The following is a 51341-nucleotide window of genomic DNA, read 5'->3' on the forward strand; positions in this document are numbered from 1 at the left end:
TATGCTTGTAGACAAGCATATCAAATTTATCTTTTGGAATAAAATTGATGATTTGTTTGAAAATCGGCTGACCGACTAATTTCTTTTCTGTATCTTTATTGCTCATATTTTTGATTTGTCGTAAAACCAAAATATGAAAAAAGGAGCTAACCACAATGGGAAGCTCCTTAATTTTGAAAAGTTAGTCGGTTAGTAGTGAAAACAAATATATCTTCAAGACGTGTGCTCACATCATTTGACCCAATATGCGTGAATTCTCCATTTTTCCATACTATCGCCCTGTACGTTGCATTTTCTGCTTGTGGCAGGTAGCTTCCTATAACATACACGTCGTTGTCCTTAACAAACACCGCCTTGGCTGTAACACTTTTTGAGTTAGGAGCATTTAACTCTTGTGCCTGCCCATTTACCCATAACAATGCTTTTACAGATTCTTGCTCTTCATTTAGTTCTTCGCCAACGACATATACATCGTCACCCGACACTTTAATATCACGAGCAATTGTAGAGCCACCCGTAACAGAAGGAAGAACTACTTTTTGTCTATTCTTCATGTACAAAGCACTATATCTGTCTTGATGCATTTCTACACCGGCACGATACACATAAACAGATAAGGTATCCGTTATTTCTTCTTCATTAAAACCATCATCTTTTTGACAAGACATTGTTATAAGAGATATAACAATCGTCATAATCATCACCCAAATTCTACTACTCATTTTTCAATTAATTAAATATTAAAATTTTATTTGTGTTCTTATTATTTGTCAATAAAATCAAATTTGTCTTCAAATAATTTTCCAATTACGGGCAAAGGTTTTTTGACTTCGTTGGCAACGTTGATGATTCCTACAATCATAATAATGAAAAACAGGATTCCAGCATAGCTCACTAAAACTCCGAGTGTAGCAGAAAAAATGGAAAGTACATAAACCGCAATGTTGAAAAGGATTGCCAAAACCAGCAAACCCAATCCTTGTTTCAGATGATATATGCTAAAACTGTCACGTTGCTCTTTTCCGACAAAATAGGCTATCAGCCACAAAATACCGAGGTAACTGAGAATGGATTGAACTTTTGGTGTCATAATTTATTTATTTTTATGTTTATCCAAATTTATCCATAACAAGATTATTATTTCTCTTTTGCCCTTGAACAAAACATCTACAACATTTAAAATTGTATATACAAAACATCTACAAAAACCATAATTATTTAATAATCAATTTTTTGAACATATAAGTTTAACACGCTTATATTCGGTTTTGATTCAATTTTTTCATTATTTTGTCTCTGTTTGTAGATATTAAAGAATGAAAACACTATCGGTTTTATATATTTTAGCTGCTTATTTACTTTGTACCGCCACAGTGAAAAGCCAATCTTTAAGTCCATCTACCACCAAAGTGTTAGACCAGTTGGAATATTTTCATTTACATAATCAACCGGAGGAAGCACTAAACTTATTGGCGACAGAAATTGAAAACACATCTGAAACAACGGATTTAGCCTATTTCTATTCCTATCAAAGTACAATTTATGCTACAAAGGACAGTCTTTTACTCTCCAAAAAACTGATTGATTTAAGCATGGAAAACGCCAGAAAATCCGGCAATAAAAATGCTTTGGCGATGGCATACAGAGGGAAAGCTTTTTTGGCAAATGCAATGAATATGCCCGATGTGGTGGTAAAAGATGCGATAGAAGGATTAAAACAAATTGAAAATAATGACGAAGATCCGACCACGAAATATTCTCTCAATTATCTTCTTTATGGTGCGTATAGCAAATGGGACGATAGCGAGAAGATGGAAACCTACATCCGAAAAGCTCAACATTATGCTTTAATGGCTGAAAACGTGAATCTTCAAGTAAATGTAAACAACGGTTTGTCAAGTATGTACCAGGCACGTTTCAAAAAAACAAGCGAGTCGCAATTATTGGACAGCAGCTATTACTACCTGAGTCAATCCTTTGCTTTGCAACAGAAAAATCCTGAAAAAGTGAGCGGCAATACTTTTGTGATTACCTGTATCAATCTGGCGAACTACTATTTGGATTATTCGCCGGAAAACCTTGCCGAACGCAAAGAAAAAGCGTACCGTTATCTTGATCTTGCCGAAGAAAAGCTGAAAGCTGACAAAGCTTCACAGGAAAAATGGATGAACGTTTTCGGAATTAAAAGTGGTTTTGCCAAAAAAGAAGGAAACCCAGCTCTTGCCGAAAAGTATTTGTTGCAGGGTTTAAGCCATTTAGTAGCTTCCAACAAAAATTATTACCGGTTAGAATATGCTGTAAATAAAGATTTGACCGATTTGGCATTCAAAAGAAACGATACGAAAGCCGCTTTGCAATATCAGCAAAGAGCGGAGGAATTGTTAAAAAAATCGTTTAACGAGCAACAACTTTTCAACGTACAAAAATTGGAAGTACAATATGAAACAGAGAAAAAAGATAAGGAGCTACAATTGCTAAAGGAGCGGGAAGCATTTAACCGAAAGCAAAATTACCTGTATGGCGGAATTGCATCGGCATTGCTTTTCGGGCTGGGTTTTATGTTTGTTTCTTACCATTTCAAGTTGCGTTATTCCATTGAACGAGAGAAAAAATTAGCCCAAGAAAAAGAAGACGCCGAACAACAGGCAAAGATGCAGATTTTGCTGGAAAAAGAAGAACAAGCCCGGCTGAAAGCAGAACAGGAATTACTGGATTTGCGGAAACAACAATTGGAGAAAGAAGCATTGGCAAACTCATTAATTATCGACAGAAAGAATGAAACCCTAAAACAGATTCAGAACAAGATACGAAGCGGAGAAGCAAGTCATATTCAGAAACTTATTAAAGAAGAAATGCTACTTCAGACCGATTTTGAAGACATTAAACTTCAGATGCAAGAACTCCATCCCGATTTTTTCAACCGATTGAATGAAAAAGCCGTTCAGAAATTAACGCCACTGGATTTGAAATACTGCACCTATCTTTACCTGAAAATGTCTACCAAACAAATTGCCCAAATCCTGCATGTGGAACCACAAAGCGTACGGATGTTTAAATACCGTCTGAAACAGAAATTTGGATTGGGAAAAGAGTCCGATCTGGAAGAATTTTTAGAAAAGTAATATATTTCATAAGTACATCTGCATTCTAAAGTTAATTTTTGTTGTGTAACGATGGCTGTTGTCTACGTTTTAGTTACTCACTAATTCTACGCAACGATAATTTATGGTTCAAACACTATCTTAGTTTTGGCATCTAAAATGTTCCCTTTTTGCCGACGATTTACAGGGGATATTTTACAAAAATTTTCAACCTATAGAATAAGACTTGCTATAGTTGGCGACTTTTCAAAATTTATGAGTAAAAGCCTGAAAGATTTCATTTATGAAAGTACTAACGGAAAACAAATTAATTTTGTAACTTCAGTCGAAGATGCATTAAAATACCTAACAAAATAAATATGGTAAGAACGGAAATTATAATTGCGGTAAAAGATGTTCCAAAGAGTTCTGAATTTTATCAAAGCTTATAGTAGACACGGTGGAGAAACTTTCGAAATTTTGACCGGCGGGCATATTGTAATCCTCTGCTTACACAAATGGGGTGCGCACGAACACCCGACAATGCTGAATCCTGAAACAGCAGTTGGAAACGGGTTAATACTTTTCTTTAGAATTGACCACCTAACTGAAATCTTTCAAAACGCAAAAAAACTACATGCAGGCATTGAGAAGGAAATTCATTACAACGCAAACTCCTTGAAAAACCAATTTACCCTGAGAGACCCGGACAACTATTATTTAATAATCTCCGAATAAAAAACACCGACCGCTAATAGCAGCTGGAGCAGGCAAAGGCTTTTCAGCCCAGGTCCCCCGCAGAACATTTTGGCAGGCCCAATGACTACCTTTAGGTGAAAACCCTCCTTCATACGGCTGTTGACACATCTACCTTATTTTACTAACAAGTTATGCTGATTTTACTATACTCTAATGGTAGAGCAAATGAAGATGCCCCTTAGGTGTTTTCACAAATTATGCGTTTGTTTATAGCTTACAATGCTTTTATATTTTCCTTTTACATGTTGCTAATCCGGCACGTTACCTGTACCGAATGCAGATACCTACCGGCATCAACATGCCGGATTTTGACGTGAAAAACACCTCTGTTGCTATTGGTGTTTTTTTGTTAAAAACAGGTACACGTGAAAAAAAAAAATCAAATTCCGTAAAATATTTTTTAAGTTCAGTTGTCTTCCTATATAAGACATTGATTGTTTAATTAAAGAATAAAAGAAATGAAAAGATTTTTTAAATTTATGGTAAAATACAGATACGTTATGTTTCCCGTATTTGCAATTACCGCATTGGCAATATTTGGCGGAGCATTAACGCTTTTATGGAACTGGCTTATGCCGAGCATTTTTGGTTTGACAGCTATTAATTTCTGGCAAGCCATCGGACTATTTGTTTTAGCAAGGTTGCTGTTTTCCGGAATGGGCTTTCATAAAGGTAACAGACGCTTCAGACATCACCATTCCGTTTCGAATGCGGAACGCGAAAAATGGATGGCGATGTCTTTTGAAGAAAGACGCGAATGGTTTAAACAACGCAGGTTTGAGAGAGGTTGCGGTTTCCGTTCTAAATTTAATAAAAAAGAAAGCAACAAACCTGAAAATGAGTAATGATGAAAACCGCAAGAATGTAGAGGAGCAGGTTATAGAACACCTGCCCCGTATCCGCTCTTTCATTAAAGGACGTGTGCCTAATAATGAAGATGCCGAAGATATTCTGCAAGACGTTTTTTATCAATTCCTAAAAACAATGGAAGGAACACACCGCCCCATAGAGCTTGTTTCAAGTTGGTTGTACCGCGTTGCCAAGAACACCATCATCAATAAAAACAAAAAGAAAAAAGAGGCACAAATTCCAACCTACTGGTACGATGAAAACGGCTTTTTAATTGAAGAATATGCCTTGTTTCCGAAGGAAAACGATTTTAATGATCCCGAACAAAGCTATATGTGGGCAATGGTTTGGCAAGAATTAAGCGAAGCTCTTTCGGAACTTCCGGACGAACAAAGAAGCGTTTTTGAATGGACCGAATTTGAAGGCGTCCCTATCAAGGAAATTTCACAAGCCACAGGTATTTCTACAAACACCTTGCTTTCACGAAAACACTATGCGGTTAAATATCTCCGCAACCGGCTGAAAGAAATTTATGACGAAGCCATTTTAAACAAGTAGAATAGGACGATTTAAAAACACTTGCAAAAACATTTTTTAAAGAAGTCGTTATTGTAGAAAAACACAGCGTTTCAACCAAACTACTTTTTACGTGCAGCCATTGGTTGATCAAACGACAACATTCCGATACAAAACTTTGAAAGGAATTATCCCTTTTGGGACATTGGCACAGCCAACGGCACATTTGACATCGACATTGCCACACAGTAAAGGAAGTAGCGCATAATGGGTTGAAAAAGTGGTTTACATAGCAGGATACAACCGGCTGTGTGCAGCATTGACGCACTATTTCAGAAACGAATTGAAATGAGAAACTAACCAAATCAAGACAAAACCTTTTTGGAACCCGCTAAAAAAAGGATTGGAATAACACAAAAAACGAAGTAATGGTTTATGTATTCAAAACATCAGTAAAAACAAAGAAAGAGGTAAAGCAACTAACGCCGGAATTGAACGGGTTATTACCAGACATAAAATGGAATTTTGACCTTGAAGATTGCGAAAAGATCTTTCGTGTAGAAACTTCTAATGAAATGAAAGACCTTGTGGTACATTTCCTTAAAGAAAAAAATTATTTTTGCGAGGAACTACCTGACTGAAAAAACAGCAGCAAAAAGCAAGGTTCCTCCTTTTATTTTATGAGTAACGTCCTTTTGGGGTAAGGGACTATTTATGTTTTGAATACCGGAGATCCCGGATCAAGACCGTAATGACGGCGGATCCTTTAATTTTAACACGAAACTACCTGAATTACAATCAGATACCCTAACAGACGCAGGATCAGGCAAAGTACCCCACCCCAATATTGATGGAGTAAAAAAAATTTTAACGGGTGACCGCTGATATACAAAGGGATTGTTAAAAATCCTGTAACGATCCGTTAAAAAAAAGTTTAACAAATAGTTGTTTGTTTTTTACATTTTTTTAATTTTACTACCAGCAACCTAAAAAATAAACATAATAAGCATAGTTTTTACTAAAATACTGATGAAGCACCCGCTTTTTCAGATACCGGACTGCCCCGTGGTCTGACGTGAACTATCGCCAAAATTTTAACTCAGCTTATGAAGAGAATAGTACACTGCTTACTCAGCACCACGATCTTCTTTTGCGGCCTTTCGGGATATTCCCAGGAAAGCGACCCGTTTAAACCGACCCTTTGGTTATCCAGTCCGCAAAAAGTAAATGACACACTGCCGGAATTCGACCGGCTGAACTTCCACAAGGATTTGGGACTGACCAAAGGAACACTGTGGGGTTCTTCAAAAAAAATCAATAAACCGCAGCACCTGTTTCTGGTTTACAAATCCAAAAAGAAGGAAAATCTTGTATCCTTTATGGGGGAAAAGCGTGCCGTGTTCCTGGAAGGCAAAAGCCTCTATTTAAATGATTCGGTTGACCTGAACGGATATAACGAATCCTACGGCGAACTGCTCGATGTCCGTTTTTCAAATATTCAGGAGGGAAGGTTCTGGATGAATCCCCAACTAAAGGATTCGCGGGTATTCGAACTGGTGCTGACCGACCAGGGATCTGCCGCTGCCACCAATGAAATAAGAACCTACCTGAGTATTAAATACGGTATCGACCTGATTGATCACAGGCAATACACGTATGGCGGCAAACAGTTGTGGGATGGCGGAAACAAAGCGTACAACCACCATGTTTTCGGAATGGCTTCGATGCGGCGTTTCAACCTGTATCCTTCCAAAAGCATGCATTCCAAAGACGGGGACCTGATCCTGTCGCTTTCAAAAGGACAGCGGCAACGCATGGACGAAGGTTCATATGTCCTGGCAGGCAGCAACGGTAAAAGCCTTACCTTTGACAAAAAGTCAAAACAAAGCCGCAAGGAATGGCTGGTACAGACCGGTGAGGAACAGATAGCTGTCGATTTTTCCATCCCTTTAAGCAAGCTGGGAACTTCCGAAGATTCATTTAACGATTATGAGCTGCTTGTGGGAACCAACGGCAGGAATGCCGTAAAATATACCGGAGTACCCAAAGATACCCTGCTTGTTTTCAACGATGTCCTTATTAAAAAAAGCAACAGCAACATCGTCCGTTTAAAGGAACACCCTTCCGATATAAAATTTGAAACGGAAAACAACTGCGGGCAGTTCCGCCTGAAAGTAAAGGCTCCTTCAACCATTTCCAATTACTCCGTAAAAATATATGACGATAAAAAAGACGAAGTGCTCGCTTCGTTAAACGTTAATGAAACCTATACAGTCAATAACAGTACTTCTGCTTATTTCGATGTAAACCTTGCCTATAACGGCAAAAAGATTGTAAAACGATTTGAAACAACCATAGCCGGGCTAAGTAATGAAAAGATAGAAAAATTCTATACGCTGGAAAACGGCGAAGCCACCATTTCGCTGAAAAACACCGGTAACCTTAGCTACCATTGGTTCAGTAACGATAAAGAAATAGCACAGGGAAATGAAGTGACCCTGCGTGCAGCGGGAACCTACAGCGTAAACATCTCCAGCGATACAGGCTGTTCAATAACGCAGGTATTCAGCGTAGGTGCGGACTTTAACGACGAAGGCTGGCGGATATATCCCAATCCGGCTACTGCAAGCGAGGACATTCATGTGCTGTTCAACCTTACTGAAAAAGCAGACGTTAACATCGCACTTTATGACAATGGCGGCAGACTGGTAAAAACGACCGCTTTGGGAACCGTTCAAAACGAAACCGTAAACCTTGGCAAGCCAGGGCTTTCTTCAGGCGTGTACATTATTGTAGCCTATATCAACGACCTTCCCCAAATCAAAAAAATCATTATAAAATAACATAAAACAAAACATTATGAACGGATCAGTCAATCCTTTGAAATCCGGTATGCGGGTTTTATATTATACCGCACTGTTTGGCATGTTCTTCCAGTTGTTTGCATATCCCCTTTATGCGGCAGTAAGCTATTTTCCTTACGGTGTGCGTTCCAATCATTACATCCCTTTTGTCAGACCCGACCAGTTTGAAGCTTCTGCGGCTCCTTATCCTGAAGAAGATACGGAGGCAGCACAAACAACAGCTGTTAAGGAGGCAGAAAAGGATGATGAGGGAAACATTTCAAAAAATCTCACCGAAGAAGCCTTTGAAATTTATTCTTCGGATAAGATGGGGATCATCGGTTACGGCAATCAAAGCAAGAGCGACGACCCTTCCGACAATATTTTCCATTTTTCAATCGATAAAAAGCAGCTTGCCGGAAAAGACCTTGTTTTAAGCTATGAGGTGTACGGTATTGAGAATGCTTCCGGTATTGCCCGGAGCATCAACGAGCATACGGCAACGGGCGGCTTCTACGTGCAAAAAAACACTTCGTGGAAAACAGTTAAAGAAACCGTTGTTGCAGACCAGCTAAAAGACGGCGACAACCATCTGTTGTTTACCGCTTTTGAAACCGGCGGATCGGATTATAAAGTCCGCAACGTGAAATTAACAGCAGCCACCGGTAAAGAAACACCTTCGGTATCCTTTGCCGATGGCAGCCTGCTATACGTTAAAGACGGGAAAGGGTATGTAAAAGGAACGGTGGCAGAAGCCTCCGCACAACTTTTTATCAATGATAAACAGGTACCGGTACGCAATTACGAATTTGAAACCGTACTGGATAGCGCATCGGATCTGCAATCGCTGGATGTACGCCTGGTAAAATCGGGAAAAACCATCTACCGGCAGCAGCTTCCCGTAACTTCCAAAGAAGTGTCGGAAACGGTAGCTTATCAGTATCCGGAGCAGATGATTCCGGTGCGTCAGGCAGAAAACGGGAATTACGGTTTTGCCCTTGCCGATGTGGACCTGAACATCACAAAGGAAATTTATGAGGGAGCCGACCGCATTACGGTTCAGAAGCTGCGTACCATCGACGCGGCCCCGCTTGGTACAAACATCATCAACGTAACGGCAGGTACTGCCGCCTACCGGTTTTTACCTGATGGGGCAATCTTTAATGACCAGGCACAATTGACCATAAAATTTGATGACAAACTGCTTCCAAAGGGATATACCGCCAATGATGTAAAGATATTGTACTTCGACATGGAGCAAAGACGCTGGCTGTCGGTAGCAACAGACACTATTTTACCGGCGGAAAACAAGATTGTGGGGCTTACCAACCATTTCACCGATTATATCGCGGGAATCATACAGGCACCGGAGTCACCGGAAACAAGCTCTTTCACGCCGACTTCCATCTCAGATATTAAAGTGGCAAACCCTACGGCGGGCATCGTACAGATACAGCCGCCGACGGCCAACCAGAAAGGTGACGGTACGCTGGATTTCCCCATCACCGTTCCTGCAGGACGCAACGGCTTACAGCCTAATTTATCTGTTTCATACAACAACAACGGCAGCAGCGGCATCACAGGTTACGGATGGGACATTCCCATACCTTATATCTCGGTAGATACCAAATACGGTGTGCCGAAGTACGATAGTACCAAAGAAACCGAAAGTTATCTGTTTAACGGCGAAGAACTGATGCTGGTCAACGGCTCAAACCTTTACCTGCCGCACCGGCAGTCAAACACCATTAACAGGCTAAGCGGTACGGCGACCTTTGTACCGAAGGTAGAGGGCTCGTTTTCAAAAATCCAACGGATAGGAAGCAGTCCGTCAACCTATACCTGGGTGGTATGGGACAAGTCCGGCACGAAGTATTATTACGGACAAACAGCTAACCACAGGTTGAGTTCTGGTACCAACCCCAAAAATATAGGTAAATGGTACCTTTCTAAAGTTGAAGACAAAAACAAAAATTACATAGAATACGCTTATTCTATTAAAAACTACGGTACGAGTACGGGTAACTTGAGTGGGGGTGTCGAAATGCTTCCATGGCGGATTAATTATACACGGCATCCTGATGTTAATGTAGGTTACACTACCACTAACCTTTATTATACCGTAATTTTCAATTATTCCAACAGCAGCCGTTCCGATGCCCATTTTAACTACCGCTATGGCTTTAAAGAAGTAAATGCTTCCAAACTGGACTATATCAAGGTAACCTGCGATAAAGAGATTCCTCCAGATGCAGGTTATCCCAGTATCTATTGTGATTACGATGTGGAATACCGTTTCAATTACGGTACCGGAGCGTTCGGTAAAACGCTTTTAAACAGCATTACCACGCGGAACATCCAAAAGGACGACAGCGGAAACACAACGGCAAGTGAAGACTATACCCATACGTTTGACTACTACAACGAGGTTGCGGGCGGTTCGCTGTTCGGTGAAGAAAAAAACATCAGCGTGGAAGATGACATTGCCGACGAGAAACATTCGGTGATCAGCTCCACCAAGGAAAGCTACAGTGCCACCGAGTTCAATATCGGAGCCGGATTATCGCCTATGCAGAACCCGCCGGCATGGTGGCCGTTCAGCTATGGCGGTACCATCAATTTTGCTTTTCCTTCGGGCGTATCCACATCCAGTTCGCCAACGATGCTGCTTCTGGATATCGACGGTGACGGATTGGATGACAAGGTGGTGAAGGTCGGCAACGACATCAAATACCATAAAAACCTTGGAGGCATCGCGTTCAGCAGCCAGCTGTACAACGCCTACAACATCGGCGACCTGGGGCTTTTTGAAAACCAGACACAGACCGATCCCGTGATGTCGCTGAGCATCATAGCGGGAAGCTTCAGTGCGTCCAAATCGCAGACCAACGGAAGGGCGCGTACTTTCTTTACCGATGTGAACAATGACGGGCTGGTGGATTTTGTTAAAGACCGCATCGTTTATTTCAACCGCATAGACCCCAACTCGGACCGTCCCACTTTTACCGACAATAGTGCGCTGACACCCAACAGGATCTTTAAGGAAGGTGCTCCCGATCCTGATGTATCCGCACCGCTGCCCGACCTGAGCGTCGGCAACGACCTGATGGACGTGGTAAAGGTATGGGTAGCTCCCAGAGCAGGGGATGTGAACATCAACGGTACCATTTCCAAAAACTTCGTGGCATCGCACAACGGGATCCGCTATTCCGTGGAACAAAGCGGAAGAACCGGAGGATTGCCTTTCTGGGATCCGGGAATAGCCATACGGTTTAAAGACGAGGTCATTTCCCAAATTCCGTGGAACCCGTCGAACCCCGTATTAAGCCTTCCGATTCCCGTAAGCCCGTACAGTAAAAGCTACCTGATACAGCCTACCTTGCTGGTAACGGCAACGAAGAACACTTCTGCATCTACGCACGTGGAAAGAGGCGACCGCATCTATTTCCGGGTAAACAGCAGCCAGATCCCTACGGAATTAGTGGATGTCAGCTGGGATCCAACGGTTGAATATACGTCCGTTCCCCACAATCCTTCCACCTACAGCGAATCCTTTGTTCACGGGGATGTGCTGCCGCACCCTCTGACCATTGCCGAACCGGGGACGTATACCATCGGCTGGGCAGGACAGAACGTACCGCTTAACGAAAATGTGGATCTGAAGATACGAGCCTACCAGATTAAAGAAGATCCTGCCTATCCGGATCGTAAGGTACCTTTGGCAATCGGCACAGGTAATAATCCTTCGTACAACAGTGTAGAAATATATAATGCCACCTTAAACGGGGCGTCGGGCAGCCTGCCGGGCGTTACATTGCCGATCAACGCATCGGGAGTCGACACTGAAAACCCCGATACCTATATTTATGTGGAGGTGGAAGCAGGTGCCAAATTCAGCCTGGAATGGAAAGACTTCGACCAGGCATTTATTCCAGTACTCAGAAAGACCAGCGTTTCACCAAACGTAAGCACATACGTCGTACCGCATTACGACATGCGTGAAAATGCGTTAACGGCTTATCCGGGATTGTCCTTCCCGTTCCCGTGGCCCGTAAAGATCAAGCACGATTTCCAGCTGGCTCAATGCCAGAATTTTGACGGGGTATGCAGGGAGCAATACATATACATGATCGCCCGCTATGAAAACGGCCAGCCGCTGCATACCGACAACGGCATGCAGGCGAAGTTCCGCTACCGGATCAACCCCGAGGGATTCGTTGAAGAAGTACGCCAGTTTGAAGGGGAAAACTTTGAATCTTCCCCCATAATCGGTGACCCTTTTTCAGAAATGCAGGTGGAACCGGGCAGGGAACTGTTCGTTGAATACACCACGGACGAATACGTGGTGGCATCTATTTTAAACCATTACCAGAACAACAACGACGATCTGATCAGTACCACGGCGATGGGCTTCGCTTCGGGGGGCAGTGCCTCTCCGGCAACGGGTGCCTCACCGATGGGTGTACCGCTTCCTTCGGGACTGGTACGTGCAAATATCGCTACGGAAATGGCTCCGGCACTCGGTATGGGTACGCTCTACAAGAACTGGGGGCAGTTTGCCTACAAGGGTGCCGCTCCGGATGAGAACTTTACACCTATCGATGAACGTTATGCAAGCCGTGCGGCTATTGCGGGGGTATCCGACCTATCAAAGTTTGAAAACCCTACACAGGGGGAAAGAGATAATGCGGAAGCCTTAATGAACCTTGATCCGGCAGACATGGATTACGATGAAGACGAAGGCACCATTACCGCCGGGGGGAATCCGATTCCTGTCACTCCGGGGCAGATGGAAGCCATACGGCACTTTACCATGCTGGTTCCTGACCGTGCAATGGAAGCATGGAGCTCGCACGAACGCCTGTATGTAAGGGAAGGGGAAATGAGCCCGTACCTGCGTTATTACAATGAAAACTACAACCCCATGCTTCCGATTCCGGCGCCTACGGGTATCGGGCAGTACGGAGCGTTTTCCATCGTAAAGGAAAACACCTCGGAATCCAAATCCAAAGGATCGAGTATCAACTTCTACGGAGTCGGTTTTGGTACGACTACCAGTAATGCGGTGTCACGCCAGTTGAACGATTTCAGGGACGTCAACGGTGACGGTTACCCCGATATCCTGGGCGACAAGATACAGCTGACCTCTTACCGGGGCGGGCTGACCTCTACCATACTTAACAAAAACCTGTTGGGTACCACCACCAGTGACGGTTCGGGAACGACCGCCGGCGGCTCTGATGCACATATTGTAGCCCTTGCCGACCCGGGAGGAAATTTCACCAAGGTACGTATAGGCAACAGTGCTACTTTTTCGGGCGGGCTGAACGCCAGCGGACAGATTTTCCAAACCTCCACGCGTCCCGAGAGCGTACTTGTGGATCTTAACGGGGACGGATTACCGGATCTGGTAAAAGCCGACAATGAAGTGGAGTTTAACGATGCCGCAAATTTTGTGGCATCTACGTGGGAAGGTTATACCGAACCCGGATTGACCAAGACGTACTCGCCGGGTAAATCTATAGGGTTTGGCGGAGGCTTTACCGAGTTTGTAGATCCCATTGTAATCGGACAAGACATTAATGCCAAAAGCTCTTCCAACCTCGACCTGTCTGTTGGTTTCAGCGATTCACGCAGCGCGACACACAGTGAAAAGGATTTTGTGGATTTCAACGGCGACGGGCTTCCTGACTATATCAGTGGCAACAGTATTCACTTTAACACGGGAACCTACCACCTTACAGGCAGCTATAATTTACCGCGTATGTCGGAGTCTTCCGTGACTTCACAAGGTTTTGTGATAAATGCCTCTGTTCTGATTCCTATTACCATCGTTCCCCTTCAAATCATCGTCAAAGTTGGCGGCGGGGGCGGTAAAAGCTGGGGTACCAACTACAGCGAAGAAAACGTGAGCCTGCGCGATTTTGACGGCGACGGCTACGTGGACATCGTGGAATCGGCATCGGAAACACAGGTAAAAGTACGTTTTTCGAAAATCGGCCGTACCAACATGCTTAAAATGGTACACAACCCTACGGGATCGACCATAGAAATGGATTACGCGACCAACAACGTGATTTCGGGGGAAGGTTTCGGGCCTACCTACAAAATGCCGTTTAAAAAATGGGTGTTGAGCAAGGTAACGGTCAACGACGGTTTCCGTGGGGACGGTGCCGACGAGCAGAAATTCGCTTTTGAATACCAGAACGGACTGAAAGACCGCCGCGAACGCAAGTTCTTAGGTTTTGGTGAGGTAAAAACACACCAGCTTAAAGGGGACGACAATCCGGCAATTTACCGCACCGTGGTACAGAAATACCTGCTGGACGATATGCCTTCTTCGGAAATCTACCTTCCGGGAGACCATACCGACAGCCGCAAGTACCAGTACATCGGTAACCTGTTGAAGGAAGAAAGTACTTATGACGGTACACAGCGCCTTCTGAACAAGACAGAATACGATTATGCGGTGTATTCCATCGGGGTTGAAGGATCGGAATACTATCAGACGGAGTTTCCGATAGGTTCTTTCAGTTACACCGATACCAGCCGCATACTGCCTTTGGTAAAAAGTACCGTGGATTCGGTATTTCATTACAACGGAAACGGGGCATCGCCTTTTAAAGCAGATGTGCTGAAAACATTGTTTAAAGAATACGACAAATACGGGAATGTTACCCGTTATTACGACGATTTTGACGGCAACAACGTAGAGATAAGGTATGACGAAAAAAACACGGCATCGCAGTACATCGTCAACATCCCGATACTGCACAACGTGAACAACGGGGAACGGTACAGTACTGCCGAAACAGATGGCGTAGGGAATATCATTACCATTAACCGCTTTAAAAACGGACCAACGGGCAGTGATGTGGCAACCACCGATATGGAGTACAACTCGCTGGGGCAGCTGACCAAGGTTACACAGCCCAAACCACAGATGAGTTCAAACAACAGCGAACGCATGTTCTATGAATACACGTATGACGATACGTTTAAACTGTTTGTTACGGAAGTTACCGATGCCTACGGCTTTACGGGCAGTACGGAATATGACCATTTCGGTATGCCGCTGAAACAGACCGACCTGAACGGTACGGAGTTCGAATATATTTATGACCCGTTACGCCGCGTTACACAGTTTAAAGGGCCGTATAACGATGAGTGGACGATTAAAAACGAGTATAAAAAAGACACGGCAACCGGTTTGCTGTACGCGGTTACCCAACACAATATAACCGACGAAACAGTTACGGGGGCAACACAGCAGGTGCTGCATACCTCGTCATTCGCGGACGGTCTGGGACGCATCATCCAGACGAAAAAGCAACTGGCTCCGGAAGACGATCCTAATTGCACCACACCGGGCAACGGCTACCGTTTCGCCACATCGGGCTTGCAGGTATATGACGTGTTCGGGCGTGTAGTAGAGAGCTTCCTCGGGCAGGAAGAACTGGACTGTACCGGGAACTTTATAACTGCATTGGAAACGTATACCCCGCTGACGCACACCACGCAGGAAAAAACAACTATTGCTTACGACGTGCGCGACCGCGTACTGCAAAACCACGTACACGGGCTGAATGCCACTACCGAATACAAATACGGTTTTGAAGACGACGGGACGGGCAATGTACGTGCCTACGAACGGGTAACCCTTCCCGAAGGAAACGTATCGGTTACCTATAAAGACGAAAAAGGACGCGTACGCACGACCAAACAAATAGACAGCGGCATGCAGCTGCTTACCCAATACCGGTACGATATGCTGGGGCAGCTGGAAAAAGTGACCGATGCCGAGGGCAAGGAAACCTTATACGAATACGACAACTTCGGACAGAAAACAAAAACAACCCATCCTGACAACGGCATTACGGAGTTTACCTATGATTTAACAGGCAAGCTTACCGCGAGTGCCAGCCAGAACCTGATTGCACAGGGACAGGAGATAACCTATACCTACAACTTCAACCAGCTGGTAAACATTGCTTACCCGGCCTTTGTTGCCAACGGGCAGTCCTATCCGGGATATAATGTGGATTATAGTTACGGCGGTGTGGGGGCACCGGATTTTGCCGCAGGCAGGATCACGCAGGTCAACGACCTTACAGGAAGAAAAACCTTCAAATACGGGGCATTAGGTGAAGTGCTGGAGGATACCCGCCAACTGACAGGTGCTACCGGAACCATGGAATTTACCACCGGTTACCGTTACGACAGCTGGGGACGCATCATGGAGATGACCTACCCCGATGGAGAACACCTGGAATATGGGTACAACAGCGCGGGGCAGCTGAAAAGTATTTTCAGTGACACGGAGAACCAGTGGTATTTAAAAGACGTTACTTATACGTTCTTTGAGCAGCCGGCGGAAATTACCTACGGTAACGACGTGGTGACCAAAAACGAATACGACATCACACAACGCGTGCGTGCCATGCAGCTGGACCGTCCGGATACCACCACCTTTATGCGGAACGTATATGCATATGACCGTAACCAGAACATTACCAATATTACCAACAGCATATCGCAGCACAACGTGTTGCAGATGGGCGGTACTTTTGATAAAAATTATACGTACGACGGCTTTAACCGTTTAAAAAATGCAAGCGGCACATGGCAGGGTTATAACGAACATCACGATTATACGCTGGCGATGGAGTACACCAATACCCACGGTATTAAAAATAAAAACCAGTTTCACGATGTTACAAGCACAGCCTTTACCGGTGAAAGCGAAAACTCGTACGATGCGGTGTACCAATATACCGATACTGCCCACCCGCATGCGGTAAGCAGCATCGCCTACACGGGCATCGGTGGCACAACCAGTGCTTCGTCACAGTTTACCTACGATGCCAACGGAAACATGACGCATTACCAAAGCAGCTTCGGAAGTTTTAACGACCGGGAAATGATCTGGGACCAGCAAAACCGTTTACTGGCGGTGGTTGACGATAACGCAAGGGTAAGCCATTACATTTACGACCATGCGGGCGAACGCACCTTTAAGGCGGTGGGCACCGTGGCTACGGTAAGCATCGGCGGACAGGATATTTACAGCGTGCTCGATTTTGACCAGTACACCCTGTACCCTTCGGGATACATGGTAGTGGAACCGGCTAAAGGCGAGTATTCTAAACACTATTACATCAACGGCAAACGTTTTGTAAGCCGTCTGGAAAACAATATCGACCAGTTTGCGGTTGGAACCGGGGCAAAAGGCGCATACGCGACCACGGCTGCCGAAACTACGGCAACGGAAAATACCGGCATGGACCTTGCCGGCATGGTGGGTGCACAGAACACCATCTACAGTATCGAAACACCGGGCAACGACCCTGACGACTGCCAGCAGCAGCTGGATGATATTGTTACGCAATATCAAAACGGGGGTGCAACGGTGGCGCATTGCCTGAACGCTATCCAGGAGATCATAGACCGCTATGGTGCTGACAGCCCGTGCGAAGCATTGGTGGAAGTGAACCAGTACGTGTGTACAGAAGTGGATCCGAACGATCCGGGCAATGTACCCGACGATCCGAACGACCCCGTACTATCTCCGGGTGAAATGGAAGCAGCCGACTGTCTGACCGACCTGAACATCCTTATTGCCCATTTTGCCGCACAGATACAGAACGGCGAAGGTTCGGCGTTCTTTGAATGGTACCAGTGCATAGATGCCTGCATTGAACGCAATGATATAGTTGATAGCCAGGGATGTTGGGAACGCCTTACCGTTGGCAACGGCGAATGGCCTGAAAGTTGTAACGCGTTCTATCGCGATTGTGATTGCGGCGACCAGCCGGTGATTTCAGAACTGCTGAAATGCCCTGCACTGGCAATGATCTACATTGACACCCATTTGGCGGCAGATCTAAGCAACGCCTGTGCCGTGTTAAATTATGTGAAGGAAAACTTTAATTGCGTACCTTTACCTGAGGAGCCTGAACCGGATCCCGTAACACCGGGTGATATAAGCGACGATTGGATTGATGACGGCGGTAATACGGACGATCCTGATGACGATTACGACGAATACCAGCGTAAACCCATATGGTGGTACCATACCGACCATTTAGGAAGTTCAACTTATCTGACGGATAATTTCGGTAGACCTTCTCACTATTATGAGACATTACCGTTTGGTGAGATGATGGTGGAACACAACCAGAGTAAGTATTACAAATCACCATACCCAACTACAAACACAGGTAGTTACGACAATAAGTACAAATTCAATGGTAAGGAATTGGATGATGCCACAGGTATGTATTACTATGGTTCAAGGTATTACGATCCGAGAATTTCGATTTTTATTTCTGTGGATCCGTTAGCCGAGAAGTTTACAGGGTGGACACCATATCATTACGTGCATAATAACCCCGTGAATATGATTGACCCTACAGGGATGGAAGCAGACCACATAATAGTTAATGAAAACAATGAAATTGTAGGTGGCGAAATGGATGGGGATTTAAATATCTACAGAGGGAAACAAGATGAAAACGGTAATTGGGTTAAAACTGACGAAGTTGTTGGTCAGCTTGTAAATGATTATCAAGGGTTCAGATATAATGAAAAAGGAGGTTTTGAGGGTTTTGCAGAAGGTGCAAAATTACATACAGGAAATGTTAAAGGATTTTGTAGTGGTAAAGGATTACTAACAAGCCTGAATAATCAGTTTGAAAAAGAGATTGAAGGACCTGGAGGTTATATTGCTGCTTTGGCTCAATTAGCAGTTGATTCAAGAGGTCCTTCTGGTTTAGGTCCTTTAAAAGGATCAGGGAAATATGATATTAAAAATACTCTATTTGGAGGTAATTTTTATGATTTGTACCAATACGAAGATGGAACTTATATTACTCCAAGGAGTATGGGAAATATGTTATTTGGTGCAAATGCGAGAACTATTTTTAATAATAAAGTCAATGCTTTAGATAAGCAAAAATATGATAGTAAATGGTTTTATTCGTTCTTTATGCAGAAAGCAGGTGGATATAATACTCGAACAAATAATACCCAAGGAACTGGCGGATGGCCTTTTTATGGAGAACATCAAGGTTCAGGAACAAGTATATTTGAAGGATATTTTAAAGGTTTATAATTATGAGAAATAAAACTTATATTTTTTTCATACTCATTTTATTGACATCTTGTTTAAGAAGTGATTCATGGAAAATAGAGGAGATTAAATTTACTAATAATAAAAGTGTTTTTTTTAAATCATATTCTTGGGGAATTCCAGATAAAAACATGATAATCATTTCTAATTCTCATAAAAAAGAATATGATGAAAAGGTAGATTTTGATTTTGGGAGTTTTAATAGGATTCTTTATGAAGTAAGAAATGATAGTTTATATATTTTTCTAGCTAATGAGAATCAATTTAATAATATTAAAAAAATGGAGTTTAATAATACGAAGATAATTCTTGTTGGAGTATCAGAATATTTGGAATTAACTCAAAAATTACAGCAATTTTCCTCGGTGCCACACAATATGGAATAGATAGGTAGGATAGTGTCCCCCGCCGCGGTAATGCTCCAAAGTTAGTGATGCCCTAAAAAAGCCCTGCAATTTGCGGGGCTTTTTATAGTAAAAGAAACGCCAGGCAAATAGCTTGGCGTTTTTTATTACAAATTAATCTAATTAGAACTTTACTACTTATTAAACCCCAAATCCAATAAGAATTCTTATTTTAGTCACATCAATGGAATGCCTGAAACTGACATATAAACCGCTTTTTGAACTACGAACGCACGGGAGTATGCCCTCGCGCGAGGCAAAAATCGTGCAGATGTTTATAAGTGTTGACCCGTTGGCGGAGAAAATGCTAAGCTGGTCGCCGTATGTATATACGTTCAATAATCCCATAATGTTTAACGATCCTGACGGTAGGGAGGTTAAAGGTGTCAACAAAGATTCTGCTCAAAGACTACATGAGGATATGAACACTGTTTTCGCAGATGAGAAATTCGATTCTTTTAGAGGACTTCTGACACGTGGTAAAAAAGATGATAATGGAAATTATAAAAGTAATAAATTTGATAAGATAAGTGCCGATGCTTTCAAAAATGCTACGAGTGGTTTATCAGGAGATGATTTAGAGGCAGCTACAAGTGTTTATAATGCAATAAATTCTAAAAGTGAATATGTTTTTGAATATATTACAGACACATCAAAGAACCTCTCTGAAAGTGGGAATACGGTATTCGATAAATATATGACAGAAGTTGAGAACTATAAGGGAATGAACGAGAAATGGACAGGAGATGCAGTAGCAGGTGTAGGAAAAGAAGGTATGGCATATTATAGTTCAAAAGGAGCTCATGCTTTTATCATTAACGAAGCAAACCATTTTGAAGAAAAAAGAGCTTTAACTTCTTTTCATGAAGGGTTTGGTCATGGTATTCCATTTACACAAGGTATAAAAGGAAAATCGAATTCTGATAATGCCATTAGATACGAAAATATGATTAGAAGAGTTATGGGGATTGAAACTATGAGAGATGGTAAAGACCATGCTGATTTAAAAGTAGTTCCTAGTCATAAATCATTACCAACTTATAGATAATAAAGAGAGGATGAAAAAGATAATTTTTATATTTTTAGTTACTTCTGTATGCCACTCTCAGGAGATTACCTATTTTAAGGATAAAGTAGATTATATCGAAAATGAATTATCTAATCTCTTGAAAGATAGAGAGTATATTATATATGGAACTATTCACAAAATGCACTTGATTTTAAAAAAGAATGACGATTTTTATCAATTTATATTTACTAATAATACAAATAATATGTATCTAAGTGATATTAATATTCTTGGAAGTAATTGTTTAGAATTAGTTTTTAATAAATTAAGTTATACAAAAGGTATTATTGATACTGATTCTGATTTTTATAGAAATAATCCAATAGAAATTCTTGTAGGAGACCCCTTATATTTTTCTTATAATTTAGATTATAAAAATAGATATTGTGAATATTTTATAGCAATGGGTATTAAACCTAAACCTATGAAACAACAAGTTTCCACATATTTAAATTCTTTAATGCTTAAATATTCTTATGATTGTGAGTGGTAACATTCCAAACTCCACAACAAACCAACGGTTTAATTTGGTAGTGTTCCAAACTCATCAACAAACCAACCGTTTAATTTTAAAAGAAGCCCTGCAAGTTGCGGTAATGTTCCAGATTTAGTGATATTCTAAAAAGGTGCATTAAATCACTGACAAACAATACGTTTTGGAAATTTTAATCATTAAAAACAGACAGGCAAATGCCTGTCTGTTGTATTTTTACGGCATTAAACCCAAAAAAATGAAGGGAAATTCAACCTCGTGTTGCAAAGTTAGTGACGGGATGTTATGTCGCTTTTGCAAAAGTGCCAATACCGTTAAAAATGGTACAACCAAAAACAAAAAGCAGCAGTATTTGTGTAAACAATGTGGTAAAAGATTCATAGAACATTATACCTACCGTGCATACCGTCCGTATATCAATAGACAAATTGCAACGCTTACCAAAGAAGGACTTGGCATACGCAGTATTGCAAGGGTACTGGCGGTTTCTGCCACAACAATACTTAAACGTATTATTGTCATTGCACGTACTGTTACAAAACCGGTTATAAGTAAAGGAAAAACATACGAAGTTGACGAAATAAACACCTTTATAAAAAGAAAAAGAAAAAAAATATGGATTGCCTATGCGTTGGAACGCACAAGTAAAACCGTGGTAAATTTCCGCATAGGTTCACGTAACAATAAAACATTAGACTATGTTCTGAAAACCTTAAAACATAGCAACGCAAAACAGATTTATACCGACGGATTAAAAAACTACAAATACCTGATAGATCAGAAAATCCACTGTGTTGTACGTTACGGGACAAACCATATAGAAAGAAACAACCTGACCCTGCGTACGCATTTAAAACGGCTGAACCGCAGAACAATTTGCTTTTCGCGAAGTCTGGTTGTTTTGGCTGCTGTGCTTAAAATCTACTTTTGGGGCTGATTTATTACATTTTATACCTCGGCAGTCCTATTTGGGTAAAATTTGTAAAGAATTTCTAAGAGAAAATACAATCTACACGTCCATTGTGATAATATAAAAGAACATTTATAGAACAACGTACAACAAAAGAAAAGTCTTTAAATTTATAAATCAAACACGATCTTAGTTTTAAATTTCAAATATCTGATTTATTATAGAATACATAAAATGAAGCACTGATGAAATAAAGATTAAAACCACGAGTTCTGAATATTCAAATTTTATCAAGACAACAGATACCCCCGGGATATTTCATTTCGAAACCTTTTCATGCAAAATATTCACCATTCTTGTCATAAGACAATTAAAAAGAGGCTAAAACATTTTAAATTAGCATGAAATCAATACCCGAATAATTTAATTTTTGATGATTATCAAGAACTTTATCGCCAACTCGAATAATTAAGATTTCCGTCAGTTCGTCCCGATAGCTATCGGGAGTTGAAAACCTGTTATTCGAAGACTTTTCGATACGCTTCACTTCGTTATGCTACTCGAAGTGACGAGTTTCAGATATATCCTGGCATAAAGTAAGTAACACTAATTTTTTAACAGCTAAGAACTATGAGCACAATTCAAAAAATAATACCAAACTTGTGGTTTGACAACAATTTAAAAGAAGCCGCAGATTATTATCTGTCTGTTTTTAAAGACGGTAAAATACTAAACACTACGTATTACCCTGAAACAGAAGCCGACGGGCTTGCCGATTTTCAGCAGGAATTTGCCGGTAAAATACTCACCATCGAATTTGAAGTCCTGGGCATGCGGTTCATAGGCATCAATGCGGGACCATTATTCAAATTCAACGAATCGGTTTCATTCATGATTCCCTGCAAAGATCAAAACGAAATTGATTACTACTGGGAGGCACTGACCGCCGATGGCGGTGAAGAAAGCGTTTGCGGCTGGCTGAAGGACAAATATGGGTTGAGCTGGCAGGTGTGCCCGGAAAATTGGGAAGAACTGAATAAGAAACCCGGCGCCTTTAAAAAAATGATGGGCATGAAAAAATTGATCATCGACGCGTTTTAAGGCATGCCCTTTTTTTGAAGACAGGAAAAACATTGACAGCAGCCTGCAGAAAGCCATCGCTTTTTTAAGGAAAAGTCGGGAAAGGCACCAGAACTGCTGGCGGTATTCATTACGGGATCTGCCTGGAAAAAATCAAGCCGCCGACTATAAAAAACATAAAACCAAACAACCATTATGGAACTAATCATCAAAACCGCCCTACAGATACAAAAACCCATTGAGGACGTTTTTACGGCTATTGTAAATCCGGAAAAGATGACACGGTATTTTATTTCTAAAAGTTCGGCTCCCCTGGAAGAAGGAGCTGAAGTTACATGGGAATGGCCTGAATTTCCCGGACAGAAATCAGTTGTGAATTCCATTAAAATAATAAAAAACCGCTTTATTTCTTTTGTCTGGGACAATAGTACCACCGTAGAAATCACATTGGAAGAACAGGCAGACCAATCGGTCGTTGTAAGGGTTACCGAAAGCGGGAAAGAACTGAATGAAGAAAATTTAAAGTGGTATGCCGGAAATACAGAGGGCTGGGCAAATTTCCTTGCCTGCATGAAAGCCTATCTGGAACACGGAATTAATTTGAGAACAGGAAGTTTTGAATTCTTACGCAGCAATGAGTTATGATCCGGTAACTTACTAAACACAAATTAACGTATCGGTTAAAATGCCCTACCTGTAAGGCGTGGCATTATTTAAAGTACTGAAAAAACAATTTATTTACATAAATAATGCATATTATAAACATTTTTGCGTATCTTTGTACCATATTTATTATCAGGCTCCTGCCTTTTGCCTTTTCTGAAATAGTTTAATCCATTTTTTTCTCTCTCAGTTTTTTGCTTTTTCAGTTGCCAATGTTTAATCTTAATTACAATCTATTATGAACATTTTTGTAGGCAATTTGAATTTCCAAACCACAGAAAACCAGTTAAAAGAAGTATTTACCTCTTTTGGAGAAGTAACCTCCGTTAAAATCGTAACCGATAAATTTTCCGGAAGTTCCAGAGGTTTTGCCTTTATTGAAATGCCTGACCACACACAGGCAGAGAAAGCCATCCAGGAACTCCAAAACTATTCGTTAAACAACCGGAACATGGTTGTTAATGAAGCAAATCAACGCGATGACAACAATCGTTACAACAAATAAACAATTAGATTAATTGATTTAATTAACCCTTTTTGTTTTATAATAACCACTGTTGAAGAAATAGCATATAATCTGTTTTTACATTCAACAGAAAAAATGTCGGTATTCCGACAGTCAAACTATGCATTTTAAAGAATTGAACCTTATACCGCCTGTAATTAAGGCGATAAATAAAGCCGGGTACGAAAAACCCACAGAAATACAGTACCAATCAATACCCCATATATTGAAAGGAAACGACATTATAGGATGTGCCCAGACAGGTACCGGTAAAACGGCATCGTTTGCCATACCCATCCTGCAGCTATTGCAACAAAACAGTTCCGCACAGAAAAATATTCGCACACTGGTATTAACACCCACCAGAGAACTTGCAATACAGATCAGCGAAAATTTTAAAATATATGGTGCATTTTTACCATTAACCCATACGGCAATTTACGGCGGTGTTCCGCAAAATAAGCAGATAGCAATTATTAACAAAGGGGTTGATATACTAATTGCCACACCGGGCAGGTTGTTAGACCTTATGAGCCAGGGATGTGTTAATATTTCGCAAATTGAGATACTGGTACTTGACGAAGCCGACCGCATGTTAGACATGGGCTTTGTGAATGACGTAAAAAAGATATTGAAAAAGGTTCCTGAAAAAAGACAGACATTATTCTTTTCTGCCACCATGCCGCCGGATATTAGAAAGTTTGCACAAACCATATTAAACCAACCCAAAGAAATCAACGTTACCCCTGTTTCTTCGACAGCCCAAACCGTAAAACAATCGGTTTATTTTGTTGAAAAAGACGAAAAACTAAACTTGCTTGTAACCATTTTAGAAGATCAGTCCATAAAAAGATCGCTGGTGTTTTCGCGTACCAAACACGGTGCCGACAAGTTAGTAAGAAAACTGGTTAAGGCAGGCATATCTGCAGCAGCCATTCACGGCAACAAATCACAAAACGCCAGACAAAAAGCATTGGACGATTTTAAAAAAAGCTCGATCAGAATTTTAATAGCAACCGATATTGCCGCAAGGGGAATTGATATTGATGAACTACCGCATGTAATCAATTACGAATTGCCCAATGTGCCCGAAACGTATGTTCACAGGATAGGAAGAACAGGCAGGGCAGGAAGTTCGGGAGTTGCGGTTTCATTCTGTGATAAAGACCAGAAAAAAGACCTTCACAACATACAAAAACTCATAGGTTTTAACATGCCGGTAATCCCGCAAAATTAAAAAAACAGTTACACATCTAATAAAAATTAAATATGGCAGATTCTTTTTCCAAAAAAGAAAATAACAAGAAAAAAACGAAACGATTACAGGATAAACAATCACGAAGAGAAGATCGTAAAAGCAATAACAATAAAGGCAAAAGCCTTGACGACATGATCGTATATGTAGATGTCAATGGAAATTTCACTTCTGTTCCTCCCCATCTTCAAAACAGGGATGAAGACCTGGCAGCAGCAAAAAAATCCAGAAGCACCGTTGATGCCGAAGACACCGTATGCAGCGGCACCGTAACTTATACCAATGAAAAGGGATATGGCTTTATCACAGAAGATAAAACCGGAGAAAACATATTTTTTCATCAGGGGCAAATTAGCCAACCGGTCAGCAAACACGATAAAGTAAGTTTTACAAAAGAAAGCACTCTGAAAGGAGACAGAGCGATTAATATCATAAAAAAATAAGAGAATAATTAATTTAATAAATAAGAGAATGTACGAAGGAACAGTAAAATTTTTTAATGAAACCAAAGGATTTGGTTTTATTTCACAAGCAAACGGGGATGAAGATATTTTTGTTCACACTTCAGGGTTATTAGACAGGGTTCGTGAAAACGACACCGTTGTTTTTGAAGTTGAACAAGGCAGAAAAGGCATTACCGCAATAAACGTTAAAAGAAAATAATAAATACTGCTTTATATTTGAAAAGAGGCTGTACAGTTTTGTACAGCCTCTTTGTTTTAAAACTTGTAAACAAAAGCGTTAATATTCATTCCTGCACCTACCGAGGCAAATAAAACCACATCGTTCTTATGCAAAAAATGCTCTGGCAATTCTTTATTTAAAAGCATCGTCAGCAAAGACGGAATGGTAGCCACACTGCTGTTTCCCAATTTGCTTATCACCATGGGCATGATATCTTCGGGCACAGGTTGGCCGTATAACTGATAAAACCTTTTTACAATGGCTTCATCCATTTTTTCATTTGCCTGGTGGATAATAATCTTGTTCAGCTGATCAATAGCATATCCACTTTTATCCAAACATTCTTTCATTGCTTCAGGTACATTTAAAAGGGCAAATTCATAAATCTTTCGACCATTCATCTTAATATACCGTATGTTCCCACAGTTTTCATTATTATAAGATTTGCCAAAATACAGATACTCTTTTTCTTTTAATGTGAACGAAGCCGATAGGTGTGATTTAATTCCCGAATCGTCGTTGCTAAGCTCTAAAACGGCAGCCCCGGCTCCATCGGCATAAATCATACTGTCCCTATCGTGAATATCAACTACCCGTGAAAGAGTTTCGGCACCTATCACCAGACACCGTTTAGCAATTCCCGATTTAATAAAGGCGTTTGCCTGAATCATTCCTTCAATCCACCCCGGACATCCGAACAATACGTCATAAGCCACACAAAAATTGTTTTTTATTTTCAAAAGATGCTTCACTCTTGAGGCTAAACTTGGAACCGTGTCCGATTGAATCGTTCCAAAACGTACATCACCAAAATTATGTGCAAAAATGATATAATCTAAAGTTTCAGGGTCAATGCCCGAGTTTTCTATGGCAGCTTGTGCCGCAATAAGTCCTAAATCAGAAGTTACCTGTTCTTTATCAGCATACCGCCGTTCTTCAATTCCCGTAATTTCTTTTAGTTTTTCTGCGATAGTTGCATTGTTCTGCTTTAACGTTTCTCCGCTTTCATCCATAAAATGGTGCTGGTCAAAGAACAGATTGGTAATGGTTTGTGAAGGAATATAGTTTCCAACCCCAATAATTTTACTTGTCATTCTAAAAAATACTTTATTGTAAGGGTTCGTTTTTATAAAGTCTTGAGTAAATATACGAATTTGAAACGGATAAACCCTTTTTTAAAAGAAACAATTGGGGCCTATATTCCTAAAATCTGTTTATACTCTTCGAAGCGGTGTTCCCTTATTGTCTGTTATTTTTTATTTTCGGTAGTTGCAGCAGCATCATCCATACTCTTTTTTATTTCAGGTTCTGAATCAAAATCATTATCTTCTGCCAATTCTCCGGCACTTATCTCTTTTAATGTTCTTTGTTTTTTTATGTACAATGCTATAAAGCTTAAAACAAAACCTATCATTGTAATGACCATTAAATTTTGAATATAAGGATAAGTCAACGTAAGTGATCCGTTTTCAATAATTAAGATGCGGAACGCCGGTAAAAAATGTGTCAAGGGTATAATTTGTGCAATCATCTGAATCCATTCGGGTGTCTGGCTTAAAGGCCAGGTAAACCCTGACAGCATAAAGCTTGGTGTTGCAATAACCATTAATATTTCGGTAGCTTTTAACTGATTCGGTATTAAAATACTTACCAAAATACCTATAAAACAAACTGCCAGTACAAAGAAACCCGCTACCAAGGTTAAAGCTCCCAGATTTTCATAGAAAGGAATGTTAAACCACCACGTAAAACCCCAATACATCAGCCATACGACAAAGCTCATCAATAAATACGGGATTATTTTAACCATCATTAATGAAAAAGTTGACCGTGTTTGCTTAACCAGATCTTTAAACGTACCGGTTTCAAATTCTGAGGCAAATGATAACGCCAAACCTAAAAGGAGCACCTGCTGCAAAACCGTTGCCAAAACACCGGGCCACAAAAAATACATATAGTTTGTACTGCGGTTATTTTTCTTGATAAAGGTGGTTTTAAAAGGCTCATACTGACTTAATACTAAGTTTTCAGGCGTACCTTGCTTTCGTAAGGTTTCTAACTGTGCTCCCACTTTCATTGTACCCAAAACCAGTTGAATAGCACTTGATGCGTAATTTGCCGTTAATATGTTTGCCGTGTTTACAATGGTTGTAATTTCGGGATACCGCTTGGTAAGCACTTCTTTTTCAAACCCTTTTGGTATCATTACCACACAGGCAGCTTCTTTCTCTATCATTAAATCATTGATATTATGTGCATCAAACTGTAACGAACTTATCTGTAATACCTCGTTATCCTGCATCATTTCAATGACTTTCGCACTCATTGGGCTTCGGTCTTCATCTACAACAATAATTGACAGATCGGTTACCTTACCTTTGCTGTAAATGTATCCGATTAAAATTCCGTAAAGCAAAGGAGCCCCGAAGAATAAGATCTTTAGTACGTTATTACTCCAAAAAAGTCGGAATTCCCTCTTAAGTAAATTCAGAAACAATTTCATATTAACGCTTTAATGTTACGGTTGATTTTGTAAGAATATCCTGTACCTGGGTATTATTTGAAGGTTTTACAACCAATTCGTACAATGGTTCCTGCATGTCATAATCAGGATAAGCCGTTGCAATATTGGCATACGCACCTATTTGTTTAATATTTTGAACAATACCCTGAATTTCTGAGTTTTTATAAGGAATTCCAATAGTTACCGTTTTACCTTTTTCATAATTTTTCAAATCGCTTTCAGCAATCGTGAAACGAAAGTACGTTGTTGTTTGCAGTGATCCCTTAAACAACGTATAACCCGGCAATGCCAATTCGCCCAATTTCAAGGTAACGGTTTCTATCTGCATATTTTGTGGTGAAATGATATAGCGTTCTTTTTCCGCAGCCTGCACCTCTTGTAAAGCACCCAATGCACGGTCTTGCTGCCCAAGTGCCATTGTCTGCTGTTCTAAACGAACGCCGTTCTTTACATCGGCTATTTCTGCATCAACGGCAATTAACTGTGCCTGTGCTCCTTGATATTTAGCAAAGACCTCATCATATTGCTGTTGTGGAACCAACGAATCTTTAACCATAGCCTCTAACCGTTGTAATGATTTTTTAGCAAACTGATATTGCTCATTTAAGGCCAATTTTTTGGCATTTAATTGTTTTAACTGATTTGCCGTGGCTCCGTGCACACTCATAGAATACTGAGCTTCGGCAGATTTTACCGCACCCTGTGCCTGCGCCTTTTTTGCTTCTACTTCAGGAATATCTAAAACAGCCAGTGTATCGCCTTTTTTTACAAAATCGCCTTCACGAACTAAAATCTGGTCAATTCTTCCCGCTATTTTTCCAACAACAGCAATTTCATCACGTTCCACTTTACCCTGAATTACCTGTGCAACTTTTGATTTGTTAGAACAAGCCGCCAAGCTTAATGTGATTCCTAATAAACAGATTATTTTTTTCATATTGTCAGTGTATTGTAATAAACGACATTAGACTGCCCGCCGACTGGTACGTTTCTATGGCTGCCTGACGTTGTTTAATAATGGTTTCTATTTTATTTAAAGACTCTTTATAAATATCGTTTTCAGCGGTTAAACGCTCTGTAATACTGATTAATCCTGCTTTGTATTGTTTTGCTGCTATTTCATTATTGTTCTTTGCAACAATTTCGCGTTGTTTGGCAATACTGATCTGTAACAGCATGTTCTCATATTCGATTTTGTTTTTCTTTAATTGAAGACCGAGCTTTTCTTTGGCGTCGTTTAATTTATTTTCGATTTGTAACGTGTTTAATTCAGCCTCTTCAATTTTATGCTTGCGTTCAAACCCGCTAAAGAGCTCCCATTTTAAAGCCACACCCACCATCCACGTTGGATTTAATGTTAAATTGTTTACTTTTAAATGTGTTGTTTGATTAATTGTGTTGATAGGAATTTTAGTTTCAGCGTTAAAAATTGATGTATAACTATAGCCGCCAAAAGCTCCCAGAGTTGGCAATAAACTACCTTTTTCTTTTTTTAATGCATATTCCGATGCTTTTTGAAAAGACTGCAACGCTTTGATTTCGTTTTTGTTTTCGCTAGACAGTTCTTCAAAAATAACAATAGGTTCCACCGAATGATTGACTTGCAGAATGTCATCGTCATCCATTCCTGTTGACTGATTAATTTTTAAAACCAACAGATTTTGTTTGTGCTGTACATCGGTTTTTTTGGATTCCAATTCCAAACGTGCCAGTTTTATTTTATCGCGATCATACGGAATAGCCAAACCCAACGAAATGGCTTTTTCTACACGTTCGTTTTCCTTATCCAATCGCTTTTCACTATCATTAATCAGCTGTTCAGCGATTTTCAGCATCTGCAACTGATCAAAACTATATAAAATATCCTTTATTACAGCATCATTTTGCAAATCCATCATATAGCCTGTCCCTTCATTTTTATACGCAAGTGCCTTGGCACCATTATAAATCTGACCACCGCTAAAAAGAACTGCTTTCGCCATAACGTTGCCATGAAAAGCCTGTCCGTCAGTTGAAAAATCAGACGCACCATTAAATAAAGGATAACCGGTAACCGGCAATGTAAGTGTGGGTAAATCTAATGAACCTTCGGTGTTTAGGTAACCGTATAATGCCGTGGCTTCTACTTTGGGAATGTATTTAGTTAAAACACTTTTACGTTCCAGTTCCAGCTTTTGCCTTTCGATGGTTTGGTTTACCAAGGTAACGTCTTTTTTTAAAGCCGCATTTAGTGCCTGTTCTATATCAGGACTAACCTGAATTTGACCAAAAGCCGCTCCACATATCAGACTAACAACTGTGAAACCTAACTTTTTCATTTTTCATATTTTTTTATGTTATCGTAAATCAATTGAAAAGCATTGCGCAGAACCAGAGTTTGTTCCTGACTCAGACCTTCAGTAGATTGGTCAATGGTTTCGTTTACCACTTTCATCACACTTTGTTCGATATCTTTTCCTTTTTCAGTAAGATAGATCAGGTTGGTACGCCGATCGGTTTTATGATGTTCCCTTTTCACATAGCCTTCTTTAACCAAATTATCCAATAACCGGGTAATACCCGGCTTATCCCGGCTTGTTGCATTGACAAGATTTTGTTGTGAACATCCGTCTTTTTTCCATAAAACAGCTAAAACAGACCATTGTTCACGGGTTAGATCAATACCGTTTACTTTAAACTTTTGTGATAAAAACCGGTTGATGAGCAAAGGAACGCGCCCAGCCAACAAATTGTATTTATTTTCACTTGTTAATATATCTGTTGTTTTCATGTGACACTTACTTAAACAAGTGCAAAGTTACAAAAACAATAGTTACAAAAACAACCATTTTAATTATTTTTTACATAAAATTATTTTTTACGATTTAATAATAAAATTTTAATATTTAACAGAACAAGTATGTTTTAAAAAGACAGAAAAAGAAGATTTTTTACAAATAGGGCGGAGCTATCCCAATTTTAAACAACAAAAAAGCCTCACATCTCTGTAAGGCTTTCTGTATTTTTGCTCCCCCTCTTGGGCTCGAACCAAGGACCCTCTGATTAACAGTCAGATGCTCTAACCAACTGAGCTAAGGAGGAAACTTAAAATTTAAAACTTCCTGCAATAAAAAGTATTTGCTTTCGCATGTTGCTCCCCCTCTTGGGCTCGAACCAAGGACCCTCTGATTAACAGTCAGATGCTCTAACCAACTGAGCTAAGGAGGAAGGTGTGTTACCTTTATTGCGATGCAAATATAGAACGATTTTTCGTTTCTACAAATACTTTTTTTAAAAAATTGTCAGTTTTTTTATTTCCCTGTAATGGCTTTAAAAATGTCGTTTCCGTTAGCAAACAACAACAAGGCTATAAGTAAAACAAAACCAACTGTTTGGGCATATTCCAGGAATTTATCGCTTGGTTTGCGTCCTGATATCATTTCGTACAATAAAAACATTACATGTCCGCCGTCTAAGGCAGGAATGGGCAATAAGTTCATTACGCCAAGCATAATTGATAACAATGCTGTAATTTGCCAGAATGCTTCCCAGCTCCAAAAATCAGGAAAAATATTAAAAATTGCCATAAAACCACCTACCTCTTTATAAGCTTTGGTTTCAGGATTTCCAATCAACTTTAATTGTTGACCATACTCTTTTAATTTATTTATCCCCATATTAATTCCAACAGGAATAGACTCTAAAAAGCTGTATCTGTCAGTACTTAATTTATACAATCCTAATTTTTCAGCATCATTATGTGTAATCAAAGCAGGAGCCACACCAATTTTACCTTCTGCATTTACCTGTAATGTTACTTCTACCTGCTTGTCATTCCGTGTAACACCGGCAACCACCTTTTCATTAGCGAATGGTTTTAATGCATCTTCCATCTGATCAAAATATTTGATCTCTACACCGTTCACAGAATGGATAAAATCTTTAGGTTTCAACACCTCCTGATTTGGTGAATCATCAGAAAAACCTCCCACCACGAAAGGCATTCTTGGCATCAATAATTTTGTTTTTTTTCTGTTTGAAGCACTATTTATGAAATCGACCGGTAATTTAATGATCTTTTCTTCTCCATTTCGGTCTACCTTTATTTCCTTACCCATTACAATTTTTAAAGCAGCTTCATCAAAACGCTCTAAATGTGCTCCATCAATAGAAATAATTTTATCGCCCGATTGCATTCCCAATCCTTCCAATACATCAGATGTTACCCAAACTCCATCCTTTAAACTATCGTTCGCAATATATTTGTCGCCGTAATACCACGTCATTCCAATATAAATCACAAATGCCAAAACAAAGTTTACCGTAACACCGCCCAACATGATGATTAAACGCTGCCATGCCGGTTTTGAGCGGAATTCCCACGGTTGGGGTTCCTGTTTTAGTTGCTCGGTATCCATACTTTCATCGATCATTCCGGCAATTTTCACGTATCCGCCCAAAGGCAGCCAACCGATTCCGTAAACTGTTTCTCCGATTTTCTTTTTAAATAAAGAGAACTTTACATCAAAGAACAAGTAAAATTTTTCTACGCGTGTTTTAAATATTTTAGCCGGAATAAAATGCCCCAGCTCGTGCAATACAATTAACAGTGATAAACTCAATAAAAACTGCGATAACTTAACTAATATGTCCATTAATTATTACTTTCTGATTTGATGCACAAATGTAAGATTTTAAGCTTACTATTGCCACAATTTAAATCCATTTTAATTTTTTATAATTTTTTTATGATAGGTTTTAGAAGGTGTTTCGATAGCTAAAACATACATTCCGCTTGCCAATTGTTCTGCATTATAAGGATTATTGATGTTTTTACGGATTAATTTACCTTTGGTATCGTATAAATTTAGGGCTTCAACCTGTACATTTTCCGGAATAACTACTTGAAACGACGATTGAAAAGGGTTTGGAATGATTTTAATTTCGTTACCATACGCTTTCATAGAACTTTTAACACGTACCGTATTATTCTTAGATATAATGTCTTGAAACGGATCTATCTGAATTTCTAACACCACGCCAATATTGGTATCTACTACAAATTCCTGGTTGTTTTGCGTATGCTGCAATACCACGATTTCAGACTGACCCGATGTCCCTGTCAGTTTCAAGGTTACCGGCATTTCAAAAAACGGAACACTTTCGTGCGATGTGGTTTGCGATAAAACTATTTTTGTTTGGGTTTCTGACAATGTTTCTGCCTTTAACTGATAAGACGGATGACCTTCGCCATACACCCAATCGTTGAAAAATTCGGTTAAATCCAATCCTGAAGCCGTTTCTAAATGTGTTTTTAGTTGTGTGGTTACTGCATAACTATAGGCAAATTCGGGATCATTTAAAAAACTCTGCATCGACTGATAAAACACTTCATCGCCCAAAATATATCGCAACATATTCACAACCATTGAACCTTTGTCATAGGTTAACCGGCTATTAAAAATTCGGTCAGAATCAGAAGCCTGCTCTTCGGTTAAATATAAATTTCCATTGGTCTGAGAAGTAATACTTCCAATTTTACTACTTTTCCAGTTCACAAAAGCTTCTTGACCATCTAAATGTTCCACAACCAATCCTGCCATGTATTCGGCAAAGCCCTCGTTAAGCCAAATATCTTTCCAGCTGCCGCACGTTACTTTGTCACCAAACCAGTGATGTGCCAATTCGTGGGCAATTAAATGCCTAGAAAAACCGCCCATGAACGAAACCGTGGTGTGCTCCATTCCCCCACCCCAGCCAAACTGCGCGTGACCGTATTTTTCGGTATGAAAAGGGTAGGTACCGAACAACTCTTCAAAAACATCCATAACCGGCAAAGTTACCTGCAACTGGTTTACGGCTGTTTGGTATGATTCGGGATACAGGTAATTCACAATGGGAAACGTGTAAGGTGCCGTGCCCGCCAATTGTTCGTAAATTTCATAATTGGTCACCGCAATGGCAACTAAATAAGCCGGAATGGGATAAGCGTGTTTAAAATGCGTGGTTTTTGTTCCGTTTTGATGAACGGTCTGCGATTGTTCCATACCGTTTGCAACCGCTACCATATCACCGGGTGTTGTCAGATAAACATCAATCGAATCAATTTTATCGTTAAGCGATTGCTTGCAGGGAAACCAGTCGCGTGCCCCAAAAGGTTCAGAAAGCGTCCACATTATCGGTGTGCCGTTGTGATAACCCTGTGTAAAAGCTTCGTTTGCCGTAGGTGGTGCTCCCTGATAAGTGATTACAACTTCGCCCAACGTTCCTTCTTCAACGGTACCAACCAATTGAATGGTTAGTTCGTTATCTGCCTGTGAAAAAGTCAATGGCTGATTTGCCTGCAGCACTTCCGTTACCTGCAACTGGTGGCTGAAATCAAAAACGATACGCTGTAAATCTTCGTTAGGTACAAACTGCGTAGTAACCGTTCCGGCGATGTAATACTGCTCCGGATTTATATCAAGTGCTAATTTTTGGTACGTTACATCGTAATTCAACGTATTGGGGTTGGGAATAAATGCGAACCTTTTTTCGGCTGCCCGTTGTTCATAAATCCTGTATTCATTAGGTACATCTACAGTAACCTGCCCAAACAGATTATTGGTAAACAAACAATAAACAAAAACTAAAAATATATTTTTCATTGTTTTAAGGTTTCATGAAAACAGGTGTTTTATATCGGCAACATCAAATGATTTTTGTTGTTCATCGATTGAGATAATTGTGTTTGCTACCGATTTCTTTTTGCTTTGTAACGTAACAATTTTTTCTTCGATGGTGTCTTTACAAATCATCCGGTAAGCCATTACTTTCTTATGTTGACCAATGCGGTAACTTCTGTCTATTGCTTGATTTTCCACAGCAGGATTCCACCACGGATCCACAATAAAAACATAATCGGCTTCTGTAAGGTTTAGCCCGGTACCGCCGGCTTTTAAGCTGATAAGGAATACGCGTACATCGGTATTATTTTGAAAATTATCTACTTTTTCTTGTCGGTTTCGGGTGCTTCCGTCTAAATATTCATAGACAATTTGTTCCGATTCTAACCGGTCTTTTATCAATTGAAGCATGCCCACAAACTGTGAAAATACTAAAATTTTGTGATTACCTGTTTTTTCTTTAATGGTTTCGGTAAGCGTATCTAATTTAACCGAATAGTTTCCGTAACTTTCTTCCTCATTGATTAAGGCTGTTGAATTACATATTTGACGGAGTTTGGTTAAGCCTTCTAAAATATACATTTGCGAATTTGCCACACCGTTTTCTTCAATTTGATTTAAGATATATTCTCTGAATCGGTTTTTGAAAGCGTCATATACTTTGCGTTGTGAAGGATTCATTTCGCAATAAACAACGCTTTCTATTTTCTCGGGCAACTCTGTGGCTACTTGTTCTTTTGTTCGTCTTAACACAAATGGATTAATAATTTTAGCAAGTGTTTTAGATACTTCCTCATCATTTTGCTTATCAATATAATCCGAGAAATTTTTACGGAAATGTGTCATTGTGCCTAACAAGCCCGGATTAACAAAATTTAGTTGTGCATATAAATCAAACGTGTTGTTTTCAATAGGTGTTCCTGTAAGAACCAACCGGTTTTTGGCATTTAGCAACCTAACTGTTTTATATCGTTTAGATGCCGGGTTTTTAATTGCCTGGCTTTCATCTAAAATAATATAATTAAACGTGTAATCCTTCAAAAACGCTACATCGTTTAACAAAGACCCGTAGGTAGATAAAATAATATCATACTTCTCGAAATGCTTTTGGTGTTCCTTTCTATCGATTCCCACAAAAGCTAAGACTTTCAATGACGGACAAAACTTTTTAATTTCGGCCTGCCAGTTAAAAATAAGCGATGTTGGTGCTATAATCAACGTAGGAGCTGTGTCTGGATTTTTGTTTTTCAGATACTGTAAAAAAGTAATTATTTGCAGTGTTTTTCCCAGTCCCATATCGTCGGCAAGGCAACCTCCTATTTTATTTTCATCTAAAAACGCCAACCAATTTAAGCCATCTTGCTGGTAATGCCGTAACGTGGCATTGATTTCTTCTGGGACTTTAACATTTGGAATGTCTTTTAGATTTAAAAGGCGTTGCTTTTTTTGATAAAGTTCTTCAAAAAAAGCTGGTTTTTCGTGTAATTCGTTGTACAATTCGTCAAGAATACCAAACTGATAATTAGACAACTGAATACTGTTTTTCTTTACTTCGCCCGATTGAAAGTAAACCGCAAATTTCTGCATCCAATCTTTAGGAAGAATTCCTGTGGTTCCATCGGCCAACAACACATAATTACTTTGTTTTATAAACGACTTCTGCAACTCTTTTAAGTTTACAGTTTGATCGCCAAATTTCACATCGATGTGTACATCAAACCAATCGATATCCGATGACACATGAACAGAAATAGCAGGTTTGTTTACGTTAAATTTAAACGCTTTTAAATCATTGGCTCCAAACACTTTTATATCGGTATTTTTCATCTTCTCAACTGCCGTCATCAGCCAGTAATTTTCTAACAACTGCTCAGGTTGCAGATAAAAAATAGCATCTTGTTGTTGAAAATCGGGGTGCAATTTTCTAAGTTCTTCTAAAAAATTATCTTCAAACGCCTCGTTGCGACTAATTGTTTTTAGTTTATCGCCTGCCGTTACAGTAATAGGTTCGTTAGAATATAAAGGAATCAGCTCTTCGTTATACTTTACAAAAGGTTTAAACACCACATATCCTTCATTTAAATCACTAATATACAAATGCTTTTCTAAGGTATTTTCATCAATCTTTATTTTCGATTTTTTAAATTCGCTAAATTCTACCTCATAATCTTTGCTTAAAGGCAAAATAATTTTTTTATAAAAATGTTCGTCATTTTTTTTGTAGAAATACATCTCCGGGCGTTCTACAAAGTGCATTAAATCAAAAGAAAGTTTAGGCGTTTTTATAAAATAAACTTTGGTGTCTAAAACAATAAACAAAGGTGTTACAATAAGCTTAACGCTATCTATTTTATATTTTGTTCCCGAAAGTTCTACTTTAACTCTTATCCTGTATTTTTTGTGTGCACTAGCTGCCTGAAAGTGAAGTTTAACGGGGTCGGTACAAATTTCTAACCGGGTTAGATTTTTTCGGGCATACGAATCTTTTGAGTTGTGCAAGAAAAACAAAGGATCTTTGTCATCGGAAAAAAACGCACCAAAAATCTGTATGGCTTGTCGCCTTGATTTAATGTTGCCTTCGCCCAACAATCTTTCAATTCTTATGGCATTCATAGCAAACTGAAAGTCATCGGTGTCTGGAAATTCATCGATGATTCTATTTAAATCTTCCGAAAATATTCTTTTAATTTTAGCACTAAAATCGGTTTCTTCTTTATTTAATTTTCCTTTAATGCCATAAAAACTTAAAAAGCTTTTTTTTGAATAATGCGAGGCATAATCGACACATAAACCTAAACCAGCGGGTTCTTCCTGTGTATTTTTTACCAACAAGTTCAACCGTGCCGATGTTTCTATTTCTTTAGCATAATTAACAAACGCATTAGTGTACGTATTAATCTTAACAAATGGTTTAGGTTCCAGCAGAATACCTTTAGGAGAAAGTTTTACATCGAAAAAATCTTGATAATCATCATTGGGCGTCAATCCGTACAAAGCTAATTCTTTTTCAATTTTTTGATTTAAAAAACCTTCTTTAAAGAAATCATTCCCGAATTTATTGGCAAGATCTTTAAAAACAAACAATCGATGTTCACAAAACGGTAACTCGTTAGAACAGCTACAGTACGTTTCTAACTTATTTTGACCTTTAACAAATACTATTTCCTGTTGATATTGATTGGTATTCCAGGTGGCAATTTTACTTTTTATGTGAACAAAGTTTATATCGATATAATTAACGAATCCGTAAGTAATAGAATTTTTCCGAACTCTTTTTCTAAGGTCTTCCAAATCAAATTCGCCGTCTATAAGTATAACATCGCCAGTTTCATGCTTTTTGACCTGTTTCATAACACCAAAAAAGGCGGTCTGTGTGGTTAACGCCCCTTTATCTAAACGTTCAGCTAAATCTTCGACACTTGCTACAATGTGTTTACAAATACCTTTGTAATCATAAGGACAAGAGCATTCTGTTCGGCAAATATCGTTTTTTTCATCCAATTCAATTTCTATAATGTAAGGGCGTTTGGATCCTCCTAAATATTCATAAAGGAAAAGTGTACCACGTTGTTCCAAAAAATGAGGATACACATAAAAAGCATTGTTTATAGAAAATGGGGTACTGTGGGTTTTAATATATTTTGCAAAATTTTTCTTGTACATTTTTTTTTTTATTCTAATCAAAACAAAGATAACAATTTGTATTACCTACGAAACATATCCCAATTAAAAAGATAATTTTAAGCAAATGAGACCACAACCCGTACATTTTTTATAAATTTGCCTTTTATCAATTATTTTATTTATGTTACAGATAGCCTATATCAGAGAAAATCAAGAACAGGTGGTAAATGCCCTGGCAAAAAGAAATCTTGATGCTGCTGAAATGATTCAGAAAGTAATCGACCTTGATGAACAACGAAGAGCAACACAGGTAGAATTAGACACTATTTTAGCCGAATCGAACAAGCTATCCAAAGAAATTGGTGAATTAATGCGTAACGGCGAAAAGGCGAAAGCCGAAATCTTAAAAGAAAAAACCGCACAATCTAAAGACCGCACAGCCGAATTAAAAGAAATTTTAAACACGTTGACCGACGAGTTGACGCAACAATTATATCAAATTCCCAACACGCCCGCAGATATTGTTCCGGAAGGAAAAACGGCAGACGACAACCTGACTGTTTTTGAGCACGGTGAAATTCCTGCTTTGTTTGACGGAGCCTTACCACATTGGGAATTAGCAAAAAAATACGACATCATTGATTTTGAACTGGGTGCCAAAATTACCGGTGCCGGTTTCCCGGTTTACAAGGGTAAAGGTGCCAAGTTACAACGTGCTTTGATCAGTTATTTTTTAGATAAGAATACCGAAGTCGGTTACAACGAAATACAGGTACCTCATTTAATAAACGAAGCATCGGGTTACGGTACTGGTCAGCTGCCCGATAAAGAAGGACAAATGTATCACGCAACCGCTGACGATCTGTATTTGATCCCAACAGCCGAAGTTCCGGTAACCAACCTGTACCGCGATGTAATTTTGCAGGAAAGCGAACTGCCGATCTGCAACACCGCTTACACTCCTTGTTTCCGCAGAGAAGCAGGTTCTTACGGAGCACACGTTCGCGGACTGAACCGTTTGCACCAGTTTGATAAGGTGGAAATTGTCCGCATTGAACATCCCGAAAAATCGTATGAAGCATTAGACGGAATGGTTGAACACGTAAAAGGCATTTTAAACGAATTAAAATTACCGTACCGCATTTTGCGTTTGTGTGGCGGCGATATGGGATTCACCTCGGCATTAACGTATGATTTTGAGGTATTTTCAACCGCACAAGACCGCTGGCTGGAGATTTCATCAGTATCTTGCTTTGAAACCTATCAGGCAAACCGCTTAAAATTGCGTTTTAAAGGTAAAGACGGCAAAACACAACTGGCACACACCTTAAACGGTTCGTCTTTGGCATTGCCGCGCGTATTGGCAGGAATTTTAGAAAACTACCAAACCCCGGAAGGCATCGTGATTCCTGAAGTATTACGTCCTTACTGCGGATTTGATATGATAAATTAGTGAGAAAGTTATAAAGTTAAAAAAAACAACCTGCAAGGTTTTCAGTTCCTTGTAGGTTTGTAAAAATTAAACTTTGTCCGTTGTCATCCCGAACCTGCCGAGGTATCTTTTGGTAAATTACGTCACTTTGAGCATTTAAGATTAAAAGGAGAAGCGTAAATACTCGACCTGACAATACACCTTCGATTGAGATGACAGAGGTTCGGCTAAATCAACAAAACTAAAAAACAAAAATTATGATTATTTACAACGTTACCATAAATATAGACGAATCGGTTCACGATGAATGGCTTCAATGGATGCAAACCAAACACATTAAAGACGTGTTGAACACCGGTTGCTTTACATCGGCACGCCTGGTAAAAGTTTTGGTTGATGAAGATATGGGCGGCATTACTTATTCTGCCCAATATTTTGCACCAAGCAAAGAAGCTTTGGCAGATTACAAAGAAAACAACGCACCTTTATTGCGAAATGAAGGCATGGAACGCTTTGCCGATAAAATGCTAACGTTCCGTACCGATTTAGAAATCATCAGCGAGCATGAATAATCAGGATAAAGTCCGGGCGAAAAAGCACCTGGGTCAGCATTTTTTAAACGATGAAAGCGTTGCGAAAAACATTGCTGACACCTTAACGCTTAACGGATACAACAAAGTATTGGAAATTGGCCCCGGAATGGGAGTGCTGACCAAGTACCTGCTGGAAAAACCCATTGAAACCTTTGTGGTGGAAATAGACAACGAATCGGTAGCCTATCTGGAAAAACACTATCAAAAATTGCACAACCACATTATTGGAGAGGATTTTTTAAAATACAATTTACAAAAAGTTTTTTTTAACGAACCTTTTGCCATTATTGGCAATTTTCCGTACAATATTTCCACGCAGATTGTATTTAGGGTATTAGAAATGCGCAATCAAATTCCCGAATTTGCAGGCATGTTTCAAAAAGAAGTCGCCGAACGGATCTGTGAAAAGAAAGGCAGCAAAACCTACGGAATTTTATCTGTATTGGCACAGGCATTTTACGATACCGAATACCTGTTTACCGTTTCAGAACACGTATTTACACCGCCGCCTAAAGTAAAATCAGGAGTTATGCGAATGATCCGCAAAGAAAATTATTCGCTCCCGTGCAATGAAAAATTGTTTTTTACCGTGGTAAAATCAGCTTTTAACCAACGCAGAAAAACACTGAGGAACAGCTTAAAAAGTTTTTTATCAGACCAGATTAAAGAAGACGAAGTGTTCAACCTTCGTCCCGAACAATTAAATGTAGAAGAATTTATTTCATTAACGCAAAAAATAGAAGCTTATGGAATTCAAAATCAGTAAAGAATTTATCCAGGAAATCGAAGGCTATATTGCCGAAAAAAACGAGCGCGAAATACTTCGAAGCCTTGAAGATATCCACTTTGCTGATATTGCCGAATTAATGAACGAATTAAAAGGAGAAGATGCAGGCTACCTGTTTAAAATCCTTGAATCGGAAGTTACTTCGGAAATTCTATTGGAATTGGACGAAGAAGTCCGTGAGAAAATTCTGAACAATCTTTCTGCCAAAGAAATTGCAGAAGAGTTAGACGAAATGGACACCGATGATGCCGCCGACATTATTTCGGAACTTTCCGAAGAAATGAAAGACGAGGTTATCTCGGAGTTAGAAGATTTTGAGCACGCCAAAGACATTGTAGAATTGCTTCGTTACGACGAAGATACCGCCGGTGGTTTAATGGCGAAAGAATACATTCAGGCAAACGAAAACTGGAACGTACTGACCTGTATTCAGGAAATCCGCAAGCAAGCCGAAAACGTTTCCCGCGTACACTCTATTTATGTTGTTGACGATGAAGACCGCCTCAAAGGCCGTTTGTCTTTGAAAGATTTAATTACCTCATCGACCACCACTAAAATCAAAGACATATACATTCCAAAGGTCGATTATGTGAAAGTAGATACCGAAGACATTGAAGTTGCCCGAATCATGCAGAAATACGATTTAGAGGCGATTCCTGTGGTTGATGAAACCGGACGTTTGGTGGGAAGAATTACCATTGACGACGTTGTTGACGTGATTAAGGAAGAAGCCGACCGCGATTACCAAATGGCAGCAGGTATCTCGCAAGATGTTGAAGCCGATGACAGCATCTGGGAATTAACGCGCGCACGTTTGCCGTGGTTACTGTTGGCATTAATTGGTAGTTTTATTGCGGTAAACGTTGCCCAAAGTTTTAGCGATGCCATGACCAAATATGCCACCTTGTTTTTCTTTACTCCTTTGGTTGCAGCGATGGCAGGAAACGTGGGTGTACAATCGTCTGCAATTGTGGTACAAGGTCTGGCAAATAACAGTTTATCGGGATCTTTATGGAAACGCTTGGGTAAAGAAATGCTTCTGGCACTTTTAAACAGTGCTATTTTAGCCATTTTACTGTTGCTGGCAACACACTTTATCATGGGTACCACGTACGAAATTTCTTCAACCATTGTGCTGGCATTAGTTACCGTGATGATCTTGGCAAGCCTTATAGGAACGTTTATCCCTATTATGCTGCACAAATACGGCATTGATCCCGCCATAGCTACCGGACCGTTTATTACCACAAGCAACGATATTTTTGGTATTTTGATTTACTTTACCATTGCAAAAATAATTTTAGGGTTTTAATTTACAACCATGACCTTTTCAAGAAATGTGAAATCAATTATTTATTTCTCATAAATACATTTGTAAAGAAGTTCATTCTTTAAAAAATCACCTCTACATTATTTTAAAGTGGCGAAACAAATATCCACCACCCAGACCAACAGAAACAAACGGAGTTCCTTGCTGAAGCGGCAGCAAATAATCATAACCTGCTTTCACTGTCAATAAACCAAATTCTGCATATACATGAGGCGAAAGTCGGAACTGGTTGCTAAATTCCTTGTTAAAGTCAAGCAGATACCCACCAGTGATTCCTGCTGAAATCAGATGTGATTTAGATGAACCTTCGTCCAAAAAATACATTCCTGTTACCTGAAGTTGCAAACCTGACGGCATATTTTTGTTTGGTGTGGTATAATCCAAACCAAATGCCACATCGTACGGTTTATCATTGTCGAAAAGTACAGGTACATTCAATGCCGCCTGAAACATGGCTTTTTTGTCGTACTTTCCTCCCAAACTGAATACTTGTGCATGGAGTGATGTTGTTAGACTAAAGACAAAAATAAGTGCTATTTTTACAAAAACTTTCCTCAAAATTTTAGAGCTACATGATATGAAAATTACTTGAATCGTTTAAAAACACCAAGGTTCGAACAATCAATAAACTGTTAATAATTACGCAAATCAACATAAGTCTTTGTGTAGATTTTGTTGTTGCGTTTTTCTTTTTTATTAATCCTATTACGCTGAATATAAACCCAATAGGTACCAAAAAAATAAATAAGATAATCGCCAAAAGAGCTCCTTCTTTAGCGAAACCACTAAAGGCAAAATGAATTAAAAGAAAATTAAATACATTAAAAACTGTGCTAAAAGTAGCTACAACATATACCATATCTTCATTTTTAATGATACTAAGATATGATTTTACCACAACATATTCATTTAAACACCTTATTTTTATATCTTTATCATTAGATCATTAAAAAAATGATAAAGAAGCTTTACATACTCTTTTTGTTATTTGGCATACATACAGTTGCCCAAAGTCCATTTCCTGTAAAAATTCGTGATTTTTCAGAAAAGTACGAAGCTGTGATTAACCAAAATGAGAAAGATACGTTGATTAGCGGGCATTACGATGAATATATACCGGATTACGTCATTATCATTTTAGATAAAACGACCCGGAAAACAGTTTTGGAAACCTATACTACGGACTTTCCTACCTATCTTTTAGACGAAAACAACGAAGCCATCCCCAACATCAAAGAATTGCCTTATGGTTCACAGAGTGTATTATTATACGAGGATTATAATTTTGACGGTGTGAAAGATTTTGCATTGATGAATGGAAACAACAGTTGCTACGGCGGTCCTTCGTTTGATATTTACCTGGCAGAAAACAACTCCTTTGAATACAACGAATCTTTTTCTGCATTATCCAACGATTATTGCGGAATGTTTCAAATCGATCCGGAAACAAAAACCATACACACCATGACTAAAAGCGGCTGTTGCTGGCATCAGTTTTCGGAATTTAAGGTGGTCAACAACGAGCCGAAAGCCGTGAAAATTGTGGAAGAGGGCATATTTGCCGAACCTCCGGGGTTGGTTGAAGTGCATACCGAAGAATGGAAAAACGGCAAAAAACTGGAATCGAATACTTTATTGCTTCCTTATAATGCCTATGAAAACAACACCTTATTGTATTTTGATTTAGATAAAAATGATGAGAAAGTGGTCTTGTTTACATCGGATGAATACCTGTATTACGCTTTACTTAAACCCGATGAAAGTATAGAATTTTATCACCCAAAACCCTTTTATGACGAAACAGAAAATGGTTATGTTTACGGAAATTTTACGTATGATTCTGATGACAAGACGCTGAAATTTAAAAACAAAGATGCGGAATACGTACTTTATGAAACAGACAACAGCATCGGCATCAAAGTAATAACAAAAGGGAAAACCTATGATATGAAGGGTAATTATGTAACAACCAATGGTTCTTTAACCAGACTGAGAACTGTAAAACTACTCAATGTGCTTCATGATAATTATTAGAAAACATATCGTTTTATTTTTGATGTTGCTAGCCATTGTTCCCTTCTATGGTCAGAATCTGCCACCGTTTACAAGCCTGGATTCTGATACCTTGACCTGGAAAGATTCGCAGGGCATTCATCTTTTACTGTTAGAACAATCGGATGTTGTTACCGATGAAGAAAACGGTTTTTCATCGCAAACCATTCAGGCAACACATTGGTTAAAAAAAGTCAATGGATTGCAAAAAACCTGGTCTTTTCAAGACGGCATTAAAGATTGCCCGGTAGATATAGAAGCTAAATTTCTTGCAGCACCACAATTTTCCGATTTGGACAACAATGGACTTTTTGAAATCTGGTTTATTATACAAAAATCCTGCAAAGGTGATGTCAGTCCATCTTTGATTGAAGTGGTCATGGTAAATCATAAAAACGCAAAATATTTTTTAGAAGCCGAACAAAAGTTGGTTTTTCCAAACGGCAGTACAGATGGCGGAACTTATGATTTAGCCGATTTTGAATCGTTGCCAGAACCGTTTCAGGATTATGCTTTAGAGTATTTATTTAAAAATTATGAATACAAATATTAAATTTACAATGATAAAAAGCATTGCTTATCTGTTTCTGGGTTAATTAAAAAGTTAACATTAACAAAATCGAATGTACAAGTATTTTCTGTAATTTTATAGAAACAAAATCGTTTCATTATGAAAAAAGACCAATTAAAAAAGAAACTTAAAGAGCAGAACAAACAGCTTAAAAAACAAAAGTCAATTATTAAATCGTACAAGAAGCTGTTAGGCGAATACGAAGATCTTGCGAAAAGAATGAAAAAACATATCAAGAAATTTGAATCGCTGTTAGAAGAAATTGAAGTAGAAGAAGAATTATCTGACGAAGAAATTGATCAAATTATGAGTCAGTTTGATGAAATTTCTGAAGAAGAAGAAGATTTTGACGACGAAGAACATCAAGATTAAATATTTTAATAAATAAACCAAGACGGTTAAACCGTCTTGGTTTATATCTGATTTACAATGTTTTCATATCAATTACGAAACGGTATTTCACATCAGATTTTTGCATACGAATGTAAGCTTCGTTGATATCTTTCATTGGGATCACCTCTACTTCAGAAACAATTCCGTATTTTCCACAAAAATCAAGCATTTCCTGTGTTTCTTTAATTCCGCCGATTAACGATCCGGCAATGTTTCTTCGTTTGTTAATCAACACACCTCCATGAACGCCCGGCAATGGCTCAATGGCGCCAACCATACACATTGTTTTGTCTAACTTCAATAACAACAAATAAGGGTTCACATCATGTGCCACCGGAATGGTATTTAACAGAAAATCAAAACTGTATGCGTGTTTTTTCATTTGTTCAGGGTCTTTTGAAATTAAAACTTCGTCGGCTCCCAAATTCATCGCATCTGCTCCTTTTGATTCTGAGGTAGTAATCATTACCACATGTGCACCCATTGCCTTGGCAAATTTTACGCCCATGTGTCCTAATCCGCCCAAGCCAATAATGCCTACTTTGTCTCCTTTTCGAATGTTCCAATGACTCAAAGGCGACCACGTGGTAATACCCGCACACAATAAAGGGGCTACATTTTCTAACGGCAGATTATCCGGAATGTGCAACACAAAATCTTCTTCTACTACAATGTTTTCAGAATAGCCACCATAAGTAACACCTCCGTATTTAGACTTCGTGGAATTATAGGTTCCCGTAAAACCGTTTTCGCAATACTGTTCTAAACCTTGGTTGCATGAATGACAGTGTTTGCACGATTCTACCATACATCCCACCCCAACAATTTCGCCTGCTTTAAATTTTGTCACTTCGGAGCCCACCGCTTCTACCCGGCCTATGATTTCATGACCGGGTACCGCCGGATAATTTGTTGGTCCCCAATCAGATTTTGCTGTGTGTAAATCGCTGTGGCAAACACCGCAGTATTCTATTTTTATAAATACGTCTTTAGGATCTAACGCTCTTCGTTCAATGATATGTGGTTTTAACGGATCTTCCGCATTAAAGGCTGCATAAGCTTTTGTACTCATTTGTTTAAGTATTATAATTAAGGTTTATAAATTTACGTAATCACATCGATGAAATTGTTGTTTGGAAGTTAAAACCGCACGTCATCAGAAATTTCACAAACCGGAACCGGATTCATTTTGTGCTGATTGGTGGTGTTCAATCGTTTGTAAATTTTAAAAACTTCTAACTCACGGCCAGAAAAATCGGCTTCGGTTTTCCCTGCTGCATCTGCTTCCATAGCTGCTTCCAGTTCATCATAACTTGCTCCCAGTTGATCTTCATCTGATCGGTCGTCGCCAAACAAGCCGTCAGTTGGTTTTGCATTAATGATATTTTGCGTAATTCCCAAATAAGCCGCCAGTGTCCGGACTTCTGATTTCATCAGATCTGCAATGGGACTCACATCTACACCGCCATCTCCGTATTTGGTAAAAAATCCCACGCCAAAATCTTCCACTTTATTCCCGGTTCCTGCCACCAAAAAACCGTTAATTCCCGCAAAGTAATACAAGGTCGTCATCCGCAAACGGGCACGTGTATTGGCTAACGTCAAATGTAACAAAGCCTCGTTATCGGTCGATGGCAAATGCTGACGCATTAAATCAAACGTAGCCGTTAAATCGGCAACCACATTGGTTACATTGGAATAGTTGTTTTTTAAAAAAGCGATGTGCTCCTGCCCTCTTGATACCTGGTTTGATGCCTGATGAATCGGCATTTCAACACATAATGCAGGCAACCCGGTTTTGGCACATAACGTAGAAACCAAAGCAGAATCGATTCCGCCCGAAACACCCACTACAAACCCTTTAACGCGGGCTGTTTCAGCATACGTTTTCAGCCAGTTTACAATGTGATTTATTATTTTTTCAGAATTTATTTTTTTATATTCCCCTGCCATTTTTTGATTCGTTATATTTGTGATTTAAAATTATAAAATCTATTGCGTTTTTACGATGAAAAACATTTTTTATTTATTTGTTTGTTCAATATTTTTTGTTGCCTGTAAAAAGTATCCTTCTTTAAATGAAGAAATTGAAAGTGTGCATATAAACGTTAAAATGGAACGTTTTGATCAGGAATTTATGCAGGTAACTCCTGAAAACTTTAATGCTTTACAAAATAAATATCCTTATTTATTAAGTTCAAACATTCCCGATTCGGTTTGGTTCAAGAAAAAAAACGACACGCTTTTCCAGGAACTTTACAGCGAAACCGAGAAGAAATTCAGCGATCTTTCACAATTACAAGACGATTTGTCTTTGTTGTTTAAACATATCAAATACTATTATCCTAACGAAAACCCGGGCAAGGTAATCACCGTTTTATCTGAAGTAGATATTACAAACCGTGCCATTTACGCCGATTCTGTTTCTATTATTTCATTAGACACTTATCTGGGTAAAGAACATAAATTTTATACCGGTTTTGACGCTTATACTTTAGGCGATTTTGAACCAAACCGAATTATTGTTGATTTAGCTGAAAATTTCGCTTTACAAAAAATCACACCTTCACAAGACCGAACTTTTTTAAGCCAGATGATATTCTGGGGTAAAATTACATACTTAAAACAAATGCTTTTGCCCGAAACAAGCGATGCCTTATTAATGAACTATACCGAAGATCAGATAAAATGGGCAGAAGCTAATGAAGCACAAATGTGGAAGTTTTTTGTTGAAAGCAAATATTTATATGACAATGATATAAAGCTGGTTGCCCGTTTTATACAGCGTGCACCTTTTTCTAAATTTTATCTGGAACTGGATCAGGAATCGCCGGGAAGCGTAGGGGTTTATATAGGTTGGCAAATCGTTCGTTCGTATATGAAAAATAATAACGTAACTTTGCAGGAACTGGCATTAAAAGATGCCAAAACCATTTTTGATCAATCTAAATATAAACCTAAAAAATAATGGCTAACAACACCTCAGAAATTAAAATAAAGGTTACCGTTGACGAAAACAAAGTTCCCGATGATATCCGATGGACTGCAAATGACGGCGGTATTAAAAACGAACAGGCAAAGGCTATGTTATTGTCTATCTGGGACAGCAAAGTTCAGGAAACATTACGCATTGACTTGTGGACAAAAGAAATGCCCGTTGACGAAATGAAGGTATTTTTCCACCAGACTTTAGTGGCAATGGCCGATACTTTTGAACGTGCTACCGACGATAAAAAAATGAGTGATACCATGCGCGATTTTTGTGCCTATTTTGCTGAAAAATTAGAATTGCATAAAAAGTAAAATCTGTAAAAGCAATTTATGAATCATTCAGCTTCAAAAATAAAGCTTTCTCAGATTGTTTTTATGATAAGCTTATTTACAACGGTTTATTGGTTGGTTGCGTTCAACATTAACGTGTACGCTCATACCGTTACAAGAGTTATTTTTGAAATGACTTCCTTACTGCTTATGATCAGTTTATATACGCTGCCTTTTTTAATAATTGCATTGATTTTACGATTAAAGAAAAGAACTCCTAAATTACATTATGTTAGTTTAGGACTTCTTTTATTCCTTTTGATTTTAATATTTACGGTTTATCAGTAATTAAGTTTTTACAAGTCTTCATAAAAAACTTCAATTTCTCTCTAAAATAACTTCGTATCTTTGCACAAACAATACAACTAATGAAAGAAACAATAATTGCTCCATCGGTTTTAGCAGCCGATTTTGCAAACTTACAACGCGATGTAGAGATGATTAACAACAGTGCCGCCGACTGGTTTCACATTGATATTATGGACGGTGTTTTTGTACCTAACATCTCTTTCGGCATGCCCGTTTTGGCAGCAATCAACAAGCACGCTAAAAAAACAATCGATGTACATTTAATGATTGTCGATCCTGACAGATACATCGATACTTTTAAAGCTTTGGGCGCTGATGTACTGACGGTTCATTATGAAGCCTGTACGCATTTACACCGCTCGTTACAAGCTATTAAAGCTGCCGGAATGAAAGCCGGAGTGGCAATTAACCCGCACACCAATGTAGCATTGTTAGAAGATGTCATCAACAACATTGATCTGGTTTGCGTAATGAGTGTGAATCCCGGTTTTGGCGGACAATCGTTTATTGAAAATACCTATAAAAAAGTAAAACAGCTTAAGGAAATCATTGTTAAAAACAATGCTTCCACATTAATAGAAATAGACGGGGGCGTAACCGATAAAAATGCTGCAGATTTAGTAAAAGCAGGTGCAGATGTTTTGGTTGCAGGCAGTTTTGTTTTTAATGCTCACAATCCGATAGAAACCATACAAAATCTTAAAAAGATTACTACTTTTTAAAAAAAAGAGTGTCCGAAAAGTGTTTAACACTGTCATTCCGAACTTGTTCCGGACACGAGCTTGCGAACTGACAAAGTAATCTCATACGTTTGATTCTTAATAGCTTGTGAGAAGCTGAAACGAGTTCAGCTTGACAAACTTAGGCTTTTTGGACAGCTTATTTTATAAGTATCTTTTCTGTTTTGTTGCCTTTATCGGTTTGGATAACGAACAAATACATACCTTTACTTAAAGCGGAAACATCAATGTGATTAAAATGATCTTTTACAGAACGTACCCATTTACCCGAACTGTCTAAAATTTGTACCGCCTGCAGGGTTACGCCATTGGTTTCTTTCTGTTCAATTGTAACATAATTTGCAGCCGGGTTGGGGTATATTTTAAAATTTTCGTTCACGAATTTTTCAACACTTAACACGCAGTTGTCGCTAAAAAAATGTTTATAGGCATTGTATATTGCCCATTTATCATAAGGTGCCGTGCCGTTGGTAGCCGCTACATAATCATCAACCTCTATACAGACATTATAGGGCACATTATTTAAGCTGTTATGCCCCAATAAAATAGTAACACTATCTGCAGTATTATTACGCATATTCAACCTTTCTAATGTAATTAAATTGTAAACATTTATCTTTTTTAGGTTATTATTATTACTTAAATCTAATTCCGTCATGTCATTATATTGCATAAACTCTAAATGATTTCCAAGATTTACATATTCTAAATCTTTGTTTGCAGAGAAATCAATTGTTAACAACCAGTTACTCGGTAAAACTAGTTTTTTTAATTTAGTAA

General features: G+C 39.2%; 45 protein-coding genes, 2 tRNA genes and 1 pseudogene. 30 read left to right on the forward strand and 18 right to left on the reverse strand.

Going from position 1 to position 51341, the window contains the following annotated elements:
- Positions 1 to 167: 167 nt before the first annotated feature.
- Together BLW20_RS08635 and BLW20_RS08640 are read right to left on the reverse strand one after the other, a co-directional pair.
- Positions 168 to 722, reverse strand: coding sequence for a hypothetical protein (locus tag BLW20_RS08635; protein WP_091099118.1), 555 nt, complete (start codon positions 720 to 722; stop codon positions 168 to 170).
- Between the two features lie 41 nt (positions 723 to 763).
- Complete coding sequence (locus BLW20_RS08640) at positions 764 to 1090, reverse strand: hypothetical protein (RefSeq protein ID WP_091099120.1); 327 nt, start codon at positions 1088 to 1090, stop codon at positions 764 to 766.
- Between the two features lie 226 nt (positions 1091 to 1316).
- Between BLW20_RS08640 and BLW20_RS08645 the strand changes: the two genes are divergently transcribed.
- The 7 genes from BLW20_RS08645 to BLW20_RS08675 all read left to right on the forward strand — a co-directional run bounded on the left by BLW20_RS08645 (position 1317) and on the right by BLW20_RS08675 (position 8047).
- Positions 1317 to 3122, forward strand: coding sequence for a hypothetical protein (locus BLW20_RS08645; RefSeq protein ID WP_091099123.1), 1806 nt, complete (start codon positions 1317 to 1319; stop codon positions 3120 to 3122).
- A gap of 138 nt (positions 3123 to 3260) precedes the next feature.
- On the forward strand, positions 3261 to 3458 hold the full coding sequence (locus tag BLW20_RS08650) for a DUF4180 domain-containing protein (protein WP_091099127.1): 198 nt from the start codon (positions 3261 to 3263) through the stop codon (positions 3456 to 3458).
- A gap of 36 nt (positions 3459 to 3494) precedes the next feature.
- The gene (locus BLW20_RS08655) at positions 3495 to 3818 is read left to right on the forward strand and encodes a glyoxalase (RefSeq protein WP_245725297.1); all 324 of its coding nucleotides are present in this window, start codon (positions 3495 to 3497) and stop codon (positions 3816 to 3818) included.
- A gap of 479 nt (positions 3819 to 4297) precedes the next feature.
- Positions 4298 to 4684: a hypothetical protein gene (locus BLW20_RS08660; RefSeq protein ID WP_091099131.1), complete on the forward strand. Its 387-nt coding sequence runs from the start codon at positions 4298 to 4300 to the stop codon at positions 4682 to 4684.
- Positions 4677 to 5246: an RNA polymerase sigma factor gene (locus BLW20_RS08665; protein WP_091099135.1), complete on the forward strand. Its 570-nt coding sequence runs from the start codon at positions 4677 to 4679 to the stop codon at positions 5244 to 5246. Before BLW20_RS08660 ends, BLW20_RS08665 begins: the two co-directional genes overlap by 8 nt.
- Positions 5247 to 5632: 386 nt before the next feature.
- Complete coding sequence (locus BLW20_RS08670; RefSeq protein ID WP_091099139.1) at positions 5633 to 5845, forward strand: hypothetical protein; 213 nt, start codon at positions 5633 to 5635, stop codon at positions 5843 to 5845.
- Positions 5846 to 6583: 738 nt separating this feature from the next.
- Positions 6584 to 8047 (forward strand): T9SS type A sorting domain-containing protein, encoded by a 1464-nt coding sequence (locus tag BLW20_RS08675; RefSeq protein WP_177165060.1) that lies wholly within the window; start codon positions 6584 to 6586, stop codon positions 8045 to 8047.
- A gap of 627 nt (positions 8048 to 8674) precedes the next feature.
- Here the strand turns inward: BLW20_RS08675 and BLW20_RS14865 are convergent.
- On the reverse strand, positions 8675 to 8848 hold the full coding sequence (locus BLW20_RS14865) for a hypothetical protein (RefSeq protein ID WP_245725298.1): 174 nt from the start codon (positions 8846 to 8848) through the stop codon (positions 8675 to 8677).
- Between the two features lie 451 nt (positions 8849 to 9299).
- Here BLW20_RS14865 and BLW20_RS14975 point away from each other — a divergent pair.
- Positions 9300 to 10040 (forward strand): annotated as a pseudogene (locus BLW20_RS14975) (SpvB/TcaC N-terminal domain-containing protein); the annotation flags it as partial.
- Between the two features lie 1703 nt (positions 10041 to 11743).
- On the opposite strand, the gene BLW20_RS14870 reads toward BLW20_RS14975, so the two are convergent.
- Positions 11744 to 11890 carry a hypothetical protein gene (locus BLW20_RS14870; protein ID WP_245725299.1) on the reverse strand — a complete coding sequence of 49 codons (147 nt, stop codon included), beginning with the start codon at positions 11888 to 11890 and terminating at the stop codon, positions 11744 to 11746.
- A 946-nt stretch (positions 11891 to 12836) separates the two neighbouring features.
- Here BLW20_RS14870 and BLW20_RS14875 point away from each other — a divergent pair.
- The 11 genes from BLW20_RS14875 to BLW20_RS08730 all read left to right on the forward strand — a co-directional run bounded on the left by BLW20_RS14875 (position 12837) and on the right by BLW20_RS08730 (position 26220).
- Positions 12837 to 19160: an RHS repeat-associated core domain-containing protein gene (locus BLW20_RS14875; protein WP_245725300.1), complete on the forward strand. Its 6324-nt coding sequence runs from the start codon at positions 12837 to 12839 to the stop codon at positions 19158 to 19160.
- A 2-nt stretch (positions 19161 to 19162) separates the two neighbouring features.
- The gene (locus BLW20_RS08685; RefSeq protein ID WP_091099150.1) at positions 19163 to 19564 is read left to right on the forward strand and encodes a hypothetical protein; all 402 of its coding nucleotides are present in this window, start codon (positions 19163 to 19165) and stop codon (positions 19562 to 19564) included.
- A gap of 259 nt (positions 19565 to 19823) precedes the next feature.
- Positions 19824 to 20630, forward strand: a complete 807-nt coding sequence (locus BLW20_RS08690) for a hypothetical protein (protein WP_091099153.1) — start codon at positions 19824 to 19826, stop codon at positions 20628 to 20630.
- Positions 20631 to 20640: 10 nt separating this feature from the next.
- Positions 20641 to 21144 carry a hypothetical protein gene (locus tag BLW20_RS08695; protein ID WP_091099156.1) on the forward strand — a complete coding sequence of 168 codons (504 nt, stop codon included), beginning with the start codon at positions 20641 to 20643 and terminating at the stop codon, positions 21142 to 21144.
- Between the two features lie 238 nt (positions 21145 to 21382).
- On the forward strand, positions 21383 to 22081 hold the full coding sequence (locus BLW20_RS08700; RefSeq protein ID WP_091099258.1) for an IS1 family transposase: 699 nt from the start codon (positions 21383 to 21385) through the stop codon (positions 22079 to 22081).
- Positions 22082 to 22684: 603 nt separating this feature from the next.
- Positions 22685 to 23155 carry a VOC family protein gene (locus BLW20_RS08705; RefSeq protein ID WP_218143514.1) on the forward strand — a complete coding sequence of 157 codons (471 nt, stop codon included), beginning with the start codon at positions 22685 to 22687 and terminating at the stop codon, positions 23153 to 23155.
- A 174-nt stretch (positions 23156 to 23329) separates the two neighbouring features.
- Positions 23330 to 23779 carry an SRPBCC domain-containing protein gene (locus BLW20_RS08710; protein WP_091099159.1) on the forward strand — a complete coding sequence of 150 codons (450 nt, stop codon included), beginning with the start codon at positions 23330 to 23332 and terminating at the stop codon, positions 23777 to 23779.
- Between the two features lie 256 nt (positions 23780 to 24035).
- A complete protein-coding gene (locus BLW20_RS08715; RefSeq protein ID WP_091099163.1) occupies positions 24036 to 24302 on the forward strand; it encodes an RNA recognition motif domain-containing protein in 267 nt (88 codons plus the stop codon).
- Between the two features lie 121 nt (positions 24303 to 24423).
- Complete coding sequence (locus BLW20_RS08720; protein ID WP_091099167.1) at positions 24424 to 25539, forward strand: DEAD/DEAH box helicase; 1116 nt, start codon at positions 24424 to 24426, stop codon at positions 25537 to 25539.
- Between the two features lie 32 nt (positions 25540 to 25571).
- Complete coding sequence (locus tag BLW20_RS08725; protein WP_091099170.1) at positions 25572 to 26000, forward strand: cold shock domain-containing protein; 429 nt, start codon at positions 25572 to 25574, stop codon at positions 25998 to 26000.
- Positions 26001 to 26028: 28 nt separating this feature from the next.
- On the forward strand, positions 26029 to 26220 hold the full coding sequence (locus BLW20_RS08730) for a cold-shock protein (RefSeq protein ID WP_091099174.1): 192 nt from the start codon (positions 26029 to 26031) through the stop codon (positions 26218 to 26220).
- 56 nt (positions 26221 to 26276) lie between these two features.
- Here BLW20_RS08730 and BLW20_RS08735 read toward each other — a convergent pair whose 3' ends face one another.
- From BLW20_RS08735 to BLW20_RS08780, 10 genes are all read right to left on the reverse strand, one after another.
- Positions 26277 to 27335, reverse strand: coding sequence for a 3-oxoacyl-ACP synthase III family protein (locus tag BLW20_RS08735; RefSeq protein WP_091099177.1), 1059 nt, complete (start codon positions 27333 to 27335; stop codon positions 26277 to 26279).
- A 155-nt stretch (positions 27336 to 27490) separates the two neighbouring features.
- Positions 27491 to 28744: an ABC transporter permease gene (locus tag BLW20_RS08740; protein ID WP_091099181.1), complete on the reverse strand. Its 1254-nt coding sequence runs from the start codon at positions 28742 to 28744 to the stop codon at positions 27491 to 27493.
- A gap of 1 nt (position 28745) precedes the next feature.
- Positions 28746 to 29702 carry an HlyD family secretion protein gene (locus tag BLW20_RS08745; RefSeq protein WP_091099184.1) on the reverse strand — a complete coding sequence of 319 codons (957 nt, stop codon included), beginning with the start codon at positions 29700 to 29702 and terminating at the stop codon, positions 28746 to 28748.
- 4 nt (positions 29703 to 29706) lie between these two features.
- Positions 29707 to 31083, reverse strand: coding sequence for a TolC family protein (locus BLW20_RS08750; RefSeq protein ID WP_091099188.1), 1377 nt, complete (start codon positions 31081 to 31083; stop codon positions 29707 to 29709).
- Positions 31080 to 31535: a MarR family winged helix-turn-helix transcriptional regulator gene (locus BLW20_RS08755; protein ID WP_091099191.1), complete on the reverse strand. Its 456-nt coding sequence runs from the start codon at positions 31533 to 31535 to the stop codon at positions 31080 to 31082. The genes BLW20_RS08750 and BLW20_RS08755 overlap by 4 nt, the downstream gene beginning before the upstream one ends.
- A 237-nt stretch (positions 31536 to 31772) precedes the next feature.
- Positions 31773 to 31846, reverse strand: a tRNA-Asn gene (locus BLW20_RS08760).
- Between the two features lie 52 nt (positions 31847 to 31898).
- A tRNA-Asn gene (locus BLW20_RS08765) sits at positions 31899 to 31972 on the reverse strand.
- Positions 31973 to 32055: 83 nt separating this feature from the next.
- A complete protein-coding gene (gene rseP / locus BLW20_RS08770; RefSeq protein ID WP_091099194.1) occupies positions 32056 to 33399 on the reverse strand; it encodes an RIP metalloprotease RseP in 1344 nt (447 codons plus the stop codon).
- A gap of 72 nt (positions 33400 to 33471) precedes the next feature.
- Entirely contained in the window at positions 33472 to 35391 is a 1920-nt protein-coding gene (locus BLW20_RS08775; RefSeq protein WP_091099197.1) for a M1 family metallopeptidase, read from the reverse strand.
- A 12-nt stretch (positions 35392 to 35403) separates the two neighbouring features.
- A complete protein-coding gene (locus BLW20_RS08780; protein WP_091099200.1) occupies positions 35404 to 39072 on the reverse strand; it encodes a DEAD/DEAH box helicase in 3669 nt (1222 codons plus the stop codon).
- 142 nt (positions 39073 to 39214) lie between these two features.
- Between BLW20_RS08780 and serS the strand changes: the two genes are divergently transcribed.
- The 4 genes from serS (at position 39215) to mgtE (ending at position 43157) form a co-directional block, all read left to right on the forward strand.
- Positions 39215 to 40486, forward strand: a complete 1272-nt coding sequence (gene serS, locus BLW20_RS08785; RefSeq protein WP_091099204.1) for a serine--tRNA ligase — start codon at positions 39215 to 39217, stop codon at positions 40484 to 40486.
- A gap of 236 nt (positions 40487 to 40722) precedes the next feature.
- Positions 40723 to 41037: a DUF4286 family protein gene (locus BLW20_RS08790; protein ID WP_091099208.1), complete on the forward strand. Its 315-nt coding sequence runs from the start codon at positions 40723 to 40725 to the stop codon at positions 41035 to 41037.
- A complete protein-coding gene (rsmA, locus tag BLW20_RS08795; protein ID WP_091099211.1) occupies positions 41030 to 41824 on the forward strand; it encodes a 16S rRNA (adenine(1518)-N(6)/adenine(1519)-N(6))-dimethyltransferase RsmA in 795 nt (264 codons plus the stop codon). The genes BLW20_RS08790 and rsmA overlap by 8 nt, the downstream gene beginning before the upstream one ends.
- The gene (gene mgtE, locus BLW20_RS08800; RefSeq protein WP_091099215.1) at positions 41805 to 43157 is read left to right on the forward strand and encodes a magnesium transporter; all 1353 of its coding nucleotides are present in this window, start codon (positions 41805 to 41807) and stop codon (positions 43155 to 43157) included. The genes rsmA and mgtE overlap by 20 nt, the downstream gene beginning before the upstream one ends.
- A 93-nt stretch (positions 43158 to 43250) precedes the next feature.
- Here the strand turns inward: mgtE and BLW20_RS08805 are convergent, their stop codons facing one another.
- Positions 43251 to 43733, reverse strand: a complete 483-nt coding sequence (locus tag BLW20_RS08805; protein ID WP_218143515.1) for a hypothetical protein — start codon at positions 43731 to 43733, stop codon at positions 43251 to 43253.
- 396 nt (positions 43734 to 44129) lie between these two features.
- Between BLW20_RS08805 and BLW20_RS08815 the strand changes: the two genes are divergently transcribed.
- The 3 genes from BLW20_RS08815 to BLW20_RS08825 all read left to right on the forward strand — a co-directional run bounded on the left by BLW20_RS08815 (position 44130) and on the right by BLW20_RS08825 (position 46170).
- Positions 44130 to 45209 carry an XAC2610-related protein gene (locus BLW20_RS08815; protein WP_091099222.1) on the forward strand — a complete coding sequence of 360 codons (1080 nt, stop codon included), beginning with the start codon at positions 44130 to 44132 and terminating at the stop codon, positions 45207 to 45209.
- Between the two features lie 22 nt (positions 45210 to 45231).
- Positions 45232 to 45780 carry a M949_RS01915 family surface polysaccharide biosynthesis protein gene (locus tag BLW20_RS08820; protein ID WP_397334311.1) on the forward strand — a complete coding sequence of 183 codons (549 nt, stop codon included), beginning with the start codon at positions 45232 to 45234 and terminating at the stop codon, positions 45778 to 45780.
- A gap of 117 nt (positions 45781 to 45897) precedes the next feature.
- Positions 45898 to 46170, forward strand: a complete 273-nt coding sequence (locus BLW20_RS08825) for a hypothetical protein (protein WP_091099229.1) — start codon at positions 45898 to 45900, stop codon at positions 46168 to 46170.
- A gap of 52 nt (positions 46171 to 46222) precedes the next feature.
- Here BLW20_RS08825 and BLW20_RS08830 read toward each other — a convergent pair whose 3' ends face one another.
- The gene (locus BLW20_RS08830) at positions 46223 to 47263 is read right to left on the reverse strand and encodes an NAD(P)-dependent alcohol dehydrogenase (RefSeq protein ID WP_091099233.1); all 1041 of its coding nucleotides are present in this window, start codon (positions 47261 to 47263) and stop codon (positions 46223 to 46225) included.
- 68 nt (positions 47264 to 47331) lie between these two features.
- Positions 47332 to 48144 carry an NAD(+) synthase gene (gene nadE, locus BLW20_RS08835; protein WP_091099237.1) on the reverse strand — a complete coding sequence of 271 codons (813 nt, stop codon included), beginning with the start codon at positions 48142 to 48144 and terminating at the stop codon, positions 47332 to 47334.
- Between the two features lie 55 nt (positions 48145 to 48199).
- Here nadE and gldB point away from each other — a divergent pair, with 55 nt between their 5' ends.
- The 4 genes from gldB to rpe all read left to right on the forward strand — a co-directional run bounded on the left by gldB (position 48200) and on the right by rpe (position 50543).
- Positions 48200 to 49159 (forward strand): gliding motility lipoprotein GldB, encoded by a 960-nt coding sequence (gldB, locus tag BLW20_RS08840; RefSeq protein ID WP_091099240.1) that lies wholly within the window; start codon positions 48200 to 48202, stop codon positions 49157 to 49159.
- Positions 49159 to 49494 (forward strand): gliding motility protein GldC, encoded by a 336-nt coding sequence (gene gldC, locus BLW20_RS08845; RefSeq protein WP_091099244.1) that lies wholly within the window; start codon positions 49159 to 49161, stop codon positions 49492 to 49494. Before gldB ends, gldC begins: the two co-directional genes overlap by 1 nt.
- An 18-nt stretch (positions 49495 to 49512) precedes the next feature.
- Complete coding sequence (locus BLW20_RS08850; protein ID WP_091099248.1) at positions 49513 to 49800, forward strand: hypothetical protein; 288 nt, start codon at positions 49513 to 49515, stop codon at positions 49798 to 49800.
- An 80-nt stretch (positions 49801 to 49880) separates the two neighbouring features.
- On the forward strand, positions 49881 to 50543 hold the full coding sequence (gene rpe, locus BLW20_RS08855; protein ID WP_091099251.1) for a ribulose-phosphate 3-epimerase: 663 nt from the start codon (positions 49881 to 49883) through the stop codon (positions 50541 to 50543).
- Between the two features lie 157 nt (positions 50544 to 50700).
- Here rpe and BLW20_RS08860 read toward each other — a convergent pair.
- On the reverse strand, positions 50701 to 51341 hold a 641-nt coding region (locus BLW20_RS08860), incomplete at its 5' end, for a T9SS type A sorting domain-containing protein (protein ID WP_143037765.1).

The organism is Paenimyroides marinum, assembly GCF_900108395.1.
Classification (GTDB): domain Bacteria; phylum Bacteroidota; class Bacteroidia; order Flavobacteriales; family Flavobacteriaceae; genus Flavobacterium; species Flavobacterium marinum.

What these genes read in the sequence shown, in the direction of transcription:
- BLW20_RS08695 (WP_091099156.1), top strand. Translation starts at nt 20,641, where the DNA reads ATGAAAAAGATAATTTTTATATTTTTAGTTACTTCTGTATGCCACTCT.
- BLW20_RS08740 (WP_091099181.1), bottom strand. Translation starts at nt 28,744, where the DNA reads ATGAAATTGTTTCTGAATTTACTTAAGAGGGAATTCCGACTTTTTTGG.
- BLW20_RS08655 (WP_245725297.1), top strand. Translation starts at nt 3,495, where the DNA reads ATGTTCCAAAGAGTTCTGAATTTTATCAAAGCTTATAGTAGACACGGT.
- BLW20_RS08815 (WP_091099222.1), top strand. Translation starts at nt 44,130, where the DNA reads ATGATAAAGAAGCTTTACATACTCTTTTTGTTATTTGGCATACATACA.
- BLW20_RS08645 (WP_091099123.1), top strand. Translation starts at nt 1,317, where the DNA reads ATGAAAACACTATCGGTTTTATATATTTTAGCTGCTTATTTACTTTGT.
- BLW20_RS08660 (WP_091099131.1), top strand. Translation starts at nt 4,298, where the DNA reads ATGAAAAGATTTTTTAAATTTATGGTAAAATACAGATACGTTATGTTT.
- BLW20_RS08690 (WP_091099153.1), top strand. Translation starts at nt 19,824, where the DNA reads ATGCCCTCGCGCGAGGCAAAAATCGTGCAGATGTTTATAAGTGTTGAC.
- BLW20_RS08670 (WP_091099139.1), top strand. Translation starts at nt 5,633, where the DNA reads ATGGTTTATGTATTCAAAACATCAGTAAAAACAAAGAAAGAGGTAAAG.
- BLW20_RS08715 (WP_091099163.1), top strand. Translation starts at nt 24,036, where the DNA reads ATGAACATTTTTGTAGGCAATTTGAATTTCCAAACCACAGAAAACCAG.
- BLW20_RS08755 (WP_091099191.1), bottom strand. Translation starts at nt 31,535, where the DNA reads ATGAAAACAACAGATATATTAACAAGTGAAAATAAATACAATTTGTTG.
- mgtE (WP_091099215.1), top strand. Translation starts at nt 41,805, where the DNA reads ATGGAATTCAAAATCAGTAAAGAATTTATCCAGGAAATCGAAGGCTAT.
- BLW20_RS08720 (WP_091099167.1), top strand. Translation starts at nt 24,424, where the DNA reads ATGCATTTTAAAGAATTGAACCTTATACCGCCTGTAATTAAGGCGATA.
- BLW20_RS08830 (WP_091099233.1), bottom strand. Translation starts at nt 47,263, where the DNA reads ATGAGTACAAAAGCTTATGCAGCCTTTAATGCGGAAGATCCGTTAAAA.
- BLW20_RS08745 (WP_091099184.1), bottom strand. Translation starts at nt 29,702, where the DNA reads ATGAAAAAAATAATCTGTTTATTAGGAATCACATTAAGCTTGGCGGCT.
- BLW20_RS08705 (WP_218143514.1), top strand. Translation starts at nt 22,685, where the DNA reads ATGAGCACAATTCAAAAAATAATACCAAACTTGTGGTTTGACAACAAT.
- nadE (WP_091099237.1), bottom strand. Translation starts at nt 48,144, where the DNA reads ATGGCAGGGGAATATAAAAAAATAAATTCTGAAAAAATAATAAATCAC.
- BLW20_RS08700 (WP_091099258.1), top strand. Translation starts at nt 21,383, where the DNA reads ATGAAGGGAAATTCAACCTCGTGTTGCAAAGTTAGTGACGGGATGTTA.
- rsmA (WP_091099211.1), top strand. Translation starts at nt 41,030, where the DNA reads ATGAATAATCAGGATAAAGTCCGGGCGAAAAAGCACCTGGGTCAGCAT.
- BLW20_RS08825 (WP_091099229.1), top strand. Translation starts at nt 45,898, where the DNA reads ATGAAAAAAGACCAATTAAAAAAGAAACTTAAAGAGCAGAACAAACAG.
- BLW20_RS08675 (WP_177165060.1), top strand. Translation starts at nt 6,584, where the DNA reads ATGGGGGAAAAGCGTGCCGTGTTCCTGGAAGGCAAAAGCCTCTATTTA.
- BLW20_RS08725 (WP_091099170.1), top strand. Translation starts at nt 25,572, where the DNA reads ATGGCAGATTCTTTTTCCAAAAAAGAAAATAACAAGAAAAAAACGAAA.
- serS (WP_091099204.1), top strand. Translation starts at nt 39,215, where the DNA reads ATGTTACAGATAGCCTATATCAGAGAAAATCAAGAACAGGTGGTAAAT.
- BLW20_RS08775 (WP_091099197.1), bottom strand. Translation starts at nt 35,391, where the DNA reads ATGAAAAATATATTTTTAGTTTTTGTTTATTGTTTGTTTACCAATAAT.
- BLW20_RS08790 (WP_091099208.1), top strand. Translation starts at nt 40,723, where the DNA reads ATGATTATTTACAACGTTACCATAAATATAGACGAATCGGTTCACGAT.
- BLW20_RS08710 (WP_091099159.1), top strand. Translation starts at nt 23,330, where the DNA reads ATGGAACTAATCATCAAAACCGCCCTACAGATACAAAAACCCATTGAG.
- rseP (WP_091099194.1), bottom strand. Translation starts at nt 33,399, where the DNA reads ATGGACATATTAGTTAAGTTATCGCAGTTTTTATTGAGTTTATCACTG.
- BLW20_RS08635 (WP_091099118.1), bottom strand. Translation starts at nt 722, where the DNA reads ATGAGTAGTAGAATTTGGGTGATGATTATGACGATTGTTATATCTCTT.
- BLW20_RS08685 (WP_091099150.1), top strand. Translation starts at nt 19,163, where the DNA reads ATGAGAAATAAAACTTATATTTTTTTCATACTCATTTTATTGACATCT.
- BLW20_RS08780 (WP_091099200.1), bottom strand. Translation starts at nt 39,072, where the DNA reads ATGTACAAGAAAAATTTTGCAAAATATATTAAAACCCACAGTACCCCA.
- gldB (WP_091099240.1), top strand. Translation starts at nt 48,200, where the DNA reads ATGAAAAACATTTTTTATTTATTTGTTTGTTCAATATTTTTTGTTGCC.
- gldC (WP_091099244.1), top strand. Translation starts at nt 49,159, where the DNA reads ATGGCTAACAACACCTCAGAAATTAAAATAAAGGTTACCGTTGACGAA.
- BLW20_RS08650 (WP_091099127.1), top strand. Translation starts at nt 3,261, where the DNA reads ATGTTCCCTTTTTGCCGACGATTTACAGGGGATATTTTACAAAAATTT.
- BLW20_RS08750 (WP_091099188.1), bottom strand. Translation starts at nt 31,083, where the DNA reads ATGAAAAAGTTAGGTTTCACAGTTGTTAGTCTGATATGTGGAGCGGCT.
- BLW20_RS08665 (WP_091099135.1), top strand. Translation starts at nt 4,677, where the DNA reads ATGAGTAATGATGAAAACCGCAAGAATGTAGAGGAGCAGGTTATAGAA.
- rpe (WP_091099251.1), top strand. Translation starts at nt 49,881, where the DNA reads ATGAAAGAAACAATAATTGCTCCATCGGTTTTAGCAGCCGATTTTGCA.
- BLW20_RS08820 (WP_397334311.1), top strand. Translation starts at nt 45,232, where the DNA reads ATGTTGCTAGCCATTGTTCCCTTCTATGGTCAGAATCTGCCACCGTTT.
- BLW20_RS08640 (WP_091099120.1), bottom strand. Translation starts at nt 1,090, where the DNA reads ATGACACCAAAAGTTCAATCCATTCTCAGTTACCTCGGTATTTTGTGG.
- BLW20_RS14875 (WP_245725300.1), top strand. Translation starts at nt 12,837, where the DNA reads ATGGAAGCCATACGGCACTTTACCATGCTGGTTCCTGACCGTGCAATG.
- BLW20_RS08730 (WP_091099174.1), top strand. Translation starts at nt 26,029, where the DNA reads ATGTACGAAGGAACAGTAAAATTTTTTAATGAAACCAAAGGATTTGGT.
- BLW20_RS08850 (WP_091099248.1), top strand. Translation starts at nt 49,513, where the DNA reads ATGAATCATTCAGCTTCAAAAATAAAGCTTTCTCAGATTGTTTTTATG.
- BLW20_RS08735 (WP_091099177.1), bottom strand. Translation starts at nt 27,335, where the DNA reads ATGACAAGTAAAATTATTGGGGTTGGAAACTATATTCCTTCACAAACC.